Origin of the sequence: Nesterenkonia massiliensis (genome assembly GCF_000455245.1) — a bacterium.
Taxonomy (GTDB): Bacteria; Actinomycetota; Actinomycetes; order Actinomycetales; family Micrococcaceae; genus Nesterenkonia; species Nesterenkonia rhizosphaerae.
Genome location: NZ_HG005166.1, coordinates 52,636 through 108,819, shown reverse-complemented (window position 1 = coordinate 108,819; position 56,184 = coordinate 52,636). Strand labels below are relative to the sequence as shown.

General features: G+C 64.3%; 55 protein-coding genes, 3 tRNA genes and 2 riboswitches (1 of these 60 only partly in view). Of the genes, 24 read left to right on the top strand and 34 right to left on the bottom strand.

Annotated features, from left to right (window positions below; translation table 11 throughout):
* Positions 1-150, top strand: the 3' portion of a protein-coding gene (locus tag TX78_RS03680) for a 6-phosphofructokinase (protein ID WP_044493816.1). The gene continues 882 nt to the left of window position 1, outside the view; 150 of the gene's 1,032 nt are visible here — the last part of the coding sequence; its start codon lies beyond the left edge, outside the window; the stop codon is at positions 148-150.
* Between the two features lie 309 nt (positions 151-459).
* Positions 460-1,278: a GNAT family N-acetyltransferase gene (locus TX78_RS03675; protein WP_044493814.1), complete on the top strand. Its 819-nt coding sequence runs from the start codon at positions 460-462 to the stop codon at positions 1,276-1,278.
* Between the two features lie 47 nt (positions 1,279-1,325).
* On the opposite strand, the gene ygfZ is transcribed toward TX78_RS03675, so the two are convergent.
* From ygfZ to TX78_RS03665, 3 genes are read right to left on the bottom strand one after another with little or no spacing between them, the layout of a single operon-like run.
* The gene (gene ygfZ / locus TX78_RS03670; protein ID WP_044493811.1) at positions 1,326-2,561 is read right to left on the bottom strand and encodes a CAF17-like 4Fe-4S cluster assembly/insertion protein YgfZ; all 1,236 of its coding nucleotides are present in this window, start codon (positions 2,559-2,561) and stop codon (positions 1,326-1,328) included.
* A 7-nt stretch (positions 2,562-2,568) separates the two neighbouring features.
* Positions 2,569-2,691: a hypothetical protein gene (locus TX78_RS14485; RefSeq protein ID WP_267878916.1), complete on the bottom strand. Its 123-nt coding sequence runs from the start codon at positions 2,689-2,691 to the stop codon at positions 2,569-2,571.
* Positions 2,692-2,708: 17 nt separating this feature from the next.
* Positions 2,709-3,548: a hypothetical protein gene (locus TX78_RS03665; protein ID WP_049897423.1), complete on the bottom strand. Its 840-nt coding sequence runs from the start codon at positions 3,546-3,548 to the stop codon at positions 2,709-2,711.
* Between the two features lie 183 nt (positions 3,549-3,731).
* Between TX78_RS03665 and TX78_RS03660 the strand changes: the two genes are divergently transcribed.
* The 8 genes from TX78_RS03660 to asd all read left to right on the top strand — a co-directional run bounded on the left by TX78_RS03660 (position 3,732) and on the right by asd (position 10,548).
* Positions 3,732-4,427: a response regulator transcription factor gene (locus TX78_RS03660; RefSeq protein ID WP_044493810.1), complete on the top strand. Its 696-nt coding sequence runs from the start codon at positions 3,732-3,734 to the stop codon at positions 4,425-4,427.
* 42 nt (positions 4,428-4,469) lie between these two features.
* Positions 4,470-5,507 carry a mycothiol synthase gene (mshD, locus tag TX78_RS03655; protein WP_044493809.1) on the top strand — a complete coding sequence of 346 codons (1,038 nt, stop codon included), beginning with the start codon at positions 4,470-4,472 and terminating at the stop codon, positions 5,505-5,507.
* Between the two features lie 89 nt (positions 5,508-5,596).
* A complete protein-coding gene (locus TX78_RS03650; protein ID WP_049897519.1) occupies positions 5,597-6,571 on the top strand; it encodes an NUDIX hydrolase in 975 nt (324 codons plus the stop codon).
* A 595-nt stretch (positions 6,572-7,166) separates the two neighbouring features.
* The gene (locus TX78_RS03645; RefSeq protein ID WP_044493805.1) at positions 7,167-7,544 is read left to right on the top strand and encodes a GNAT family N-acetyltransferase; all 378 of its coding nucleotides are present in this window, start codon (positions 7,167-7,169) and stop codon (positions 7,542-7,544) included.
* Positions 7,541-8,359, top strand: a complete 819-nt coding sequence (locus TX78_RS03640) for a thymidylate synthase (protein WP_044493802.1) — start codon at positions 7,541-7,543, stop codon at positions 8,357-8,359. The genes TX78_RS03645 and TX78_RS03640 overlap by 4 nt, the downstream gene beginning before the upstream one ends.
* Positions 8,356-8,898: a dihydrofolate reductase gene (locus tag TX78_RS03635; protein WP_044493801.1), complete on the top strand. Its 543-nt coding sequence runs from the start codon at positions 8,356-8,358 to the stop codon at positions 8,896-8,898. The genes TX78_RS03640 and TX78_RS03635 overlap by 4 nt, the downstream gene beginning before the upstream one ends.
* A gap of 48 nt (positions 8,899-8,946) precedes the next feature.
* Complete coding sequence (locus TX78_RS03630) at positions 8,947-9,216, top strand: NF038396 family protein (RefSeq protein ID WP_044493798.1); 270 nt, start codon at positions 8,947-8,949, stop codon at positions 9,214-9,216.
* A 129-nt stretch (positions 9,217-9,345) separates the two neighbouring features.
* A complete protein-coding gene (gene asd / locus TX78_RS03625) occupies positions 9,346-10,548 on the top strand; it encodes an aspartate-semialdehyde dehydrogenase (protein WP_081652545.1) in 1,203 nt (400 codons plus the stop codon).
* Between the two features lie 19 nt (positions 10,549-10,567).
* Here asd and TX78_RS03620 read toward each other — a convergent pair whose 3' ends face one another.
* From TX78_RS03620 to TX78_RS03605, 5 genes are all read right to left on the bottom strand, one after another.
* Positions 10,568-11,455, bottom strand: coding sequence for a polysaccharide deacetylase family protein (locus tag TX78_RS03620; protein ID WP_044493796.1), 888 nt, complete (start codon positions 11,453-11,455; stop codon positions 10,568-10,570).
* Positions 11,456-11,518: 63 nt separating this feature from the next.
* The gene (locus tag TX78_RS03615) at positions 11,519-12,538 is read right to left on the bottom strand and encodes an asparaginase (protein ID WP_044494357.1); all 1,020 of its coding nucleotides are present in this window, start codon (positions 12,536-12,538) and stop codon (positions 11,519-11,521) included.
* A gap of 124 nt (positions 12,539-12,662) precedes the next feature.
* Positions 12,663-13,064: an ATP-grasp domain-containing protein gene (locus TX78_RS14180; protein WP_233722150.1), complete on the bottom strand. Its 402-nt coding sequence runs from the start codon at positions 13,062-13,064 to the stop codon at positions 12,663-12,665.
* 18 nt (positions 13,065-13,082) lie between these two features.
* Positions 13,083-13,529, bottom strand: coding sequence for an ATP-grasp domain-containing protein (locus tag TX78_RS14175; RefSeq protein ID WP_233722149.1), 447 nt, complete (start codon positions 13,527-13,529; stop codon positions 13,083-13,085).
* A gap of 139 nt (positions 13,530-13,668) precedes the next feature.
* Entirely contained in the window at positions 13,669-15,057 is a 1,389-nt protein-coding gene (locus TX78_RS03605) for an FAD-binding oxidoreductase (RefSeq protein ID WP_081652587.1), read from the bottom strand.
* Positions 15,058-15,076: 19 nt separating this feature from the next.
* On the opposite strand from TX78_RS03605, the gene TX78_RS03600 reads away from it, so the two are divergent.
* Positions 15,077-15,928 (top strand): sulfurtransferase, encoded by an 852-nt coding sequence (locus TX78_RS03600; protein ID WP_187118353.1) that lies wholly within the window; start codon positions 15,077-15,079, stop codon positions 15,926-15,928.
* Here the strand turns inward: TX78_RS03600 and TX78_RS03595 are convergent.
* The 8 genes from TX78_RS03595 to TX78_RS03560 form a co-directional block, all read right to left on the bottom strand.
* Entirely contained in the window at positions 15,925-17,229 is a 1,305-nt protein-coding gene (locus TX78_RS03595) for an acyl-CoA dehydrogenase family protein (RefSeq protein WP_044493792.1), read from the bottom strand. The genes TX78_RS03600 and TX78_RS03595 overlap by 4 nt on opposite strands.
* A gap of 31 nt (positions 17,230-17,260) precedes the next feature.
* The gene (locus TX78_RS03590; protein WP_069956234.1) at positions 17,261-18,985 is read right to left on the bottom strand and encodes a dipeptide ABC transporter ATP-binding protein; all 1,725 of its coding nucleotides are present in this window, start codon (positions 18,983-18,985) and stop codon (positions 17,261-17,263) included.
* Positions 18,985-19,857, bottom strand: coding sequence for an ABC transporter permease (locus tag TX78_RS03585; RefSeq protein ID WP_044493791.1), 873 nt, complete (start codon positions 19,855-19,857; stop codon positions 18,985-18,987). Before TX78_RS03585 ends, TX78_RS03590 begins: the two co-directional genes overlap by 1 nt.
* Complete coding sequence (locus tag TX78_RS03580; RefSeq protein WP_044493790.1) at positions 19,854-20,843, bottom strand: ABC transporter permease; 990 nt, start codon at positions 20,841-20,843, stop codon at positions 19,854-19,856. Before TX78_RS03580 ends, TX78_RS03585 begins: the two co-directional genes overlap by 4 nt.
* Positions 20,844-20,847: 4 nt before the next feature.
* Positions 20,848-22,530 carry an ABC transporter substrate-binding protein gene (locus tag TX78_RS03575; RefSeq protein WP_049897421.1) on the bottom strand — a complete coding sequence of 561 codons (1,683 nt, stop codon included), beginning with the start codon at positions 22,528-22,530 and terminating at the stop codon, positions 20,848-20,850.
* 44 nt (positions 22,531-22,574) lie between these two features.
* A complete protein-coding gene (locus TX78_RS03570) occupies positions 22,575-23,999 on the bottom strand; it encodes an NtaA/DmoA family FMN-dependent monooxygenase (RefSeq protein ID WP_044493789.1) in 1,425 nt (474 codons plus the stop codon).
* A gap of 255 nt (positions 24,000-24,254) precedes the next feature.
* Positions 24,255-25,274, bottom strand: coding sequence for an aldo/keto reductase (locus tag TX78_RS03565; protein WP_044493787.1), 1,020 nt, complete (start codon positions 25,272-25,274; stop codon positions 24,255-24,257).
* Positions 25,275-25,327: 53 nt separating this feature from the next.
* The gene (locus tag TX78_RS03560) at positions 25,328-26,446 is read right to left on the bottom strand and encodes a UDP-N-acetylmuramate dehydrogenase (protein ID WP_044493784.1); all 1,119 of its coding nucleotides are present in this window, start codon (positions 26,444-26,446) and stop codon (positions 25,328-25,330) included.
* A 235-nt stretch (positions 26,447-26,681) separates the two neighbouring features.
* Positions 26,682-26,821, top strand: a riboswitch (SAM riboswitch).
* A 209-nt stretch (positions 26,822-27,030) separates the two neighbouring features.
* Between TX78_RS03560 and TX78_RS03555 the strand changes: the two genes are divergently transcribed.
* From TX78_RS03555 to TX78_RS03545, 3 genes are read left to right on the top strand one after another with little or no spacing between them, the layout of a single operon-like run.
* Positions 27,031-27,924, top strand: coding sequence for a MetQ/NlpA family ABC transporter substrate-binding protein (locus tag TX78_RS03555; protein ID WP_044493782.1), 894 nt, complete (start codon positions 27,031-27,033; stop codon positions 27,922-27,924).
* Positions 27,925-27,969: 45 nt separating this feature from the next.
* On the top strand, positions 27,970-29,067 hold the full coding sequence (locus TX78_RS03550; RefSeq protein WP_044493781.1) for a methionine ABC transporter ATP-binding protein: 1,098 nt from the start codon (positions 27,970-27,972) through the stop codon (positions 29,065-29,067).
* Positions 29,064-29,741, top strand: a complete 678-nt coding sequence (locus tag TX78_RS03545) for a methionine ABC transporter permease (RefSeq protein ID WP_044493779.1) — start codon at positions 29,064-29,066, stop codon at positions 29,739-29,741. Before TX78_RS03550 ends, TX78_RS03545 begins: the two co-directional genes overlap by 4 nt.
* 154 nt (positions 29,742-29,895) lie before the next feature.
* Here TX78_RS03545 and TX78_RS03540 read toward each other — a convergent pair whose 3' ends face one another.
* The 8 genes from TX78_RS03540 to nirD all read right to left on the bottom strand — a co-directional run bounded on the left by TX78_RS03540 (position 29,896) and on the right by nirD (position 34,886).
* Positions 29,896-30,681 carry an amino acid ABC transporter ATP-binding protein gene (locus tag TX78_RS03540; RefSeq protein ID WP_044493778.1) on the bottom strand — a complete coding sequence of 262 codons (786 nt, stop codon included), beginning with the start codon at positions 30,679-30,681 and terminating at the stop codon, positions 29,896-29,898.
* Positions 30,678-31,487, bottom strand: a complete 810-nt coding sequence (locus tag TX78_RS03535) for an amino acid ABC transporter permease (protein ID WP_044493775.1) — start codon at positions 31,485-31,487, stop codon at positions 30,678-30,680. The genes TX78_RS03540 and TX78_RS03535 overlap by 4 nt, the downstream gene beginning before the upstream one ends.
* Positions 31,488-31,492: 5 nt before the next feature.
* Positions 31,493-32,344: an ABC transporter substrate-binding protein gene (locus TX78_RS03530; RefSeq protein ID WP_233722148.1), complete on the bottom strand. Its 852-nt coding sequence runs from the start codon at positions 32,342-32,344 to the stop codon at positions 31,493-31,495.
* A 123-nt stretch (positions 32,345-32,467) separates the two neighbouring features.
* Entirely contained in the window at positions 32,468-32,941 is a 474-nt protein-coding gene (locus TX78_RS03525) for a MaoC family dehydratase (RefSeq protein ID WP_044493774.1), read from the bottom strand.
* Positions 32,938-33,393, bottom strand: coding sequence for an FAS1-like dehydratase domain-containing protein (locus TX78_RS03520; protein WP_044493773.1), 456 nt, complete (start codon positions 33,391-33,393; stop codon positions 32,938-32,940). The genes TX78_RS03525 and TX78_RS03520 overlap by 4 nt, the downstream gene beginning before the upstream one ends.
* Entirely contained in the window at positions 33,390-33,671 is a 282-nt protein-coding gene (locus tag TX78_RS03515) for a hypothetical protein (protein ID WP_044493771.1), read from the bottom strand. Before TX78_RS03515 ends, TX78_RS03520 begins: the two co-directional genes overlap by 4 nt.
* A 48-nt stretch (positions 33,672-33,719) precedes the next feature.
* The gene (locus TX78_RS03510) at positions 33,720-34,484 is read right to left on the bottom strand and encodes a sirohydrochlorin chelatase (RefSeq protein WP_044493770.1); all 765 of its coding nucleotides are present in this window, start codon (positions 34,482-34,484) and stop codon (positions 33,720-33,722) included.
* Between the two features lie 3 nt (positions 34,485-34,487).
* A complete protein-coding gene (gene nirD, locus TX78_RS03505) occupies positions 34,488-34,886 on the bottom strand; it encodes a nitrite reductase small subunit NirD (protein WP_081652543.1) in 399 nt (132 codons plus the stop codon).
* Positions 34,887-35,155: 269 nt separating this feature from the next.
* Here nirD and nirB point away from each other — a divergent pair, with 269 nt between their 5' ends.
* From nirB to TX78_RS03490, 3 genes are read left to right on the top strand one after another with little or no spacing between them, the layout of a single operon-like run.
* The gene (gene nirB / locus TX78_RS03500) at positions 35,156-37,828 is read left to right on the top strand and encodes a nitrite reductase large subunit NirB (protein WP_044493769.1); all 2,673 of its coding nucleotides are present in this window, start codon (positions 35,156-35,158) and stop codon (positions 37,826-37,828) included.
* Positions 37,829-38,647: a uroporphyrinogen-III C-methyltransferase gene (gene cobA / locus TX78_RS03495; RefSeq protein ID WP_069956233.1), complete on the top strand. Its 819-nt coding sequence runs from the start codon at positions 37,829-37,831 to the stop codon at positions 38,645-38,647.
* Positions 38,644-39,837 (top strand): uroporphyrinogen-III synthase, encoded by a 1,194-nt coding sequence (locus tag TX78_RS03490; RefSeq protein ID WP_049897418.1) that lies wholly within the window; start codon positions 38,644-38,646, stop codon positions 39,835-39,837. Before cobA ends, TX78_RS03490 begins: the two co-directional genes overlap by 4 nt.
* Before the next feature lie 49 nt (positions 39,838-39,886).
* Here the strand turns inward: TX78_RS03490 and TX78_RS03485 are convergent, their stop codons facing one another.
* The 5 genes from TX78_RS03485 to TX78_RS03465 form a co-directional block, all read right to left on the bottom strand.
* Positions 39,887-40,738: a formate/nitrite transporter family protein gene (locus TX78_RS03485; protein WP_044493768.1), complete on the bottom strand. Its 852-nt coding sequence runs from the start codon at positions 40,736-40,738 to the stop codon at positions 39,887-39,889.
* A gap of 196 nt (positions 40,739-40,934) precedes the next feature.
* A complete protein-coding gene (locus tag TX78_RS03480; protein WP_044493767.1) occupies positions 40,935-41,810 on the bottom strand; it encodes a DsbA family protein in 876 nt (291 codons plus the stop codon).
* 252 nt (positions 41,811-42,062) lie between these two features.
* Positions 42,063-42,136 (bottom strand) — tRNA-Met (locus TX78_RS03475).
* 86 nt (positions 42,137-42,222) lie between these two features.
* A tRNA-Thr gene (locus TX78_RS03470) sits at positions 42,223-42,294 on the bottom strand.
* 86 nt (positions 42,295-42,380) lie between these two features.
* Entirely contained in the window at positions 42,381-44,270 is a 1,890-nt protein-coding gene (locus TX78_RS03465; RefSeq protein WP_044493766.1) for a DEAD/DEAH box helicase, read from the bottom strand.
* A gap of 710 nt (positions 44,271-44,980) precedes the next feature.
* On the opposite strand from TX78_RS03465, the gene TX78_RS03460 reads away from it, so the two are divergent.
* Both TX78_RS03460 and TX78_RS13095 read left to right on the top strand, forming a co-directional pair.
* Positions 44,981-46,246, top strand: coding sequence for a hypothetical protein (locus TX78_RS03460; protein ID WP_147640407.1), 1,266 nt, complete (start codon positions 44,981-44,983; stop codon positions 46,244-46,246).
* 23 nt (positions 46,247-46,269) lie between these two features.
* On the top strand, positions 46,270-46,911 hold the full coding sequence (locus TX78_RS13095) for a DUF4282 domain-containing protein (protein WP_049897416.1): 642 nt from the start codon (positions 46,270-46,272) through the stop codon (positions 46,909-46,911).
* 75 nt (positions 46,912-46,986) lie between these two features.
* Here the strand turns inward: TX78_RS13095 and TX78_RS03450 are convergent, their stop codons facing one another.
* Positions 46,987-48,153, bottom strand: a complete 1,167-nt coding sequence (locus TX78_RS03450; RefSeq protein ID WP_044493764.1) for a cystathionine gamma-synthase — start codon at positions 48,151-48,153, stop codon at positions 46,987-46,989.
* Between the two features lie 2 nt (positions 48,154-48,155).
* Positions 48,156-49,685, bottom strand: coding sequence for a cystathionine beta-synthase (locus TX78_RS03445; RefSeq protein WP_044493763.1), 1,530 nt, complete (start codon positions 49,683-49,685; stop codon positions 48,156-48,158).
* Between the two features lie 228 nt (positions 49,686-49,913).
* Here TX78_RS03445 and TX78_RS12930 point away from each other — a divergent pair, with 228 nt between their 5' ends.
* Entirely contained in the window at positions 49,914-50,963 is a 1,050-nt protein-coding gene (locus tag TX78_RS12930; RefSeq protein WP_044493761.1) for a DNA-3-methyladenine glycosylase family protein, read from the top strand.
* Positions 50,964-51,113: 150 nt separating this feature from the next.
* On the opposite strand, the gene trxA is transcribed toward TX78_RS12930, so the two are convergent.
* Positions 51,114-51,500: a thioredoxin gene (gene trxA, locus TX78_RS03435; RefSeq protein ID WP_044493760.1), complete on the bottom strand. Its 387-nt coding sequence runs from the start codon at positions 51,498-51,500 to the stop codon at positions 51,114-51,116.
* Positions 51,501-51,689: 189 nt separating this feature from the next.
* Positions 51,690-51,774: transfer RNA gene (locus TX78_RS03430), tRNA-Tyr, on the bottom strand.
* 150 nt (positions 51,775-51,924) lie between these two features.
* Here TX78_RS03430 and TX78_RS03425 point away from each other — a divergent pair.
* Positions 51,925-53,271: an aminotransferase class I/II-fold pyridoxal phosphate-dependent enzyme gene (locus TX78_RS03425; protein WP_044493758.1), complete on the top strand. Its 1,347-nt coding sequence runs from the start codon at positions 51,925-51,927 to the stop codon at positions 53,269-53,271.
* A 4-nt stretch (positions 53,272-53,275) separates the two neighbouring features.
* On the opposite strand, the gene TX78_RS14515 is transcribed toward TX78_RS03425, so the two are convergent.
* Positions 53,276-53,638 (bottom strand): hypothetical protein, encoded by a 363-nt coding sequence (locus TX78_RS14515; RefSeq protein WP_158644292.1) that lies wholly within the window; start codon positions 53,636-53,638, stop codon positions 53,276-53,278.
* An 87-nt stretch (positions 53,639-53,725) separates the two neighbouring features.
* Here TX78_RS14515 and TX78_RS14480 point away from each other — a divergent pair, with 87 nt between their 5' ends.
* The 3 genes from TX78_RS14480 to TX78_RS03410 all read left to right on the top strand — a co-directional run.
* Positions 53,726-53,980: an LLM class flavin-dependent oxidoreductase gene (locus tag TX78_RS14480; RefSeq protein WP_049897415.1), complete on the top strand. Its 255-nt coding sequence runs from the start codon at positions 53,726-53,728 to the stop codon at positions 53,978-53,980.
* A gap of 137 nt (positions 53,981-54,117) precedes the next feature.
* Complete coding sequence (locus TX78_RS03415) at positions 54,118-54,936, top strand: LLM class flavin-dependent oxidoreductase (protein ID WP_049897413.1); 819 nt, start codon at positions 54,118-54,120, stop codon at positions 54,934-54,936.
* A 47-nt stretch (positions 54,937-54,983) separates the two neighbouring features.
* A riboswitch (SAM riboswitch) is annotated at positions 54,984-55,094 on the top strand.
* A 14-nt stretch (positions 55,095-55,108) separates the two neighbouring features.
* On the top strand, positions 55,109-56,184 hold a 1,076-nt coding region (locus tag TX78_RS03410), incomplete at its 3' end, for an LLM class flavin-dependent oxidoreductase (RefSeq protein ID WP_044493754.1).

The following is a 56,184-nucleotide window of genomic DNA, read 5'->3' as shown; positions in this document are numbered from 1 at the left end:
CTGGATCTGGTCCACGAGGGCGCTTGGGGCCATATGGCCGCGCTGCGTGGCACTGAGATCATCAAGGTGGACCTTGCTGAGGCACTGGACGGTCTCAAGACTGTTCCTGCTGAACGCTATGAAGAGGCCAAGATTCTCTTCGGCCGCTGATTCGCCTCCGGCGGTCACGGGTGCAGCCGTTATAAGCGGCTTCAAGCAACGTCAATCAACTACAACTGGTGTCCTGCCTCGGCGCGGGGCACCAGTTTCGTTTTACCATCCGTTTTTCGCATTACCATCGGCGGATACGGCATGGTAATGCGAATTTGGGATGGTAAAACGGGAACCACACCGTGCTGGGTCACAAAGGGTGGGGCCCAGCGGTAGGACACAGCAGTTGGGGCACAACGGTACCGCTCAGGGGTAAGGCCTAGCGGCAAGGCACAGGGCCCACGCCGCGCAAAGCGGTAGCGTATAACGATGCACCTTACCGAGCAGACCCAGAGCATCATCCAGCTGGTCTGGTCCCGGATGCTGAAGCTAGCGGATGACCGGATCGAGTCCGCCCCTGCCGGTTCACGCATCGAGGCCGGTAAAGATGGCGCCGGTGCCCTCATGCTGGTGCGACTCTTTGACCGAACCGTCCTTTACGGGCCGCCGGAGCTGCTGGCGCGCGCACGCGGCCTCCCGGATGCGCAGCTGGTGCAGGAGAGCACACTATTGGATGTGGCCCGCCAACATGATGTCTCGGCCCGCTCGTTGGGCCAGGCGGAGCTGCTCTACGGAGATCAAGCCTCCTATACCGTCCTCGCGCCGCTGCATCCGGAGGGCACGGTGGTCTCGCATGAGTCCGAGCACCTCGATGCTCTCCTGACCCACTCCCCCGCCGATGATGTGGCCCTCTCTGGGCTTCGTGAAGCTGAATGGGCAGCCACCCTCGTCACTGAGCAGCACGGGCAGCCTGGCGTACACCGGGGCACGTCTGCCGAGGCGGAGGGACAGAGCGGGAACGACGCCGCGGCCGCTGGCTTCTCGGGGCATCTTCCACTGGCTGGGGCTGGCTGGGAGGTGTGGCATCACATGCTCGGGCATATAGGCGTCCTCACGCATCCGCAGCACCGCATGCGCGGATACGCCGCCAGCATTGCGTCGGTTGCAGTGCAGGAAGCTCTGGATGCGGGGTTGATCCCGCAGTGGCGGGCTGCACTGAGCTCCCCGGGATCAGCCAGGCTGGCGCGATCGCTGAGCTTTGTTCCGGCCGGCTCCCAGACCACCGTGGTGTTGTCTCCGGAGCAGTAGCAGCCCCGATACCCCGGCGTCGGCGCGTACCCTCAGTTCAGGAGCGGTTAGCGCGGACGGCGGACGAAGTTGCCCTGCGGGCGGCCAACCGCCTGGCCTGCGTCAGGGCGCACGATGACTTCCTGGGCAGCCGCGTAGAACACGGTCTGCTGCTGCGTTTCGGCCCCGGTATCAGCAACCGGCTCTGCGTCAGCAACCGGCTCAGGACCATCAGCCGGCTCTGCATCACCAGCTGAAGTGAGAACATCGCGGACCACCAGCTGCTGTGCGGGATCCACCTTACGTTTGACCAGGGCCAGAGCGATGGGGCCGGCTTCATGGTGACGTGCCGCTGAGGTCACCACACCCACCGGGCGCTCGCCGGCGAGCGCTGCGGTGTCTGTCGCGTCAGTTGGCGCCAGCACCTGCGCACCGGGAGTGGGCAGTGTGTGCTCGGTGCCATCCAGGTGCAGGAAGACCAACCGGCGGGGCGGGTGCCCCAGGTTATGCACCCGTGCAACAGTCTCCTGGCCCTTATAACACCCCTTGCTCAGATGCACAGCGGTGCGGATCAGGTCCAGTTCATGGGGGATGGCCTTGTCATCTACTTCGCGAGCCAGCCGGGGGCGCCACGCGGCAATGCGGAGTGCCTCGGCCGCCTGCGAGCCGGCCAGCTGCCATCCCTGCTCCTCCAGTGTGGCCACAGCGGCTTCAAGATTCTCACGCGGGATGACGTTCAGGTGCCAGTGCCAGTCAAGCCCCGGGTGGGCGTCGTCGTCCACTTGTGCATAGGAGGCGGCACCGGGTGCAAGTCGGGGCCAGGGATCCTCCCAGTGGGAGACCATAACCGAGACACCCTCAGGCAGCGGGCGGGTGGAACCGATCACCGCATATTCAGCGCTGCGGTCAGTGATCTCCACGCGCAGCATGAACTTCATGGAGTCCAACCACGAGGCCAGAAGCGGCCCGTGTGAGGATTCGGTGATGAGCCAGGTGGTCTCGCCGTCGTCGGTGACGGCAGGGGCCTGCTCAATACGTCCTGAGATATCAAGCAGCAGCAGTTCGCTGGATTCACCAGGTTGAAGGCCGGTGAGCTGCTGAGATGAAAGCGTAGTCAGCCAGGAGAGACGGTCCTCACCGGTGATGGTGACTACCGAATAGTGGGAGAGGTCGACGGCGCCCTTGCCGGCTTCCAGTGCGCGCTGTTCCTTCACCGGGTTGCCGTAATGTGCGGCAACACCAGTATCGGGCGCGCCGCCCTCCACAGCGCCTGGGCGCTTCAGCAGTGGTGACGTGTATGTCACGGAAGGATCAGCGCTGACCCTTGTAGAGGCGGGAGAGCACCACATAGGAGATGTAGGCGATGAGGATGGTCACCAGCACCAGCAGGCCAATGAAGAAAATCTCCAGCGCGAGAATCTGTGCTTCAGTCATGGGACCATCCTAACCGTTCACGCGAAGAGCAGGCGTTCAGTGAAGTAGACGAAGACTCCCATAGCCGCAATGGGTGCCGCCCCCACCGCCATGGCCGAGAGTCGCCCGGCAGGTGGGCCCTGTAACACCAGGAAACGCCGGAAGCAGGCCAGTAGTGCCCCGGCGGCCAAACCGAGCACACCGGCGAAGAGCAGAGTCAGCTCCCCCCAGAAGAGGGCGGTGCCCAGCGCTGTAGCGAAGGCACTCAGTACGGTCAGCGGAAGCACCACCGCATCACGCACCGGCAGGCACGCCGCTAAGGCGCCGGCCAGCAGTGCGAAGGCGGCCAATGCCACCACTGAGAGCTCACCGCCGGGACCGGTCACGCCCAGTAGGCTGCCGCTTTCGTAGGGAAGCAGTCCGCGTACACGCAGCAGCCCCAGACCGCCGTCGCCTGCACCGGCCATACCGGCCGGATAGCGTAGGCCTGCCACCCATCCTGCAGCCGTCGTGGTCACCAGAACCCCAGCACAGGCCCCCAGGGTGGACTCCAGCCGGTGCGGACGCCCGGTGCCGCGCAGCACTTGGATGATGAAGACCACCATCACCCCGAAGGCCAGGGCCACGGAGGACCAGAAGAAGAGGCTCTCCACGCGCTCGACGATGGCCGCCCCGACTGCGGCAACCACACCTGCGCAGAGGATGACGGCAGAGAGCGAACGGCGGGCTGTCACCCCCATCAGCTGGGGCCAGCCCAGAGCAACCATCAGGCAGATCATCCCCACCACGGCAGTCAGCGGCCACACCCCCAACCAGGAGGACACCGCGAGCGCGGCAGAGGCGAGCAGGGCAGCAGCGGCCACGGGCAGATACTTCACGCAACCCATCCTGCCAGAGCCGGAGATCTGGTCACGGCTATACTCATCACCGGATCACTCAAGCATCATTTCGCATTGCGGAATATTGGTACCGGGTGAGCCGCTCACCTGGACTGGTGCACCCGGAAAGGGTTGCGGCAGAGTGAGCCACTGAACGCGCACACCGCAGAGGGAGGACTACCGATGGCTCAGGTGCTTCTGCTCTCTGACGCCCCGGAAGCCGCGCTGCCCTCGCTTGAGCTGCTCAACCATCGTGTTCGCTCGTTTCCCGCTGAGGCCTCCAGCATTGTGCGGGCACCCAATGTGGACATCACCCTGATCGACGCGCGCACCAATCTGGCCCATGCGCGCTCACTGTGCCAGCTGGTGAAGTCCTCCATGCTCTCGCCCGTCATAGTGGTGGTCAGTGAGTCCGGACTGGCGACCCTCAATGAAACCTGGCAGGCCGACGACTTCATCCTCACCGGCGCAAGCCCCGGCGAAGTCGACGCCCGGCTGCGCATGGCAGCGGTGGAGGCCGAGGACGAGGTACCAAATGGTGAGATCCGCGCAGGTGCCATCGTCATTGATGAGACCACCTATATGGCCACCATCCATGGCAAGCTGCTGAACCTCACCTATAAGGAATTCGAGCTGCTCAAGCATCTTGCACTGCACCCAGGGCAGGTCTTCACCCGCGACCGGCTGCTCCATGATGTCTGGGGCTATGACTACTTCGGCGGCACTCGCACCGTGGACGTGCATATCCGTCGACTGCGCGCAAAGCTGGGGCCCGAGCACGAGTCGCTCATCGGCACCGTACGCAATGTCGGCTACCGGCTGCTCATCGAAGGCAGCGGCCACGAAGGCAACGACCGCGACGACATCGACGCAGCCTGAACTGCCCTGCAAGCGCTCAGCAGCCGGGTCTACAGTGGGGCTATGAGTCAGCACGCAACTCTCCGTCTGGAGCTCATCGCCGGACCCCTCAGCGCCGAACCACTCAGCACCGAGCAGCTGGACGCCGTCACCGCCCTGGCCACCGCTGCCCAGCAGGCCGACGGCGCCCCGCCCTTCTCCGAGCAGACCCTGGTAGCACTGCGCCGGCCAGGCTCTGTGGCCCTCGCTGCTGCCTGGCAGCCCCCCGGGACAGCGACCGAATCTTCCACCGCAGAAGGCACTAAAACCCCGGGCGGCGGAGCCGAACAGCTGATCGGGGCCGGCGTCGTCGTCCTCGGTGACAACACCCCGGGCGAAGAAACCCCCGATGTACTGGAATTGGCGGTGCACCCCGATCACCGCGGCCAGCAGATCGCCATCCAGCTGGCTCAGCTGCTGGAAAGCTCCCTGAGCAGCTCCACGGATCGCCCTGCCGGTGCTCGAGCCTGGGCCCACGGTGAGCATCCAGCGGCTCCCCGACTGGCACAGCGCTTCGGCTGGTCCCCGGTGCGTGAGCTGTGGCGGATGCGCCTGGAGAACAGCGTAGACGCACCGCAGCTAACCCTCCCGGACGGGGTCAGGCTCCGCAGCTTCGTCCCAGGAGAAGACGACGCCGCCTGGCTGGCCGTCAACGCCGCAGCTTTTGCTGACCACCCGGAACAGGGTCAGCTGACCCAGCAGGACCTGCAAGCGCGCATCGACTCCGACTGGTTCAACCCGGAAGGGTTCCTGCTGGCTGAAGAAGACGGGGAACTGCTGGGCTTTCACTGGACCAAAATCGCCCCGAACCAGCCCGGTGAGGTGCTCGGTGAAGTCTATGTAGTGGGCGTGGCACCGCAGGCTCAGGGCCGCGGGCTTGGCGCCTCACTGACGGCCGCAGGGATCAACTATCTGCGCGGACAGAACGTGGACGCCATCATCCTCTACGTAGATGCCTCCAACACTGCTGCTACCCAGCTCTACAAGAAACTCGGGTTCACCGTCTGGGACGTGGACACCCAGTACGCCCCCGGGGCGGAGGCATCCGCAGAGATCAGCTGAGCGACGTCGTCGTCCTGCTTCACGAGCGGGTTGTGGTCAGCGATGCGGGCTACGGCTGGTATCTTTCACACGTGACCTCCCTGCAGAGCATGACCGCTGTGCCGCGCCGACGTACCTCCACTGTGGCTGATGAAGGCACCACCGCCGACATCCTCGCCGCAGGCGCCCTCTGCTGGCGGCTCCACAAAGGCCAACTGCAGGTACTGGTCATCCACCGCCCCCGCTATGACGACTGGTCCTTCCCTAAAGGGAAGCTCGACGAGGGCGAAACTCTCCCCGAATGCGCCGTCCGTGAAGTCAGCGAAGAAGTCGGCGCCAAAGTACGGCTCGGCATGCCGCTGCCAGTGACTCACTACACCGTCAAGGGCAAACCCAAAGAGGTGTGGTACTGGGCGGCAGAAATCGCCCAGGGCAAGCCACAGCCAGACGGGGACGAAACCGATGAAGTGCGCTGGGTCAGCCCCGCGGAGGCCCGGGAAATGCTCAGCAGCGAAGGCGACATCATCCCTCTGGAAGAGCTCCAGCGGCTCCATGAGAGCAATAGCCTGCGCACCGTGCCGTTCATCGTGCTCCGCCACGCAAAAGCTAAACCGCGCTCCACCTGGTCACGCTCAGAATCTGAGCGCCCACTAGCGGCCACCGGCAAGCGCCAGGCCAAATCAGTGGAAAAGCTACTGACCGCCTGGCGGCCCCGCCTGCTGCATTGCAGCCCGTGGAAGCGCTGCGCCGAGACCATAGCCCCCTACGTAAAACTGCACAGGCATAAGATCCGCTACCGTCGCTCCCTCACCGAGAAACGGGCGCGCCAGCAGCCGGCGAAAACCACCGGGCGAGTGAAGAAGTCGCTGGAACTGATCCAGCCCTCGCTGATCTGCACCCACCGGCCGGTACTGCCGATCGTGCTCAACGAGCTCTCCCGCTGGATCAAACAGGATGAGGTCAGCGTGGCGCTGCCGCACGAGGATCCCTACCTGGCACCAGGGGCTATCGTCGTCGGACAACAGGCGGTAGATCGCGGTGGGGAAGTCGTGTCCCTGGAGATTTACGAACCGTTCGAGGACTGAGTTAGTTCCGCGGGCGGGGAAACCCCGCCACGCTCTCGGCGAGCTCACGCTCGCCATCACACCTAAAGGGTTCCGCGGGCGGGGAAACCCCGCCACGCTCTCGGCGAGCTCACGCTCGCCATCACACCTAAAGAGTTCCGCGGGCGGGGAAACCCCGCCACGGCCATGACGTGGCCCGCACCCCCGCTCAGCGGACGGCACGGGTCCCTGACGTCACGGCTCCACTCGGCGGGCTCACGCTCGCCATCACACCTAAAGAGTTCCGCGGGCGGGGAAACCCCGCCACGCTCTCGGCGAGCTCACGCTCGCCATCACACCTAAAGAGTTCCGCGGGCGGGGAAACCCCGCCACGGCCATGACGTGGCCCGCACCCCCGCGCAGCGGACGCTTTGCGTTCGGTCACGCAGTTTGACGTCAGTTCCGGTCAATTGTGGGCATTCTGGGCCCCAGATGCGGTCAAAACGCGTGACCGAAGCCAGGATGCTGGGCAAGTCGGGGGCTGTGGCCCTTTCTCGGCATTCCACCCCAGTCGGGAGCCCCATCTCGTGACGAGGGGGCTAGTGACATCCGTCACGGCACTGGCTACTCTGGGGAAATGGTGAGACATCCACTGACCAAACGCCGCACCACCACCGCCTCCGGCCCCGAGCAGAAGAATGTGCACCCAGCGGCCGAACTCGTCATTGACGAGGACCGCTGCCGGGCCGAGCTGTGGGACACTATCGACGGTGAACGCACGTTCATCGGCTTCATCGGTTACGCCCTCGAGGACCGCGGCGGCATCCCGGTGACCCGGCTGATGCACACCATCATCAATGAGCGCTTCGGCCGTCAGGGCTACGCCCGCTGCCTGGTGACCCTGCTGCTGGACAGACTCATCGCTGAGGACCGGCGGTTCACCTCAGAATGCAGTTACATTGACCACTACTTGAAGCGCTACCCCGAATATCGCAAGAACCAAGCGGTAAGCTGAGCCGCGTGAGCTCAGCGATCCCCACCCCCTATGAAGACCTGCTGGCCGATGTGCTGGCCCATGGAACCAAGAAGTCAGACCGCACCGGCACCGGAACCACCAGCGTCTTCGGACGCCAGATCCGGTTCGATCTCGCGGATTCCTTCCCGCTGATCACCACCAAGCGCGTGCACTTCAAATCCGTGGCCCTGGAGCTGCTGTGGTTCCTCCGCGGGGACTCAAATGTCCGTTGGCTGCAGGAGCGCGGAGTCCGCATCTGGAACGAATGGGCCGACGAGAACGGTGATCTTGGCCCGGTCTACGGCGTGCAGTGGCGCTCCTGGCCCACCCCCACTGGGGAGAGCATCGACCAGATCAGCACACTAGTGGAACAGCTGAAAGCTAATCCCGACTCACGACGCCACCTGGTCACCGCGTGGAACCCGTCCCAGATTGAAGAGATGGCGCTGCCGCCCTGCCACATCCTCTTCCAGTTCTACGTGGCTGATGGCAAACTCTCCTGTCAGCTCTATCAGCGCAGCGCCGATATGTTCTTAGGCGTGCCCTTCAACATCGCCAGCTACTCGCTGCTGACGCTCATGGTGGCACAGCAGACCGGGCTGGAACCCGGAGAGTTCATCTGGACCGGCGGCGATTGCCACATCTATGACAACCACATCGAGCAGGTTCGCGAGCAACTCTCTCGGGAAGCCCGCCCCTACCCGCAGCTGCGCATCACCCGGCAGCCACAGTCCCTGCTGGACTACCAGTACGAAGACTTCGAAGTGCTCAACTATGACCCGCATCCCACTATCAAAGCTGTCGTCGCAGTATGAGCGCAGCGGTAGGTGTGATCTGGGCACAAACCCCAGACCGCGTCATCGGACGTCACGGAACTATGCCGTGGCACGTCCCTGAAGACATGGCGTACTTCAAGACGGTGACCGCCGGCTGCCCGGTCATTATGGGCCGCAAGACCTGGGAATCGTTGCCTGAGCGGTTCCGCCCGCTGCCGGGGCGCAGCAACATTGTGGTCACCAGAAACACCTCCCGCGCCGCCGAACTGGCTCAGCAGGGTGCGCTGACCACCTCCAGCCTGGAGGATGCTGTGGCGCTCGGGCAGGAACAGGCCGGAGAGTCCAGCGCGGTGTGGATCATGGGCGGTGGCGCCATCTACGCCGAAGCAGTGGAGAAAGGCATCGCCCAGCTGGCCTCGGTCACTGTGCTGGACTTAGACATCGAGGGCGATACATTCGCCCCGGAGCTGGATCCCGCCGCTTGGGAGCTGGCCGGCTCCGCGCAGGGGTTGGGCAAGTGGGACACCTCGGAATCCGGGGTGCGCTACCGCTTCGAAACCTACGCTCGACGTCGCTAACTCCCCTCCCCTTCCGGGACGGCGCGGTTGAACATTTAGACTGTCGGCATGACGGAGAAGCCCGAGCTCACACCCCAGCCCGCCCAGTCAGGTTTTACCAATGCCGCCCTGATGGGCTTTATGGCGTATCTGCTCTTTCCGCTGATGGCGCTGATGACCGTGATCTTCGCCCTCATGCTGATCTCAGATGACCTGCCGGGCGCCGGTATCGCCTTGATCATTGTCAGCCAGGTCTGGGTGGGCGCTGGCATTTGGGGCCATTTCCACCGCAAAAAACTCCTCCGGCAGTCTGCTCAGGAGATGGACAACGACTCCTAGCTTTCCCCGACTCCATGCTCTTGGCGGCGGTCCCGCAGCCCCGTCGTATCTGAGCGCAGCGGCTTCTCCAGCAGCTTCCCAGCGACGTTAAGGGAATACTGGCGGGCTGGGTTCGTTACGCTGTCCACTATGACTTCTGTGCTTCCTGATACCTCTGCTCAGCTCACCGGTGCCGGCCAAGCCCCGGCGGTGGGACTCATCGGATGGCGCGGCATGGTCGGCTCCGTGCTGATCCAGCGCATGCTTGATGAGGGCGACTTCGCCCATATCAACCCGGTGTTCTTCTCCACCTCCAATGCCGGCGGCCCCGCCCCTGAATACCCCGGAGTGGACCCTGAACAGAAGACTCTGCAGGATGCCTACGACGTCGATACGCTGACTAAACTGCCGATCATCGTCACCGCCCAAGGCGGGGATTACACCAAGGCCGTCTATCCGAAGCTGCGCGAAGCCGGCTGGGACGGACTGTGGATCGATGCCGCCTCCACCCTGCGTATGGCAGACAGCTCGATCATTGTGCTGGATCCCATCAACCGCGATGTCATCGACGCCGGCCTGGCCGCTGGGGTCAAGGAGTTCATCGGTGGCAACTGCACCGTCTCCTGCATGCTGATGGGCCTCGGCGGCCTGTTCAAGCAGGACCTGGTGGAGTGGGGCACGGCGATGACCTACCAGGCGGCCTCCGGCGGCGGTGCCAAGCATATGCGCGAGCTGCTGACCCAGTTCGGTGGTCTTCGCGACGTCGTCGCCGAGGAGCTCAATGATCCCGCCGCGGCGATCCTGGACATCGACCGTAAAGTCCTCGCCGCCCAGCGCGAGGGCTTGGACGCCTCGCAGTTCGGAGTGCCACTGGCTGGGTCGCTGATCCCGTGGATCGACGCCGATCTGGGCAACGGCGTGGCCAAGGAGGAATGGAAGGCCGGGGTGGAGACCAATAAGATCCTCGGACGCGGGCAGGACCTGGCCCCCGGAGTGCAGTCCGCCGGCGAGAAGATCCCCTTTGACTCACTGTGTGTGCGCATCGGGGCCCTGCGCTCCCACTCCCAGGCGCTGACTCTGAAGCTGCGCGAGGACATCCCGGTGGCCGAGATCGAACAGATTGTGGCCGCCGGCACTGAATGGGCCAAGGTTGTGCCCAATGAGAAGCAGCCGACCATGGACCAGCTGACTCCGGTGGCCGCGACCGGCGGCCTGGAGATCCCGGTGGGCCGTATCCGGAAGCTGGAGATGGGACCGGAGTACATCTCCGCGTTTACCGTGGGCGATCAGCTGCTCTGGGGCGCGGCGGAGCCGCTGCGCCGCATGCTGATGATCGCCATCGGCAAGCTCTGACGAGCCCCCGCGGGCCGGTTCATTTGCGGCGCGGTGAGCGCTGCAGGAAGTCGTCTGCGATCTGGTCGAAGGTCGTCCACTTGATGCCCTCATGTTTGTTGATGTGCTCGATGAGCCGTTCCAGCATGAGCATCACCTGTGGGCGCCCTGAGACGTCCGGGTGGATGGTGATGGTGAAGACCGCGTAGTCAGACTCCCGGTAGACCCAGTCGAACTGGTCCCGCCACAGCTCTTCTATATGGCGGGGATTGACGAAGCCATGGCTGTTGGGGCTGGACTTGATGAATAGCATCGGCGGCAGATCATCCAGGTACCACGAGGCCGGAATCTCCACCAGATCAGTCTCCGTGCCGCGGATCAGCGGCTTCATCCAGCTGCTGGCCGGCTTGTCATAGTCGATCTTGGACTCTTCCCAGCTGTCGCCCACGCGGACGTAATAGGGCTCAAAGTCACGATGCATCAGAGAGTGGTCATACTTGATGCCCTTCTCCAGCAGCAGCTCATTGGTCACCGTGGAGAACTCCCACCAGGGCGCCACATAGCCGGTGGGACGGCGCCCGGCGCGACGCTCGATGAGATCCACGCAGTAGTCCAGGATCTCAGTCTCCTGTTCGCGCGTCATCGCGATGGGATTCTCGTGGCTGTAGCCGTGCACTCCGATCTCGTGCCCGGCGGCGACTACCTCATCGAACTGATCAGGGAATGTCTCAATGGAGTGTCCTGGCCAGAACCAGGTGCTGGGCAGGTCATATTTGTCCATCAGCCGGTTCAGGCGGGGAACACCCACCTCCCCGGCGAAGATACCTCGCGAGATGTCATTGGGAGAGTCCTCACCTCCGTATGATCCCAGCCACCCGCCAACCGCGTCGACGTCGATTCCGAAAGCGACGAATATTTCTTTAGCCATAGTGATCCTCTTTTCTCCATAGTCGACCTTCAGTTGCCGGTGACGGTTCCCCGGGGTCCTGTTTTACGTGAGGTCTCTAAAAGGTGTGGTCCATTCGTCAAGCGCCGCTCGAGCTTGTTCCACAGTGCCCTGGTCCACAAGGAGGGCCAACAGAATGCGCGCCTGGGTCACAGGGATGTCTCCGAGCAAGTGGGCACCAGCCGCGACTGCGTCTACTGCACCACCGCCGCCGTAGATGGGAGCTACCGCGCCCGCTGATGCTCTGGAGCCCACGGCGATCAGCATGCCTGCCTCCACAGCGTGCTCGATGGCATGCACAAGGTGTTTTCCCGGGTTGGCGGCACCGTGAGCTGCGATGACGGCACCTTGGGCACCAGCGGCCAAGGACGCCTTCAACAGTGCTCCGTCTGCCCCGGGATAGCTGAGGATGCAGTCGACTCGCAGCCGGGCGAACCCCTCGCTAGGCAGCTGAAGCTGACGTTGGCCAGGAGCTTCGGGGGTGGAGAAGAAGTACGGTGCATGGCCGTACATCCGCCCGATGACACCTCCGCTGCGATGTTCAAAGGGCTGCATCGCCAGGGTCTGTTGTTTGCTCGTCCCCCAGGCGGCGTGAATCGCTCCCCCGAAAACCAGCATCACACCACGGCCGCGTGCCGAGTCGGAGGCCGCCGTGCGCACCGCGTCCCTCAGGTTTCGCGGACCGTCCGAATCGGCCTGGTCAGGACTGCGTTGGGCGCCGGTAAGGACCACCGGGGTCTCACCTCGATGGGTGAGCGCCAGAATGGCCAGAGTCTCTTCCATGGTGTCGGTGCCGTGGGTGACCACGACCCCGTGGACATCCTCTCTGCTCGTGGCGTGTGCCACCGCCGAGCAGATGGCAACTAGGTCGCCGAGGTCAAAATTGAAGGAGTTGGTGACCGCGATGTCTTGGGACTCCAGATCCAGTTCGCTGTCCTCTAGACCTGACTGCTCCAGCAACTGCTCACCGGTGTCCTGGGCTCGTGCCCCCGAGTCACTGCTCCGGGACGCAATCGTCCCACCGGTGGCGATCACCACCACGCGTCGTCGGTCTCTTTGTGCCACAGTCACCACATCCGTGTGATCGTCCTCATAAGGGCTAGCCCTTAGGAGTGGATCACGCAGACACCACTATGTCCTGAACAGAACCTAGGAGCTCGCTTAAGAGACCGTCGCAGCTCAGACGGCTTCAGGCACCATCCGAAGAGAGCACAGTGCCGAGATACTGGGCGATCCGCCGGGTGGCCGGCAACCGCCCGGCCTCCAGCTCGGAGCTTTCCACGGCAGGGTTGTAGTTGGTATTGGTGTTCACGTCGTAGACCACCTGCTCACCCGAGGCGGTAATACCAGTCTGACCAGGGGTGACCTGGCAGGCATCAGCCGGCCAGAGCTCGAATGATCCGCCGGAAATATCCACCTTCACGGCGTAGTGGAACGCCCCGCCGATGAACTCGGCGCGAGTGATGAACGGCTGGGCACCAGCGACGTACTCCTGAATGAGGGTGATCCCATCGATGGGTTCGTTATCGCCTCCGGGAACGAAGTCTTCAGCGGCCTCTGCCAGCTCGGCATGAGAGTCGAAACGCCGCACCCCAAGACCCTTACCGCCCTAATTGTGCTTGGTGCTGAAGGGCGGGGAGAAGGTCTCGGCGGCCTTGACCAGCCCGGTGGGACCGAAGACCGCGGTGGTCCGCGGGACCCGGAATCCCTGTTGGCTCAGTAGGCGGTGCTGGCGGACCTTGCTGACCTCAAGCTCATAGACCCCGGCGCCGTTGACGACGGTGCGGCCGGAGGCTTCCAGCCAAGCCAGCACCGCACGACCGTACTCTTTGACGTGGGGATCAGTGCGGGTATGGGAGGAAGCGGAAAGCCGGGACCAGAAGATCCCCTGCGGGGGCAATGCGCTGAGATCCAGAACCTGGTCCGGCAGCAGCCATTCGACGAACTCCACACCTTCGGCCGTAAAGGCGTCTCTAAATGGCGGGATCCACTCCGGGTTGTCGTGGATGATGTACACCACCGGGCGGTCTGCAACGGGGAAACTAATGCCGGACATGGCGCTCCTTACTCAGGCTGGAGTCTCCATTGTGGTGCCGGTCGCTGATCACAGCCTGCCTGCATGTCATCCGGCGCCCTATCCGTTGTGCCGGCGAACCTGGGTGGAAACCTGCGGCGGTGGAGCCTGGGACCCGGGCTCAAATACCTTTGCCGGGGTTGAGGATCCCGTGGGGATCAAAGACCGCTTTGACCTGGTGGGAGAGCCCGAGGACATCCTCGCCCAGTTCATCAGCCAGCCAACGCTGTTTGAGCAGTCCGACGCCGTGCTCACCAGTGAGGGTGCCGCCGAAGCGAATGGCCAGCTGGAAGACCTCATCGGCGGCGCGATTGACGTTGTCCGGAATGGGGTTTTGCTCTCCCTGGTAGACGAACACCGGATGCAGGTTCCCGTCACCAGCGTGGGCTACTACGTAAACTTCAGTGTCGTGTTTCTCTCCAATCGCGCGGATCTGCCGGCAGACTTCGGCGAGGTGCTTCCGGGGCACCGCGATGTCCTCAATAAGCATTCTGCCGCGGGCTTCAATAGCTGGCAGCGCCAGGCGTCGGGCGGCGATGAGCTGTTCAGCCTCAGCGGGATCGGCAGCAATATCGACTCGTGTGGCTCTCGTACGGAGAGCATCCACAGCGTGTTCAAGCTCTCTGGCGGCACCGTAGCCATCGGTTTGGATCAGCAAGAAAGCGCCGCCTCGCTGGGCGAAATCGGTACCGCTGAGCTCATCAATGGCAGCCAGGCTCGCGCCGTCGACCATCTCTAGGGTGGTGGGGCGGACCCCGGCAGCCACTATGGCGCTTGCTGCCGCCGCAGCTTCTTCGACGTCGGGAAAATAGGCCGCCGCTGTGGCGGACTCCGCCGGGATGGGCAACAGCCGCACAGTGGCTGAGACGATGACGCCCAGGGTTCCCTCGGAACCGGTGAACAGCGCGGTGAGGTCATAGCCGGAAACCCCTTTAAGGGTGCTGCGTCCGGTGCGGATGAGCCGCCCATCAGCCAGGACCACTTCAAGCCCCAGAACGGCGTCCCGGGTCACCCCGTATTTGGCACCGCGCAGACCTCCGGCATTGGTGGCGATATTGCCCCCGATAGTGGAGATGCCCACGCTGCCGGGATCGGGGGCGTAGAACAGCCCATGGGCTCCAGCTGCGGCGTCGAGATCTGCGGTGATGACCCCGGTCTCGACTCGGGCGGTGGCCTCGGCGGGGTCGATCTCCAGGATCCGGTTCAATCCACTGACATCGAGCACGATGCTCCCGGCTCCGGCGGAGACGCCTCCTGCCAGTCCGGTAGCTGCTCCCCTGGTGACCACGGGCACGCGGTGTGCATTGGCGATGCGCAGAGTTGCCTGGATGTCGGCGACCGTGCGAGCGCGGACCACGGCATCGGGCAGACCCGGTTCGGTCCAGCCGGACCGGTCGGTGGTCGCAACAGCGGTTTGTTCCCCGGTGATCAGCGCCTCGCCCAGCGCATCGGAGAGTTCTTTGGGCCAGGCCCGATGCTCGGGATCGGAGTGCTGCCGCTCTGCTGTCATATCTGGAATGCTATCGGTCATGAGCCAGCTGATCAGCGCCGAGGAACTGCATGAACTCGTGTCCGGCGGGAGCCCCCGGCTACGCATTCTGGACGTGAGATGGCGGCTGGATCGCCCTGATGGTCGCCCGGAGTACCTTCGGGGACACCTGCCAGGCGCGGTGTATGTGGACATGGACCATGAACTGGCCGAACACGGGCTGCCGGTGACTGAGGGCCGGCACCCGCTGCCCAGTCTGCCGCGGCTCCAGGCGGCCGCGCGACGCTGGGGACTCAACGACGGCGACACCGTGGTGGTCTATGACGATATGAAGAACATGTCCTCCGCACGGGCCTGGTGGCTGTTGCGTCACGCCGGGATGGAGGATGTCCGGGTGCTCGACGGCGCGTTGCAAGGCTGGACCGATGCGGGCTTTCCTCTGGAGGCCGGAGAGGTGGCCCCCGAGCCCGGTGCGGTGACGCTGGACTACGGGAAGCAGAAGGTCGTGGGGATCGACGACATCAACGATGTCCCCGCCTACGGAACGCTTCTTGATGTGCGGGCAGCGGAGCGTTTCACTGGCGAGCATGAGCCCATCGATCCACGTGCGGGGCATATCCCGGGTGCCGTGAATGCTCCCACGGTGCAGAACGTGGATGCTGAGGGCCGCTTTCTTCCCGCAGAGGTCCTCCGGCAGCGTTTCCTGGACCTAGGGGTGGACCCGGAGTCTCCAGTAGTCAGCTACTGCGGTTCCGGGATCAACGGTGCCCACGCGACCCTCGCCCTGCAGCTGGCCGGGTTCGATGCAGCACTGTATCCGGGTTCGTTCAGCCAGTGGGCCAATCACCCTGAGCGCGAAGTGGTCACTGGGGAGTCACCTGCCCCTCACTAGACCTGTTCATCGGGCTTCAGTTGAGAGTCCGCCGACTGATCCTTAGCTGCCTCGTCGTTATCCGCGCGAGTAGTCCGTCCTGAGCCCCATGGGTACGGCACCTCACCCAGGAGCTCGTAGCTGCCCACCCACTGTTCTTTGCGGGGAAGTGGGTTGTGGGAGGAGATGGTGCGGGCGTTGCGCCAGTGGCGATCCAGCAGTTTGCTGACTGAGGTGCTGGAGGCGCCGGCGGCGTCGAATATTGCGGTGGTGGCCTCCAGGACAAGCGGGATCACCACCACCTGCGATTGATAGACCGCCAGGTTGGCACGGTGTGCAGCGTCCTCAACGTCCTCTCCGCGTCTGCGGGCCTGCCAGGCGTCCTCGATGTCCTGTGCGGCGTCCAGCACTGATGCCCTGACGGCTTTGACCGCTGAGGACGCCCGGCCGATCACGGCCTGGGTCAGCGGATCCTCAGCGGCGGTGGTGCCCTCGGGCGCACCCAGGGGACGACGGCGGCTGGCCCGCACATGAGCCACGATGTCGTCCACTGCGCGGCGACCGATCCCCGCCAGCACGGAGAGCAGGTGCAACTGGTAGAGCCCCACCATGTGGGAGACGGGACGCTCTCCCGGCGCGTGAGAGATGACATGGCGCTCATCCACGGGGACGGCGTCGAAGGTGGTGGTGCCTGTGCCGGTGAGCTTCTGGCCGAAGCCGTCCCAGTCATCCAGGCGCACCACCCCCGGTGCGTCGGTGCGGACCGGGAAGCTGGCGAACTGGTCGCCGAATCGGGCGGTGACGTTCACCCAGTTGGCGAAGAGTGTGCCGGTGCTGTAATACTTCGTGCCGTCCAGCCGAAGGGAGCCGTCATCTCCCCTAGCGAGGGTGGTGGTCTGCTTGTCCCAACTCTCTATGCCCTGCTCGCTCTGAGCGTTGCCCACGATGGCTCCGACCTCCACCGCCTGCTCGGCCCAGAACTCGCGGTCCTGCTGATCCTCAGCAGTCAGCCGGGCCTCCAGGAAGGCGAAGTGCCCGCGCCACAGGTGCGCCACGTGCGGATCCGCAGCGGCTAAGTCGATGAAGAGCCGGAACAGGGTGGGGGCGTCCACGCCGTCGCCGCCCAGCTCCTGGGGCACGCGCAGCGACCCGAACCCGGCGTTCCGCAGCCACTCCACCTGTTCGAAGGGGAGGATCCTCTCCCGCTCACGCTCGACGACGCCGTCGCTGATCCTCTGAAACAGCGGAGCGAACCTCTGCCTCAGCTGCTGATAGGTGGGGGCGCCGAGGGCCGCCTCTGGTGTGCTCAAGGTCTGCGTCATGGTGTCTCCTTCTGAGATTGGAATGTGCGGTTCAGGCGGCGGACAGCGCGGCTGCGGTGCGCTCCGCGGAACTCGGCGACTCGCGCCCCGGGACACCGGCGCCGACACTGGGCCCGGTGATGCGCCCGGGGCCGGGGATCGACTCCAAGAGGCGGCGCGTGTAGGGGTGCTGAGGGTCGGCGAAGAGGCGGTCAGCAGGCGCGGACTCCACCAGCTGCCCTCTCTCCAGGACGGTGACCTCGTCAGCGATCTGACGCACCAGGCTCAGATCGTGGGAGATGAAGAGGTAGGTCAGTCCCTGCTCTGTGCGCAGCCGCATCAGCAGGTCGATCAGCTGTGCCTGCACGGTGACGTCCAGCGCCGAGGTGGGCTCATCCAGGATGAGGATGCGCGGCTGCAGGATGAGGGCGCGGGCAATCGCGGCTCGCTGCCGCTGACCCCCGGAGAGCTGTCCTGCTGTCCGGGCGCCCAAGGCCGGGTCCAGCCCGACCTGCTCCAGCAGCTCCTCCACCCGCCGTCGTCGCTGGCGCCGGTCAGCATCTCCTCGGATGATCAGGGGCTCCTCCAGCGCCGCCCGGATGCTCTGCCGCGGATCGAAGGCCGCCAGGGGGTTCTGGTAGACCAGCTGAAGCTCCTCAGGCCGGTGGTTCCGCACCCCGGGATCCCGGGGTCGCTGCCGGCCGCTGACGTGCACCTGGCCCGAGTCATAGCCGAGCAGTCCGGCGATGATCCGTGCGGCAGTGGTTTTGCCTGATCCGGACTCCCCCACCAGGGCGTGGATGCTTCCCTGCTGCACCTCGACACCGATTCGGTCCAGCGCAGGAGCTGCGGAGCCGCCGTAGTGCTTAGTCAGATCTGCCACGCTGATCACCGGCGCGTCTGTGCGCTCAGCCTCGTTCACGGCCGCCTCATCCTCCGCGCCCTGGGGCTCTGACGCCGTCCGGTACTTCCCGGGGTTCAGCGCCGGGGCGTCCGCGAAGAGCTGACGGGTGTACTCGTGCGTGGGGGCTGCCACCACCTCCTGGGTGGGACCGGCGTCGCGGATCTCCCCGTGCTGGAGGACCACGGTGTGCTCGCTGCGTTCCTGGGCCACAGACAGGTCATGGGTGATGAGCAGGATCGAGAGGCCCAGCTGAGCCTTCAGGGAGTCCAGCAGGTCCAGGATCGTCCTCTGCACCGTGACATCCAGCGCCGAGGTGGGCTCATCTGCGATCAGCAGCTGGGGTCGCCCCGCCACCGCGGTGGCGATGAGGACCCGCTGAAGCTGACCGCCGGAGAGCTGGTGCGGGTAGGCGCGGGCGCGTCCGGCAGCATCCCGGATGCCCACTGAGTCCAGCAGCCACACCGCCTCCCGCCGGGCCTCATCCCGCCCCAGCCCCCGATGAAGGGCGACGGCGTCGGCCACCTGATCACCGATGCGCTGCAGAGGATCCAGCGAGCCCAGCGGATCCTGCGGAACGAACCCGACGTTCCGCCCTCGCAGCCGCCGCCACTGCTTCTGGGTGAATCCGACGGTCTGGTGACCGGCCACCTCCACTGAGCCGGAGTCGATGCGCCCGTTCTCCGCGAGCAGGCCCGCGGCGGCCGCGGCGAGGGTGCTCTTGCCCGAGCCGGACTCCCCCACCAGCGCCAGCGTCTGGCCCTTAGGCACCGTCAAGCTCACCCCTTTGACCACAGGCGTCTTCCAGATCCCGCTCTCATACGAGACGTGCAGATCCGACACCACCAAGGCGTCGTCGTGGTTCTCCGATGACATCAGACTCCCCTGACTCTCTCAGCGATGGTGCTCAGCCTCGCCACACTGAGCACCACAGCAGTGATCACAAACCCGGGCACCAGCGACAGCCACGGCGAGGAGGTGATGTACTGCCGCCCCTCTGCCACTAACAGCCCCCACTCCGGCTGCGGGGGCACCGCCCCGAACCCCAGGAAGCTCAGCGTGGAGATCGCCAGGATCGCGCCGCCGAACTCCAGCGGCACCAACGCCAGCACAGACTTATAGGAATTGGGCAGCACATGCCGGAAGAGCGTGCGCCTGCTGCTGGAGCCCACATGGCCGCTCGCCTCCACGAACAGCAGATTCTTCACCGTCAGCACCTCAGAGCGGACAAGCCGGGTGAAGCCCGCCACCGAGGAGAGGCCCACCGCCACAGCAGCATTGACCGCGCCGAAGCCCAGCGATACGACGATCACCATGGCCAGCAGAAGCCCCGGCACCGCCAGCAGAACATCCACCAGCCGGCTGATGACAGCATCCGCCCAGCCACCGAAGTATCCGGCCAGCGAACCCAGCAGCAGCCCCACCAGCAGACCGATCAGCACCGCCAGCCCCGCCGTGGACAGGGTCAGTGCAGTGCCGTGCACCACCCGGGTGTAGAGGTCCCGACCCAGATAGTCGGTGCCGAAGGGATGGGACAGGCTGGGGCCCTCCAAGGCCGGCCCCGCGTGGGCCTGCACCGGACCATAGGGTGACAGGATTCCCGGAGCGATCACCGCCACCAGCAGCAGCCCCAGCAAGAGCACGGCCGCGATGTCCAGGGGCCTGGACCACCCGCGCAGGGCGCCTGCCTGCTTCAGCCGCAGCGCACCCCGGGCCGACCCCGCATTCAGCGTCGCAGAGACCGTCATGAGTCCACCTTCTCCCTGGTCTTCTCCTGCGCGGCCCCACGGCCGGAGGACTTGTCATAGATCTCGATGCGAGGATCGATCGCCGGGTAGAGCAGATCAGTGAGCAGATTGAAGACAGTCACGATCCCGGCCACCAGCATCACCACCCCCAGCACCACCGGACCGTCCTGGGCCCGGACCGCCTGGTCGGTGATATAGCCCAGCCCCGTGCGGGAGAAGACCACCTCAGTGATCACCGAACCCGTCAGCAACCCGCCGGCAGTCAGCCCCAACAGCGTCACCGTGGGGATGGAGCCGTTCTTCACCACATGCGCCGCCACCGCAGCCTCAGACAGTCCCTTGGCCCTGAGCACATTGACGAACGGCTTCCTCTGCGCATCTGAGAGTCCCTGAATGAGGACCCTGGTGATCGGCGGGCTGGCGGCGATGCCCAGATTCACCGCCGGCAGCAGCAGCGACTTCAGCCCCTCATCCCGGATGGAGGAGAACCAGCCCAGCTGATAGGCGAACACCTGCAGGAGCAGCAGACCCACCAGGAAGGTGGGGGCGGAGAGGGACAGCAGCGGAATCACCGCCGCCGCGCTCCGCACCGGCCCCCAGGGAGCGAACACCGCGGTCAGAGCCACCGCTGCAGAGATCACCAGTGTGGCCGCCAGACCCAGCGCCGCCAGCAGAAAGGTGGACTGTATACCCTGCGCCAGCAGCTCAGTCACCGGGATCCCGTTCGCCAGCGAATAGCCCAGATCCCCCTGGAAGAGCCTGGTCACCGAGAGCAGCAGCTGCTCCAGGCCGCTGCGGTCCAGCTCGTAGTAGCGGATGATGTGCTCGGCCACCTCAGGCGGCACCGGGTTCTGGGGGTTATCCAGACGGTTGCGCACCGGGTCCCCCGGCATCAGAAAGATGATGGTCCATACCAACAGGTACGTCAGTCCCATCACCAGAAGCGCATGTCCTATGCGCTTGAGGATGTAGTGGCTGCGGCTCATGGCTTTAGTCCTCGGCGATCCAGGTGCTGTGGAAGACCGGCCGCGCCTCAGGAGTCCAGGAGAGTCCCCTGACGTGTGGCTGCAGCGCGAAGATCTGAGAATCAGTGAGCACCGGGAATACGTAGGCGTTGTCCAGCAGATGATCCTGGAGGTCACCCACCACCTCCTCCCGCTCCGACCCCTGCACGAGCGAATGCTGCTCCAGCAGCTCATTGAGCTGCTCATCAGGCTCCTGGAGGAAAAGAGCGTTGGAACCCTCGAAGTGCCAGTCGTTGCGGATGCGCACCCAGGAGTCCGCCTGCGGCCATCCGGTGCGCACAATGCCGATGCTCTCGTCGCTGTAGCCGGTGGAGACGTTGGAGTAGTCCACCTCCACCAGCTCAAGCTCCACACCAATCTCCGCCAGCTGCCACTGGATCAGCTGGAAGAGCGGGGCCGCAGTGGCGTCGAACACGTCGATCAGCGCACGGATGGTGAGCCTGTCGCCGTCCTCGTTCACCCGGATGCCGTCGTCGTCGTGCTCGCTCCAGCCGGCCTCATCCAGCAGCCGCTGGGCACGCTCAGGGTCATAGGTGAGCTTCTCTGACTGGTCCCGGTAGCCCAGCGTGTCCGGCGTGACGATGCTGGAGGCGGTGCTCCAGCGGTCCGTGTAGAGGTCCTCCACAATGGCCTCCCGGTCGATGCCGGAGAGGATCGCGTGCCTCACACGCTCATCCTGCAGCTCCTCCACCGACTGCCGCAGCACCCAGGTGTTGGTCTGACCGGAGCCCTGCACTCCGATGACCTCGAAGCCCTCTGCGGCCAGCGGGTCCTCCTCGCTGGGCTGCAGATAGCGGATCAGGTCGCCCTCGCCAGCACGCAGGCTGCCCAGGCGCGCACTGTCCTCCAGGACAGGGATCCAGTGGATCTCCTCCAGGTGCGCCTCCCCCTGGTTCTCCCAGCTGGCCGGCGCCCAGGAATAGCCCTTCCGGCGGGTGAGGATGATCTCCTCCCCGTAGGTCTCGGACTCCACCACGAACGGACCGCTGCCGATCACGTTCTCCGGGCGCTGCTGATCCTCGGCGGAGAGCTCCAGGGTCTCATCGGCCACCAGGGAGCTCGCCCAGTTGGAGAGGATCTTGATGAACGGGCTGTAGGGCTCCTCCAGGACCACCGTCACAGTCTGGTCCTCCTCATCGGCCTCCACCGACTCCACCTGAGGGAAGGTGTTGTTGGGATCGATGCCGTTCTCCGGATCACCCCACGCCTGCCACTGGAGGTTTCGCTGCACGGCACCAGCGTCCAGCGGCTGCCCATTGCTGAAGGAGACGCCGTCCCTGATCCAGAACGTGTACTGGAGTCCCCCTTCGCTGATCTCCCAGTCTTCAGCGATCCAGGGCTCTAGCTCACCGGTCTCGGGGTCGGCGTGGATGAGCCTGTCGGTGATGTTGTGCGTCAAAGTGGTGGACTGCCAGGTGCCGTTGCGGATGTCGCCTGCCGCGATGATCTCCGCATCCAGGTACACCAGTGTTCCTCCGGACCCTTCCGCCCCAGTCCCTGGAGCGGACGCCGCGGCGGGCCCCTGCTCCGTCCCGGGGCGAAGAAGGAGGAAAGCTGTCACCGCCAGCACCACAGCCAGTGCTGCGCCGACGGCGGCATAGGTTCTGGATCTGCGCTTGAGCGCCGGGTCAACGATGCGTTCTGTCATTGGTCTTCCTCACAGCGTGCGAAGGTCAGGGGGCGGGTGGTCTCTCAGGCGGGGGTGAGCCGCTTGTCGAACGGCTCAGCTGGTATCAGCAGCGCCGCCGGGTCCCGGTATCGGGCAGCCGGATGTGTGGTGTGGGGGTGGGGCCCTGCGCCGAGGAGCCTTTCCCGCAGGGTCTCTCCGGGTGTGTATTCGGTGCGGGCTAGTCCGCGGCGCTGCAGCACCGGCACCACCAGCTCGACGAAGTCCCGGACGGTGCCGAAGCTGATTTGGTTGCCGATGTTGAACCCGTCCAGACCGGACTCATCCGCCCATCGGGTGAGCGCATCTGCGGCCTGTGCGCCGGTGCCCACCACGCGCAGGCCGTTCTTGGCCCGGCCCCCGCCGGCTGCGCTGGTGCGAACGTCCTTCACCGTCTGGCCCTCACGCCAGCCTCGGATCAGCACTTCATGGCCGTGGTCGCGGCGCTTGATGATGTCAGCGACCAGTTCCTCATCCCGGTAACGATCCAGACTCGGAATGCGCCCGTTCTTCTGGAGCACGTCCCAAGAAGTCCGGTATTGGTCAATCTCTTCTGCCTTAGCGTGAGCTTCTTCTTCGGTACGGCCGACGATCACATGCGCAGAGGCCACGAATCGCAGCTGCTCGGGGTCCCGGCCAGCCTCTTCGGCATGACGTCGAATGATCTGAATGTTCTCCCTGATGCTTTCGGTGGACCCGCCACCCAGGAACACCACCTCCGCATGCTGACCTGCGAAAGCCATTCCTGTCAGCGAGCTTCCCGCTTGGAACAACACCGGGAGGCGCTGCGGCGTGGGAGCTACCAGATGCGGCCCCCGGACTGAGAAGTACTCACCGGCATGGTCGATATAGCGCACTGATTCCGGCTCTGCCCACACCCGTCGGTGAACATCACCTACGACGGCACCCTCGTCCCAGGACCCGATCAGCAACTTGTAGATCACGTCCAGGAACTCATCCGCGATGTGATACCGCTGGTCATGCTCGATCTGGTCTTGAAGTCCGAAGTTCTGCGCGGCGTTCTTCAGATAAGAGGTGACCACGTTCCAGGCGATCCGTCCCCCTGAGAGAGCATCCAGGGTGGCCAGCCGACGGGCAAAGGAGAAGGGCGGCTCATAGGTGGTGGAGAAAGTAGCGGCAAGCCCTAAGTGATCGGTGGACTCTGCCAGCGCCCCAAGGACGATCAGCGGATCCAGGGCTGGAATCTGGAAACCCTCGCGAACCGGGGTTGTCAGACCGTCCTCAGTATTGTCATAGGCACCCACCACATCTGCGAGAAACAATTGATCAAAGCGTCCTTCCTCCAGGATGCCACCGAGTTCTCGCCAGAAGCTGAGATCAGCGATCCTGTGCCGCTGATCTTCGGGATGAGTCCAAGTGCCCGGCGCAAGATGCACCACTGAGCCCATCTCGAACAGGCTCAGAATCAGTGGACGTTCACGCTCAGCCATGCAGCTCTCCTCAACCTCACGGATACTGAAGGGATCCCTTTTGGGGCCCGTGGGGTCTATTCTGAACACATATTTAGTGTTCATGAACATCGAGCTACGTTAAATGTCTGATTTTTTCTTCATGTGACATGGGTGTTGGTTAACCGGGGCTAAATCCTGGACTTTACTCGGCCGCTAGGCGCATAATGCGCGCACTCGAACCTGCCGGGTGGCCGACTACCTCAAAAAATGTTCACTCCGGCTGTGCTGCCGGCACTAACGCGGGAGCAGGCCCTCACGTCCCCCGCTGACCCACATCGGGTCAAAGCTGCGGTCCCCGTGTACCTGATCTGCCAGGCTGTCCAGCTGAGCCTCGGCGTCGGCGTCGAGTTCAAAGTCCACTCCGCGGAGCAGTTCATCCATATGAGATGTGTACCTGGTCCCGGGAATGGTCGCCAGATCCGCCCCGATGCGCGCAGCCTTCCTATACAGCCACGCAAGCGCCAAGCCCGCGGCGGGGATCCCGAGCCCGGCCGCAGCCTGCCGCAACTGAGCGGCCACGGCGTCGTTATGCGTTAGGTTTTCCGGACTGAACCAGGGGAACTTCCGGCGGGTGTCACTCTCAGCCAGCCCGGCGGCGTCGAAATGATCTGTCAGGATGCCCCGGCCCACAGGCGAGAACGCCACGAATCCGATGCCCAGCTCAGCCACCGTGGGCAGCACATATCGCTCCACATCGCGGGCGAAGACGCTCCATTCGCTCTGCACCGCAGTCACCGGATGCACCTGGTGAGCTCGGCGGATCTCCTCTGCAGTGACCTCAGAGAGCCCGATGCTGCGCACCTTCCCTGCCTCCACCAACTCGCCCAGAGTGCCCACTGACTCCTCAATGGGGACTTCCGGATCCGGTCGGTGCAGGTAGTACAGGTCTACATAATCTGTTCCCAACCGCCGCAGGCTCAGCTCTATCTGCTCCCGCAGATGCTCCGGCTTGCCGTTCTGCCGTCGCTTGCCGGCCTCCCCGCTGGGATCAATACCGGCCTTGGTCGCCACCATGAACTCGTGCCGGCGACCCCGCAGGAACGTGCCCAGGATCGTTTCACTGACCCCGAGCCCGTAAATATTGGCCGTGTCTAAGAAGATGACCCCACGGTCGTAGACATCATGCAGCAGCGCGAGGGCAGCCTCATCGCTGATGGGACCGTAGGCGCCGGCCAATGACATCGCGCCATAGCCCAGCGCCGTCGTCGTCAGTTCATAGGGCTCGCGTCCCAGGGTCACATCAGGCAGAGTCATGCCCTCCATCTTGCCAAGGGCTCAGCTGGTGCTGCAGCTTACGCGGCAGCGTGTCAGAGACTGCAGCCCAGCAGCACCGGCTCCGGATGCAGCCGAATGCCAAAAGCCGCCTCCACCTTGTCGCGGGCCGCGCGTGCAACGGTCAACAGATCCTCGGTGGAGGCCCCACCGCGGTTGGTCACCGCCAAGGTGTGCTTGGTGGACAAGGAGGCCCGGCCATCAGTCAGCGCTGCCCCGAACCCCTTGGCGCAGCCTGCCTGGTCGATCAGCCACGCAGCGGAGAGCTTCACCAGGGGCGTGCCGTCGTGGTCTACGCCTGCAGGGAACCTCGGTGCGCTCTCCGGAAGTGAGGCAGCCTTCGACGCCGCCACAATCGGGTTGGTGAAGAAGGATCCGGTGGACCAGGTATCTGGATCTTCAGGATCGAGCACCATGCCTTTGCCCGCTCGCAGTCCCAGCACGGTCTGTCTGACCTGGGCCAGAGGCGCTCGCCGTTCATCCTCCGGCATCTCCGCGGTCAGCCCGAGGCTGCGGGCCAGTTCCCCGTAGCGCACCGGTGAGGACATGGGCTCGCCCACAGCGTGGGTGAGCCGGAAGCGCACCGAGAGCACCACATAACGAGGGGAGCCTTCGATGGTGCTGCGCTTGAGCAGCGAATCGCGGTAGCCGAAGCCCAGCTGCTCGTTGTTCAGCACGACCAGCTCACGGCTGGACCGGTCCCATGCGCGGATATCCACCAATGTTTGTGATACTTCAGCTCCGTAAGCCCCCACATTCTGCACCGGTGTAGCGCCTGTTGAACCGGGGATACCGGAGAGTGCTTCTAATCCCACTAATCCGCGCTCTACCGTCCAGGCCACGACGTCGTCCCAGGGGTGTCCCGCCGCTACTGTCACCAGCACGCCGTCCTCCCCCACTGGCTCGGCGGTCACTCCGGTGACCGCCACTTGCAGCACGGTGCCGGCAAACCCCTGATCAGAGACCAGTAGGTTCGATCCGCCGCCGAGCACCAGCAGCGAATCGCGGCCAGCTTCACGCTCCGCGTCAGCCGGGAGCGGATGATCCTGCAGCACCGAGAGGATCTGCGCCTCGGAATCGCCCACAACCCACTGCCCGGCGGGGCCGCCCACGCGCGCGGTGGTGTGCTCGCTGAAAGTACGGGAGGAAGTCACCCGCTTAGCCTACCGGGGCGCGGTTGGGGCCTTGTCTTCCGCGCTTTACCATCCGCTTTTCGCTTTACCATCCCGGATACGGGCAGGCATTGCGAAAACCGGATGGTAAAACGAGCGCAGCGGTCAGCACGGGAAGGCCTGCGGAAGTATCACTACCTATTTTGAACATACTGTGACACTTTGTGACACCTGACATCTGCTTTTGCTCCGCGGAACCGCTACAGTATGGGGAGTGCTTCGCGAGAGGCGGCCCTCACGATCCGGAATCGGGCCGCTCGCCAACCCCATGTTCCTGGGTGGCACCGGATTAAGAAGCGGCCCGTTTCAGACGGCTTCACCAACCGTCACCATGCCCGGAACGGGCAAGAGCAGACTCAAGAAGGGACACTCTCAAAAGATGTGTCGAATGTCCGTGCGCTAATCAGCGCCACCCTCCATCGGCTGGCCCCCAACAGGGCCTGAAGCGTTGTGCCCACAATCGGGCACGCCGTTGCCTGTGACGCGGGCCCGTCGTCGTCATTCTCATCTCACCTACAGTCCACTGCGGCACACCTATCCCCGCAGAAATCATTGAGGAGACACCCATGTTTGCACCAAAGCGCCTGACCGCGGCCCTGGCCGCCACCGCCCTGCTCGGCCTGACCGCCTGCGGCGGCAACGGAGACGCTGAAGCCATTCCGGAGGATCAGACCTCTTTCCGGATTGGTGTGGCCAACCTGCACGAAGGCCACCGGCAGCTGGAGGAGATTGCTGAGGAGGAGTTGGGCTACGAGATCGAGCTGGTCAACTTCACCGACTACAACCAGCCGAATCCCGCTCTGTCCAACGGCGACATCGATGTCAACTGGTTCCAGCACATCGCCTTCCTCGCTGAGCACAACAACAGCTCCGGGGATAACCTGCAGCCCATCGGCGCCACCGAGATTGTGCCGCTGACCCTGTACTCCAACGAGTACTCCGATGTCAGCGATTTCCAGGACGGCGACACCGTAGCCATCCCCAACGATCCGGTGAACCAGGGCCGCGCCATCAACGTGTTGGTGGCGGCAGGACTGCTTGAACTGGCTGAGGAGACTGCACAGCCCGAGCCACGCCACATTGATGAAGCAGCGTCGACTGTCAGCGTCCAGGCCCTCGACGCCGCCCAGACCGTCAACGCGCTGCAGTCAGTACAAGGCGCTGTGATCAACAACAACTTCGCCCAGGACGCAGATCTTGATCCGAAGGAGGATGGCCTCTTCGCCGACGATCCGAACGACCCGAGCGCCTTCCCCTACGTCAACGCCTTCGTTGCCCGCGAAGCCGATGTAGACAATGAGGCTCTGCGCGAGATCGCTGCGCTCTATCACGACCAGCGGGTGCTGGACATCATTGAGGAGCGCTCTGCAGGCACCTCGGTTCCCGCCAGCGATGTGACCGCGGAGGAACTGCAGGAGGCCCTGGCCGATTACCAGGAAGCCCTGCGTCAGGCCGAGTAATCACTTAAGCCTGCACCATCCCCCACCACAGAAAGCCCAGTATTTGTGAGCACTCCGAGCACAGAAAGCACCGCTGCGCTCGCTGCTGGTGGAGGTCCGCTGATCCGTTTCAGCAATGTGACGAGGACCTTCACCACCGGCAAGTCATCTTCAGTCACCGCCGTCGACGACGTCTCCTTCACCGTGAACCGCGGGGAGGTCTATGGCGTCATCGGCTTCTCAGGAGCGGGCAAGTCCACTCTGATCCGGCTCGTCAATGGTTTGGAGAAACCCACCTCCGGGACCATCACCGTGCTGGGTCAGCAGATCTCCGGCATGCCGGAGTCCAAGCTGCGGCACGTACGCTCGCGCATCGGCATGGTCTTCCAGCAGTTCAACCTGTTCACCTCCCGCACCGTGGCCGGCAATGTGGCCTATCCGCTGAAGGTCGCCGGTTGGAAGAAAGACGAACGCGAGGCCCGCGTTGCAGAGCTGCTGGAGTTCGTAGGCCTGGCGGATAAAGCCAAGGCCTACCCTGAGCAGCTCTCGGGCGGACAGAAACAGCGGGTGGGAATCGCCCGCGCGCTGGCTGCTAAGCCAGACATCCTGCTGGCTGATGAGTCCACCTCGGCCTTGGACCCCTCCACCACCGAGGAGGTACTGCGGCTGCTGCGCCGGGCCAACGAGGAACTCGGGATCACTATCGTGGCCATCACCCATGAGATGGAGGTCATCCGAGCCATCGCTGACCGTGTGGCGGTCATGGACAAGGGCCGGATCGTGGAAGAGGGCCCTGTTTACGATGTGTTCTCCAACCCGCGCAGCGGCGCAGAAGCCAGCTTTGTCGGTTCGGCCCTGAAGGACAGGCCCACCGACGCCGACCTGGCCCGCATCCGCAAGAGCACTTCCGGAAGGCTCATCACCGTCTCGCTGCGCAATTCTGCCGCAGTGGGAGCAGTTCTGGGCCGTGCGGCAGCATTAGGTGTCAGCTTTGAGATCGTGCACGGCGGCATGAACACCACGAAGAACGCTGCCTTCGGTCTGCTGACCATCTCTGTTGAAGGCGACGACGCCGCCGTCGCCGGTTTCCTTGCCGAACTTCGCAGCGCTGGTGATGTCCAGGAGATCAGCACTGGCGCGACCGGAGAGGAGGCAGCACGGTGATCGAGCGTTTCCAGAATCTTGACTGGTCGTATTACCTGCCAGAACTGTGGGAAGCCACCCAAGAGACCATCTACATGGTGGTCATGGCCTTTGCTATCAGCGGGGGCATCGGGCTGGCGCTTGGCCTGCTGCTCTACACCACCCGTGAGGGCAATATCCTGGCGAATAAGCCGGTATTCGCCACGGTGAACTTCGTGGTGAACACCATCCGGCCCATTCCCTTCATCATTCTGCTCGCAGCCATTCAACCGCTCACCCTGCAGGTGGTGGGCACCGGAATCGGCAATACTGCGGTCATCCATGTCATGGTGTGGGCCTCGACATTCGCCATCGCCCGTGTGGTGGAACAGAACCTCGTGTCCATCGACCCGGGCGTTATCGAGGCCGCACGCGCCATGGGGGCCTCCCGCACGCGCATCATCTTTACCGTGATCCTGCCTGAAGGACTCGGGCCGCTGGTTCTGGGCTACACGTTCGTGATCATCGCTCTGATCGATATGTCAGCTCTGGCCGGTGTCATTGGCGGCGGCGGTCTTGGAAACTTCGCCATTGTGGAGGGCTACCAGCGATTCCGTCCGGAGGTCACCTGGTTGGCGGTGATCGTCATCGTTGTGATGGTCCAGGGACTGCAGCTTGTGGGCAACCGCGCAGCCCGCAAAGTCATGCGCCGCTAGGCGCACATAAGCCTGCCCTCCAGACGACTGGGCATCTCCGGAGGGCAGATGGGTGGGGCCCCGGCAGCTAGGTGCAGCTGCCGGGGCCCCTTGGCGTTTCCGTGAAAGAAACGACTTGTGACTTGCGAAGCTCTTCGCCGGAATCAGAAGCTAGCTAGTCAGAGAGCGGGTTCAGCACGCGGCGCAGGAAGTCCTGGGTTCGCGGCTGACTGGGGTTGCCGATTACTTCAGCAGCGGGACCTTCTTCGACGACGACGCCCTGGTCCATGAAGACCACGCGGTCTGCGACTTCCCGGGCGAAGCCCATCTCATGGGTGACCACCAGCATCGTCATGCCGGCCTGGGCGAGCTGGCGCATAATGGCCAGCACATCACCGACGGTCTCAGGATCCAGCGCCGAGGTGGGCTCATCGAAGAGCATGAGTTTCGGCTTCATGGTCAGCGCACGCGCGATGGCCACACGCTGCTGCTGGCCTCCGGAGAGCTGCTCGGGACGCCGGTCGGCCAGATGCTTCAGACCCACCTTGTCCAGCTGCTTGAGCGCCTCGGCCTCAGCATCAGCCTGGGACTGCTTCAGCACCCGACGCGGGGTGATGGTGCAGTTCTCCAGCACCGACAGGTGCGGGAAGAGATTGAACTGCTGGAAGACCATGCCGATTTCTCGGCGCATCGCATCCAGGTTCACATCCGGGTCCGTGGCTTCGTAGTCGCCCACCGTGATGGTTCCCGCATTCGGGTCCTCCAGGCGGTTCACGCAGCGCAGCAGTGTGGATTTACCGGAGCCTGAGGCACCGATCAGGCACACCACCTCACCGGGGGCGATGTCGATGCTGATACCTTTGAGCACCTCATTCTCCCCGTAGGACTTATGCAGGTCTGTGATGCTCACTGCGGCGGCCGCCGCAGTTTCTACCGCTGAGTTGGGGGTGTTCTGGGTCATGCTTTGGCCTTCTTCCTGCTCACTCGGCTGGAGCTGCGGTCTTCCAGCCGGCGGGCCAGCAGCGACAGCGGCACCGTGATGAGCAGGTAGCACACGCCTGCCACCACCAGCGGTGTCAGGCCTGCCTGATACATGTTGATGCCGTCCCGGCCCATCTTGGTCAGCTCAGCGGCGGATCCGGCCATGCCCACTACAAAGATTAGCGAGGAGTCCTTGGTCAGCAGGATCGCCTCGTTGGTCAACGGCGGCATCACAATGCGGAAAGCCTGCGGGATCTGAATGCTGACCATCGCCCGCCAAGCCGGCATGCCCAGGGCCCGGGCGGCCTCCACCTGCCCCTTGGGCACCGCCTGCAGCCCGGCTCGCAGGGTCTCCGCGATGTAGGCGCTGGAGACGATCGCCAGTGCAGTGCCTGCAATCTGGAGTGTGGAGAGGTTCCACCCAAAGGCCAGTGAGGCGCCGAACCCCAGTGCGATGAACACCAGGATCGCCGGGATGCCGCGGAAGAACTCCACATAAGCGGTAGCGATCCAACGGTAGATCGGGAAGCTGGCCAGGCGCATCAGCGCCAGGACCGTGCCACCCAGAAGACCGAAGATGAATCCCACCGCGGTGTACTGCACGGTGTTCCACAGCCCCACGGTGATGATGCCGGGGAACATCGGGCCGATGTTCTCGAAGTTGAAGAAGCTGCGCTGGATCGCCGTCCAGTCCACCATGAACCAGAGCAGCACCAGGGCAAGCACGAAGACGGCCGCCTGGACACCCAGGCTGAGCCGTCTCCGCTGTCGCGTTGTCAGAGCCATAAGGCTTAGTCGTCACCCTCATCATCAGTCTCGGCGTCCTCGCCACCCTCTTCAGGGGTGTCCGAGTGGAACCAGCGCTGCTCAAGCTCCTCGAGCTCGCCGCTCTCCTTCAGGTCTGCCAGGACCTGGTTGATGGCGTCGATCAGCTCCTGGTTCTCCAGCTGTACGGCGATGCCCAGCTGCTCACCGGTATCGATCTCATCGATGAACACCAGGTCCTCGGATTCGCCGGCCTGGTAGCCCAGGATGGAAATATTGCCGATGGCGGCCTCCACCTGTCCGGATTCCAGGCCCTGGATCAGCAGGCCGGAATCGGTGTACTCCCGGAGGTCCAGGCCACGCTCGGCGGCCTCATCTGCTCCGGTGGTCTCGGACTGCACGCCCACGGTGCCTTCAAAACCGTCCAGGTCATCGAGAGTCTCGATGCCAGCATCGGACCGTGCCAGCAGACCCAGGTTGTCATCCAGGTAAGGCTCGGAGAACAGCATGTTTCCGGCACGCTCTTCGGTGATCGTCATGCCGGAGATGGCCATATCGCACTGGTTGGCGTTGAGAGCCACACCGGACTGGATACCCTCAAAGCCGGTCTGCACGATTTCCAGCTCAAGATCCAGGTCATCAGCAATAGCCTGGGCGATATCAATATCGAATCCGACGACCTCCCCGCTAGTGTCGTAGTACTCAAACGGCGGGTAGGGCACATCTGCACAAACTTGCAGTGTGCCAGCCTGAGCTAGGCCCAATCCGGAAGCGTCTTCTTCTTCGCCACCGCCGCAGGCGGTCAGCGCCAGGGCTGCGACGCCCGCCAGGGAGAGGCCTTTCAGCCAGGGCATTTCAGTCTCAGTGAGGCTGCGCATATGTGGATTCCTCATTCGTATGGTGCGGTTTCGTCCAACGGGCGAAAAGTATCAGCACATTATAGGGGTCGTTAGTGTTTCAGGGACGTGTCCGGCAGGCGATGCTCGCCTCACCGGGCACGCTCAGAGCTTCACCACAGCCTGGGCTTTGGTCAGCACTTTTGTGCGCGTGGGCTCCCCGTTATCCTCTGGTGCGCCCAATAGCTCAACGGTCAGATCCACCCGTGCGGTGGAGGCCTCGGTGTCGACTGCACCGATCTTGCCGGTGATCTCCAGGGTGGCTGTGGGTGTTTCCGGGCTGCCGGATGCAGCATCGGGCACCGGAACCGGCTTGGTGAAGCGGGTCTGGTAGTCAACGACGGCACCGGGGTCACCTGCCCAGTCACTGACAAGTCCTACTGCTGCTCCCATGGTGAGCATGCCGTGAGCGATCACACCGTCCAGGCCGACTTCCTGAGCGAAACGTTCGTTCCAATGGATGGGATTGTGGTCCCCGGAGGCGGCGGCGTAGCGGATCAGATCTGCGCGGGAGAACTGCAGCTGGCGGCTGCCGATGATGCTGCCTTTTTCCAGCTGTGCAATATCGGGACGGCTCATGCTTCTTCTCCTTCGGCGCGCACCAGCAGGGACGAGGTCACAGTGGCACGGGCGTCGCCGTCGTCGTTGGTGATCTCGGTGCGAGTGGTGACCATGGCACCTGCCCCCATGACCCGGATACGTTCCAGGGTGGTCTGGGCGTGCAGGGTATCCCCGGCGGTGATGGGTCCATGGTGGATGAAGCGCTCATCGGCGTGGACCACGCGGGAGAAGTCAATGCCGGCTTCCTCATCATTGATCACCGCAGCCTCAGCGCGCTGGGCGACGACGACGGCGAAGCTCGGCGGTGCGATCAGGTCGGCGTAGCCCAGTGCTTCTGCTGCGGCGGGGTCAGTGTGTGCCGGGTGGTCTGCTTTGACCGCCCGGGCGAACTCTCGGATGGCCTCGCGGCTGACCTGGTAGGGCTGGGCGGGCGGGTAGCGGTGGCCCTGCCGATCGGTGTTGATAGTCACGATTGGTTCTTTCTCTCACGAAGAATCCGGGCTGCCTGGGCCCGACGCAGTCCGATGCCCACCAGATGGGCCAGCAGACCGACTCCGGTGAGGATGAACCCGGTGGTGCGTACGCCTGCGGAGTCGGTGAAGACTGCGATCAGCAGAGTCACCACACCGAAGAAGGTGAAGATCATGCCGCCGAGCAGGCAGGCGCGGTAGGCGGGGGTGCCGCTGGACCACGGGTCGAATGCCGCAGGGGGTGTCGGCTGTCCGGGGGCAGGGGATTTGGAGGACATCGCGGCTAAGTCTACCGGGCGGGACTTAGCCCGCGGCCTCGGCAAGGATCAGGCGGGTTCGGCCAGGGCTTGGGTGAAGCGGTCGACGACGAGCTGCGCGATCCCCTGCGGGACATCCGGCTGATTGTCTGCGCTGACCGCGAGGATCGGATCGGTCACCAGATCCGCCCCGGCGTCGCTGCCCTGGGAAACCATCAGGTTTTGGAAGTACCCGGGGGCCAATAAGTAGCTTGCCACTGCCACCGGTCGATCCGGATTCTGCTGCTTCAGCTGATCAACAGCCTGTGCCACCGTCGGCTGCGCGAATGCCAGATAGGCCGGAGTAACTTGGGCACCCCACTGTTCGGCCAGCAGCCCGGCGGCGGCCTCCACATCGGCGACCGCACTGGGATCGGATGAGCCGGCGGCTCCAAGGACGATCGCATGGGTGTCCTGACGAGCTCCACCTGCTGCGAGCCGGCTGATGAGAGCTGAGGTCAGAGCGCTGCTGGGCCCCATGGCTGCAGCAATGCGCGCCGGACGACCGGAGGCGGCAGCGCCTTGGCGCATATCCACATTCACGTGGTAGCCGGCGGAGAGCAGCAGCGGGACCAGCACCGCGTCGTCGTGAAGGGGCAGCTGCGCTAAGGTGGCGCCGATATCCGGCTGCTGAACATCCACGTGCCCCAGCGCCACCGCGCTGATCCGCGGGTCATCGCCGCCGATGCGCTTCACCTCCTCCACCAGGGCCCGCACGGCGGCCTGGCCCTGCGGAGAGGACGTCCCGTGGGAAATGGCGGCCAGCGAGCTGGCAGCTGTCAACGTGGCGGTCATAGGTCAGGCCAGAACCTCGATTACGCCCTGGAGCACCCGTACCGGATAGCAGCGCAGCGCCAGGGAGTCATCGCTGAGGCACTTGCCGGTGGCCAGGTCATAGACCTGCTTGTTAATAGGTGAAGCCAGGGTAGGGCGACCCTGTTTGGAGCCCACAATGCCGCGGGCCATGACATGGGCCTGCGCCAGAGGGTCATAGTGGTCCACCGCGAAGAGCCGGTCATCGGGCAGCCGCACCAGTGCGACCTGGACGCCACCGAGTAAGGCAGCTTCACCCCAGAACGGCTCCAGGTCCTCCAGCCTGCAGATCTGGTGCCACTGTGCCGGCTGCCGGTGGCCGTGGACCCAGGCGGGCTCGACGACGGTGGTCTCGTGACGTTCAATCACAGCTGTCAGGCTCATCAGCTGTTCCTCCAATGCGAGAGAGACGGCGGTGTGCTGATAACCCACCACGCTATGGGCACCGCGTTTCCGCTGCGGAACCGGTGTGTAACACCTGGATAAAACGGCCCTCACACCATCGGCAAGTGGTGGTGAGGTCACTGTCATCTTCGCCTCACACACCAGACACCGCAGGGAAATGCCGCGGCAGTAGCGTGGCCCAATACCGTCGACGCCGCTGCATCTGAAGTCCTTCAAGGCGGCGCACAACGTATGGAAGGTGAAGCGCCATGCCTGAACCCTCAGCTGCTGCAGCCGGTGCCGGTCTGCGTCATGTGGCGGTGATCGGCGGCGGCCCCGCTGCCCACCGCCTGATGGAGGCCCTGGCCTCCCGGGGCCTGCAGGATATGCGGGTCAGCCTCTTCACCGAGGAGGCGCTGCCGCCCTATGACCGGGTGTGCCTGTCCAAACGCTTCGAGGACTCCTCCAACGACCTGCTTCTGGGTCAACCGCAGCTCTGGGAGCACCCGCGCGTGAGCCTGCACACCGGAACCGAAGTCACCGCCGTTGACCCGGCCGCCGGCACCTTGAGCACCGCAGACGGGCAGACCATCGGCTTCGATGACGCGGTGCTGGCCACCGGCTCTTCGGCACCGCGGCCGCCCATCACCGGTGCTGAGCATATTGCGGTGTATCGAACCCTCGACGACGTCGACTGGCTCACCCAGCGGGTGAAGCAGCTTACGGCTGAACTTGGGCGCACACCCCACTGTGTGGTCATCGGCGGCGGACTGCTGGGCCTGGAGGCCGCCGGCGGACTCAAAGGCCACGGCGCCGACGTCAGCATTGTCCACTCCCGAGACTATGTGATGAGCGCACAGTTAGATGAGGGCGGCGGTCGCACACTGAATCGGCTGCTCAGCGCGCAGGGCTACCACCTACGCTTGGGCCAGCGTCCCAGCGCATTGACGGTCAATGCCGCAGGCCAATACCGCTACATGCTTAGCTTCCCGAAATCTTCGGACATCGCAGCGGATCTGGTGGTCGCAGCCATCGGCATCAGCGCCCGGGATGAGCTGGCCCGGGATGCCGGGCTGACACTGAGCCCCGGCGGAGGTGTCGTCATCGACGGGACCTGCGCAACCTCGTCGTCGAATATTTGGGCCATTGGCGAAGTGGCGAACTATGAAGGTACCTGCATGGGGCTGGTGGCCCCGGCCAATGCGATGGCCGAAGTGGTGGCCGACAGGCTCTGCGGCGGGGCTGCTGAATTCGAAGGCTTCGACACAGCCGCGAAGCTCAAGCTGGCAGGTTTGGATGTCGCCAGCTTCGGGGACACCCTCGGGGAGACTCCAGGCGCCCTTGAAGTGGTCTATGCAGACGCCATCGGCGGGGTCTACCAGAAGCTGGTGGTCACCGATGATGCCAAGACCTTACTCGGTGGGGTCTTTGTAGGCGACGCCGGGCCCTATACCTCCCTGCGTCCGCTGCTGGGCCGGGACCTTCCCGCGGAACCGGCAGCCTTCCTCTCCACCTCCGGCGGTGGAGTGGATATGGACTTACCCGACGACGCCCAGGTCTGCTCCTGCAAGGACATCTGCGCAGGCGATATCCGCACAGCGGTAGCGGGCGACGGTGATGCACCCGGCTGCACGGATATCGGCGGACTGAAGGCCTGCACCGGGGTAGGCACACAATGTGGCTCCTGCATCCCGTTGGCGAAGAAGGTCATGGAGAAGGAGATGGTAGCCCGCGGCGTCGAGGTCTCCACCGCGATGTGTGAGCACTTCCGCCACTCCCGCGCCGAGTTGTTTGACGCAGTTCGTGCTGCCGGACTGCGCAGCTTCACCGAGATTGTGGAGGCCTTCGGCACGCCCGCTGATGCGCAGCTGAACCTCGGCTGCGATATCTGCAAGCCCGTGGCGGCCTCCATGCTGGCGGCCATGCATGATGAGTACATCCTGGCCGATGGCCGCGGAAGCCTGCAGGACACCAATGACCGGGCGCTGGCGAACATGCAGAAGAACGGCACCTATTCGGTCATGCCGCGGATCCCGGCCGGGGAGATCACCCCGCAGAAGCTGGCGGTCATCGCCGAAGTGGCCCAGGACTTCGGGCTCTACACCAAGATCTCCGCCGCCCAGCGGATCGACCTCTTCGGCGCTCAGCTGCAGGACCTTCCCGCCATCTGGACACGCCTGGTGGAGGCCGGATTCGAATCCGGGCAGGCCTATGGCAAGTCGCTGCGCAACGTGAAGTCCTGTGTGGGCTCCACCTGGTGCCGTTACGGAGTGCAGGACTCGGTGGGCATGGGCATTTTCTTGGAGAACCGGTACAAGGGCCTGCGCTCCCCGCACAAGATGAAGTTCGGGGTCTCCGGGTGCGCCCGGGAGTGCGCAGAGGCCCGCGGCAAGGACGTCGGCATCATCGCTACCTCCGAGGGCTGGAATATGTACGTCGGCGGCAACGGCGGGGCTACCCCGGTGCACGGGCAACTACTGGCCAAGGACCTCGATGATGAGACCCTGGTCAAGTACATTGATCGCTACATCATGTATTACATCCGCACTGCGGACCGGCTGCAGCGTACCGCCCGGTGGATTGAGGAGCTGCCGGGTGGGGTGGACCATGTCTACGACGTCGTGGTCAATGACTCCTTAGGCATTGCTGAGGACTTGGAGCGGGCCATTGCCACGCATGTGGAGCGGTATGAGGATGAATGGGCCGCTACGCTGAAGGATCCGGAGAAGCTGCGGCGCTTCCGCAGCTTCGTCAACGCCCCCGATAGCCCGGACACCGGGCTGTCCTATGTGCTTGAGCGCGGTCAGCCCCGTCCGGCCACCGCGCAGGAGCGTACCGCCGCTGAGGCAGGACATGGGCCGGTACTGCTGGCCGGACCGCGGATTCCGCTGCGACCCGGAGCTGAAGGCAGCTTAGCCCAAGAGAAGGTGGAGGTGATCTAGGTGACCGGACGAGTGACTCTGGTAGGCGGCGGCCCCGGCGCCATCGACCTGCTGACCGTGCGTGCGGTGCGCGCCCTGGCCAGTGCCGATGTGATCCTGCATGACCGGCTGGCGCCCACCGAGCAGCTGAGCCAGTGGGCTCCACAGGCGCAGTTCTTCGACGTCGGCAAACGACCAGGTCACCACCGGGTGACCCAGGAGAGCATCCACCAGATGATGCTCAGTGCCGCCAGGGAGGGCAACCACGTGGTGCGGCTCAAGGGCGGGGATCCCTTTGTGCTTGGCCGAGGCTGTGAGGAGGTAGCCGCCTGCCGGGAGGCCGGCATCCCTGTCACCGTGGTCCCAGGAATCACCTCAGCAATATCAGTTCCCGCCGCAGCCGGGGTGCCGGTCACCGCGCGCGGGGTCTCCAAAGCGTTCACCGTCATCTCCGGGCATGATCCACTCTCGGAGGATGAGCTGCGTGGGCTGGTCAGCCTGGGCGGTACAGTAGTGATTCTCATGGGGGTAGGAACAATGGGGCACACCATCGAGTCGCTGCAGCGATTAGGCCTGCCGACTCAGACCCCGGTGTGCCTGGTGGAGAAGGGCTACAGCCCGCAGCAGCGAATCCTCATCGCCCCGGCCCAGCGCATCCTTGAGGTCGCAGCACAAGCCAAAGTTCGCTCCCCTGCGGTGATGGTGATCGGAGATGTGGTGCATCTGGCAGCTGATGCTGACGACGTCGGACGCTCCGTCCTGGATACCTCCACCATGCCCGCACTCCAGCGTGCCGAGGAGATCCAGCTGATCCGAAGTATGGTGGGCGCCCTAGCATGACCTCAGAGACCGGAACCACCACGGACCTCCAGCCCGCGCCCGCTGCGCCCAGTGCTGCCTCTCCCCTGTTGGTTCCTGGACCTGGTCTGCCGCAGACCCTGGACGGCTTCCGGATCGGCGTGACCTCGGACCGCCGCAGCGAGGATCTGATCTCAGCGTTTGAGCGTCGTGGTGCCGAGGTGCTGCATGCCCCAGCACTACGTATTGCGCCGCTGACGGAGTCGCTGACCCTGCAGGAGGACACCAGGCGGGCCATCGCCGCGCAGCCTGACTTTGTGGTCATCACCACCGCCTATGGGATGCGGCGCTGGGCCGAGGCTGCTCAGGCCTACGGCATGGACGCCGCCTTCTACGAGACCTTGGAGCGGGCCAGCATCTTAGTCCGTGGCCCTAAGGCCCGCGGTGCGGTCCGCGCTCAGGGGCTCGACGACGACGGCGTAGCTGAGGACGAGCGGACCAACACTGTGGTTCAGATGCTCCTGGAGCGCGGTGTGGCAGGCAAGACTGTGCTGATCCAGCTGCACGGGGCCTCTGACGACAGCCAGATTCGTCGTCTTGAGGCCGCCGGGGCCACGGTGCTGACCGTGTTGCCCTATGCCTGGAGCAAACCGGAGAAGGACTCGGAGCTGCTGCGGCTGATCGACTCGGTGATCGAGCGGCAGCTTGACCTGGTGACGTTCACCGCAGCCCCTGCGGTGGAGGCTTTTCTCAGTGTGGCCCGGCAGTACGGCCGGGGTACTGAGCTGGTGGATGCGCTGCGCACTGATGTGGTGACAGCCGCAGTTGGCGGTGTCACCGCTGCACCTCTGTACGACGCGGGGGTGGAACCGATCATCCCCTCCCGGTGGCGGCTGGGGGCGATGATCAAATTAGTCTGCGACCACTTGGAAACCCACCATACGCTTCGCCGGAAGACCCGGCATGGGGTCATGGAGATCCGTGGTCGGCAGGTGCGCTTCTGTGATGTCGAAGATCAGCATGTGCAGCTTCCGCCGGGGCCGCTGTCCCTGCTGCGCGAGCTGGCTGATGCCGATGGTGCGGTGCTCTCGCGTGAGCACCTGCTCAGCGTCCTGGGCCAGTGCGACTCAGAGCACGCCTTGGAGATGTGGGTTTCGCGGTTGCGGAAGTCTCTGCCTGTCGGTGATGTGGTCCAAACAGTCGTCAAACGCGGGTACCGGCTGGCAGTCTGAGGCGAGCTGCCTCCTGCCAGCCGGCGCCCGCGCCGTCGTTGTCTATTGTTTATGCCCCGGTGGTGACACGCTCACGCTGCGGTACGGTCACCAGCAGCTCCCGGGAGGGTGCGGTGCGGCGGTGGGTCATGTAGATGGTCAGTCCCACGAAGGTCAGACCACCAACCAAGTTGCCCACCACGGTGGGGATCTCGTTCCAGATCAGGTAGTCCATCACAGTGAAGTCGCCGCCGAGCAGCAGACCTGCAGGGAAGAGGAACATATTCACGATGGAGTGTTCAAAGCCCATGTAGAAGAACAGCATGATGGGCAGCCACATACCAATCACCTTGCCAGGGACACTGTCTGACATCAGGGCGGCCACCACGCCGGTGGAGACCATCCAGTTGCACAGCACCGCGCGGACGAAGAGGGTGAGCATGCCGGCTGCCCCATATTCGGCATAGCCAACAGTGCGGCCGTGTCCGATCTCCATCAGCGCCTGGCCCACTTCATTCGGCGGGGTGGCGAAGCCAGTGGTGAAGTAGATGGCCATCATGATCGCCACCATGAAGGCCCCGAGGAAGTTCCCCAAGAACACCAGGCCCCAGTTGCGGAACATCGATTTCACGGTGACGCCGCGGCGCTTATCCAGCAGCGCCAGTGGGACAAGGGTGAAGACCCCGGTCAGCAGATCGAAGCCCATCAGGTACAGCAGCACGAAGCCAACAGGGAAGAGCATGGCACCGATGAGTGCGTTACCGGTTTGGGCGGTGACGGTGATGGCGAATGCGGCAGCAAGAGCCAGGGTGGCTCCGCCCATGAATGCGCGGATGAGTGTATCCCGGGTGGACATGAAGGACTTCTGCGCACCGGCTTCAATCATGCGCACAGCGAGATCTGCAGGCTTTACATAAGACATGGCTCCCCTTCGCGAGTTAAGACACTGCCGCAGTTGGCTGCGTCAATTTCGGGTAGGTCCAGTCTGTGGGTCTCGCGTTTCAGGCGCGTTCGGCGCTCATTACGTCTGGGAAAAGCTGACCTCACCGCATCTGGTGGCCGTTGTGAAGTCTTGCTTACATGGAAAAGCAGCTCGCTGGGGGTACGGGCCAGGGCTACTACTGCGCGGCGATGGCTTCTTCGATATGGCGGTCCGTTGCGCCAAGCTCTGCGGCGGGGACTTCTTCACCGTTGATGATGACGGTGGGGGTCCCAGCAATGCCCTGGGCCAGACCGTGCTCCCCGGCACCGGCTACAAAGTCGGCATAGCGGTCTTCGTCGACGCAGTCGGTGATATTCACGCCGTAGTCCTGCTCGGCTCGCTCGGCCAGTCCCTGCTTCTGGAGCTGGAAGCCTCCGTCCTGCTCGGCAGTGATGCTGCCGAGGAAGTCCAGGTAGTGCTCAGGAGCTTCTTCAGCCATACAGGCGAATGCGTTGGCGGCGTCACCGGAGTAGGGAGGGCGAATCCAATTCATCGAGCGGTATTCCAGTGCAAGGTCTCCGGCGGCCAGCCAACCTTCGAGTTGATCGTGGAAAGCCGATTCGAAGTTGCCGCAGGCGGGGCACCCGGCATCGGTGTAGATCACTACGTGCACCGGCCCTTCGGGTGCTGCGCCTGCTGCCAGCTCATCAGGTGCGGTGAGGATGAAACCGCCCTCGTCGGTACCTGCCGCCGGGTAGGCGCCGTGAGGCTGTTGGGGAGCAGTGTCCTCTTCCTCAGCGGGCTCAGTAGCCGCTGGGGCAGTCTGTCCGGGTTCGGCGTCGTCGTCGAAGGCACCGGTGGCGAAGAGAACCGCGACCAGGACACCGACCAGCAGAATGACGCCGAGGGCGACCCCCACAATGAGACCGGTACGCCTGGGCTCAGAGGTGGGCTCTGCCCCGGAGGCAGGATCCGAGTAGCCCGGAGGCTGGTATCCAGCTGGCGGCTGTGCGCCTGCCGGGCCTGAACCCTGCGTGGGGTAGTGCTGTCCGTCCTGCGGTGGTGTGGTCATTTCGCCCTATCTGGCGGGTCGGTTACGCCAGGACCACTCTAACGAACCTCGCTCACCTGATCTGTGCATCGGTGCCTGGCACGCTTGGTGCACATACTTTGTTGCACGACGGCGGCTGTGGGCGGCTTGAGTGAAACATAACTTGGGTAAATACGGGAGCAGGTGCTGTGCCGGCCCGTCGAGCGCGGGCTCCCCCCGCTCGACGACGAAGAAGCCCCGGACCGCTGAGCGATCCGGGGCTTCTAAGTTCGGTAGCGGTGGCGGGACTCGATCCCGCGACCTCACGATTATGAGTCGTGCGCTCTAACCAGCTGAGCTACACCGCCACGAATGAGAAAGGCCCGCGTTGCGCAGGGATTCTTCACTGAATTTCTCAAGTGAGAGAAGCTGCGCTGCGCGGGCTCTCATTCAGAGCCCCAACCGGGAATCGATCCCGGGACCTCAGTCTTACCAAGACTGCGCTCTACCACTGAGCTATTGGGGCAACGACAGAACACTTTATCACCGGTTTCAGCTGTTGCCCAAATCGGCCCAGTGCCCTGTCATTTCAAAGGTCAACTGGCCTGAAGATCAGTGCCAGCGAGCCTTCTTGTCCTTCTTCTTGAAGGCGCCCTCGGACTTGCCGAAGCCGCCCTTGCGCGGGCCACCCTTGCCGCGGAAACCGCCGCGCTCGCCGTCGTCCTCGCGCTTGCGGAATCCACCGCCAGCCGGGGCGCCGGAGTCCTTCTCGAGCTTGATCAGTTCCCCGCCGATGCGGGTCTTGGCAAGTGCTGCCCACTGCTCACCGGAGAGCTTCTCCGGCAGCTCCACCAAGGAGTGGGTTGGACGGATGTCGATGCTGCCGATCTCGCGGGCATTCAGCCCCGCCTCATTGGCAATGGCACCCACAATGTGACCCGGGGCCACGCCGTCACGGCGGCCCAACGAGATGCGGTACATCGCGTTGCCCGGTCCGGCAGTGGCAGGACCACGGTCACGGCTGGGGCGATCGCCGCGGGGCCCGCGGTCACCGCGCTCACCACGGTCATCACGACCGCGCTCAGAGAAGCCACGCTTGGCTTCGCGCAGCAGCTCGTCCTCAGCCTTCTCGTCCAGCAGAAGCGGGCGACCGTCGTGGACCATCGCCACCAGGGCCGCAGCGATGTCCTCAGCCGGAGTGTCGTGCTCGGTGACGTAGGAGGACACCAAGCCGCGGTACTCCTCGAGCTCCTGGCTGGCCAGGGTCTCAGTGATGCGCTCGGAGAAGCGCTCCAGGCGGGAGGCGTTGACATCAGAGATGGTGGGCAGACTCATCTGCTCCACCTGCTGACGGGTGGCCTTCTCGATGGAGCGCAGCATCCGCTGCTCACGCGGAGTCACGAACAGCACGGCTTCACCGGAGCGACCTGCACGACCGGTACGGCCGATGCGGTGCACGTAGGACTCGGTGTCCAGCGGGATGTCGTAGTTGAACACGTGACTGATGCGCTCCACGTCCAGACCACGGGCAGCCACATCGGTGGCCACCAGCACATCAATCCGGCCGTCCTTGAGCTGCTCCACAGTCTTCTCACGCAGGTTCTGCGGGATGTCACCGTTAATGGCCGCGGCGGTGAAGCCACGGGCATTGAGCTTAGAGGCAACCTCTTCGGTGGCCGAGCGGGTCCGCACGAAGACGATCACCGCGTCATGCGGCTCGGTCTCCATGATGCGAGCCAGTGCCTCTGGCTTGGCATGGTGCTTAATCGCCACGTAGCGCTGACGGATATTGGCGCTGGTAGTGGTCTTGTTCTTGACCGAGACCTCAACGGGGTTGTTGAGGTAGTCCTCGCTGATCCGGCGGATAGCTTTGGGCATAGTGGCCGAGAACAGGGCTACCTGCTTGTCATCCGGGGTCTGCGCCAGGATCTTGTCCACCTCTTCGGCGAAGCCCATGCGCAGCATCTCATCGGCCTCATCCAGGATCAGGTGCTTGATCTCGGACAGATCCAAGGAGCCCTTGGACATGTGGTCAATGACACGGCCGGGGGTACCGACGACGACGTTGGCCCCACGGCGCAGCCCATGCAGCTGCGGGCCGTAGGGGGCACCGCCGTAGATGGGCAGCACGGAGATGCCAGGAACCTTCGCGGCATAGGTGGTGAATGCTTCGGCCACCTGGATAGCCAGCTCACGAGTAGGCGCCAGCACCAGAGTGTTGGGCACCGAGCCCAGCTCCCCGGCGTCGTGGGCCTGTGCCATATGAGTCAGCGCGGGCAGTGCGAAGGCTGCGGTCTTACCGGTACCGGTCTGAGCCAGGCCGACGACGTCGCGGCCGGAAGTCAGCAGCGGGATGGTCTGGGCCTGGATGGGCGAAGGGGTCTCGTAGCCCATCTCCTGGATGGCCGCGAGAACGCGGTCGTCCAGGCCGAGGTCTGCGAAACGAGGACCGGACTCGGTCTCCTGGGTGGTCTCTGTGGTTGCTTCTGCGGTCTGGGTCATGGTGTCTCCTTGACTTATGGCGACCTGGGGTCCCCGTGTGCCCACGGCACAGCGCATGGCGCGTCAACCACTCGTGCTCGAACCGCACAGCTCTAGGCTGTGCAGTGCATGGGCACGGCAGGGTGCGTCAGGTGATATCGCTGGACGTGTTAGGTCACGGGGACGGGCCGCTTATACGGCTCCGGACTCGACCCGCAGAAACACACATAATCTCGACCGGTCCTACCAGGCTGAACAAGTCAGCTGCGCCGGGAGTCAGTACAGATAAACGGGAATATCCGGAGAATGCTGAACAAGTCTACGTCATCTGGCTTGATTTGACTATTCCGGCTTGCCCGGCGCGGTCATTCCCCAGGTCATCGGCTTTGCGTAAGGTGGGGACTGTCTTCCAGAGGCCACTACGGCGCTGGTCAGAACACCGCGAGCGCAACGGAATGAGGACTACTTCAGTGGCTGACCCATACAGCGAGAATCCCGCCGAGGGCCCGGAGCCCGGCAAGCCCGCCGGACCACCCCCCGGATATCGGCCCCCTCGGCCTCCGCGCCCTGACTCCGCTGCCCCCACCGGTGACCCGTTGGGAGAACAGGGTGAGACTCAGCATCGGGGCCCTGAGCCTGCCTCCTCAACTGGGCCCGAACAGGACTCCGCCGCAGCGCAGCCAGCGACCGGACCACAGATATCTATGCCTGAGGTTCAGGTACCGGGTTTCATGAAGAGCATCAGGCTTCAGCATGTGCTCTCACTGGCGTTGGCTCAGCTGGCCGGGTATGTAGCGCTGATCTCGCTGGCTGTACTGACGGTGATCGGATTGCTGATCGGCGTGGGGCTCGATAGCAACACTGCGGCCTCGGACCCGGCTGTAGACCTGGCCCAGCAGTTGGAACTCTCTGGCATTGCCGCCTTCATCACGCTGCCATTCCAGATTGCCGGAGTCTGGCTCTTCGGGCGTTTCGGCTTCACCATGACCGCGCAGAGCGAATCGATGCTCCTGTTCAGCCTCTGGGCGCCGAATCTGCTGGCGCTGCTGCTGGCCGGGCTGATCGCCGTCGTCGTCGGGCGGTTTTGGTCCCAGCGAGATCCCCGGACACGGCTGGTGACGCTGCCTCTTGCCGCCAAACTGATGCTCAGCGCAGCAGTATCCCTGGTCATGGCACTGCTGACGCTGCTGGTGACCCTTGCTCTGGCTTATCGGCAAACCACAGAAATACCCTTCACCGGCGAAGTGCGGATGCTGGGGTCAGCTGCCGGGGCCTCGTTGTTCTTCGGAGCGTTCTTCTTCTACCTGCTGATCGGGCTGCTGCTGTCTGCCTCGCGGAAGTTCTACTCCAAGGGGCGAGGCCGCATTCAGAGCGTGCTGCCTTCTGCCTACCGTGTTCCGCGGGTCATGGCGCTGCACGGAATCATCCTGGTGATCCCGGTGCTGATCTTCATCCTCATCTGGTTGGCGGTGGAGGGATCCTTCACCGCTGTGCTGAGCTTTCCGTTCTGGGCTTCCACAGCAGTGGTCATCATCTTTGTGCTGCTGACTTCTGGGGCGCTGCGTGCCGAAGGCGGGCTGGTGCACTTAGTCAGCAACGGCCCCGGCCAGAACACCCTCTATCTGTGGACGACTGATCTTCAGTGGTGGCAGGTGCTCTTGGCCGTGCTGCTGGGGATCCTTGGCCTGGTTGCAGCTGCTTTGCTGTGGAGCCTACGCAGAGATTCTCGGCCGGAGGTGCTAGCGAATCCGCTGTCCTGGGTGACTCTGCCGCTGATCTACGCTGCAGTAGGTGTAGTGCTCACGTTCTTCGGACAGATACATGTTGGCTTCAGTGCGGGGTGGTTCGGTTTCAGTACCGCCACTTTCGGGCCCGCCTGGTGGACCTTCGCCATCCTGCTGATCATCGGACTGGTGATTGAAACGCTGGCTCGGTACGTAGCCCCTGTTATGACTGCCAAGCTTCCAGCCTCGCTGGTGGGTTTCTTCCGGAAATAGAATCAACGATTCAGGAGAGTGACATGACTCAGCCCCCGAACAACCCCAATGACCCTTACGGCAACGACCCTTACGGCACTCCAGACAGCGGTGCCACTCACGGTGGCGGAAATACCGGGGCTCCCGGCCAGGACAATTCCCAGCAACCTTATCCCCCGCAGGGCTATCCTCAGCAGAGCTCTTCCCAGCAGGGGGCACCAGCGGGCGGGTTTGGCGGTTTCGGCGGACCCTCAGGCCCGGGCGGGCCAGGTGGGCCAGGCGGACCAAGCGGCCCCGGAGGCGGCAACCCCTCCTACTCCCAGCAGAATCCCTACCCCCAGGACCCCGCGCCGCGAAACCGCGTGGACTCTAAGGGTTTCTTCGCGGCGCTGTTCGACTTCAGCTTCAAGAGCTACGTCACCATCAAGTTCGCCGCATTCATCTATACCCTGGCACTGTTGGGCCTAGGTATCGGATGGCTGGTCCTGCTGATCGTCTCGTTCTCCGACAGCGCCCTGGCCGGCGTGATGTTCCTGATCTTCGGAACCCTGCTGTTCGGCCTATACCTGGTGTTCATCCGCATGATGCTGGAGTTCTACATCGCGGCAGTCCGCACCGCGCAGAACACCTCAGCGCTGCAGACCGAGGTTGAAAGCCTCCGCTGGGACATCTCCCAGAAGAAGTAACCGCCTGACGTCACAAAGGTCGGGGGCCGCACTCAAAATTGGCAAGTGCGGGCCCCGACCTTTTTCTGCAAGGAACTACAGGCCGGCCAGTGCCTGGTCCAGGTCCTCGATGAGATCCTCAACATCTTCAATGCCCACCGACAGACGCAGCAAGTTCTCCGGGACAGCCAGCTCGGTACCGCGCACCGAGGCGTGAGTCATCTCATGCGGGTAGTTCATCAGCGACTCCACACCACCCAGAGACTCCGCCAGGATGAACCACTGAGTAGCCTCAGCTACCTTACGGGCCGCTGGTTCCCCGCCCTTGAGCTGCATGGAGACCATGCCGCCGAAATTGCGCATCTGCTTCTTGGCCAGCTCATGGCCGGGGTGGTCAGGCAGCCCCGGATACAGCACCCGCTCCACCGCCGAGTGCCCGGCAAGGAACTCCGCGACGGCGGCAGCATTGGTGGCATGCCGGTCCATACGCACACCGAGAGTCTTCAGTCCGCGAGTAGTCAGGTAGGCATCCAGCGGACCGGATACCGCCCCCACCGCGAACTGCTGGAAGGCCACCTTCTGCGCCAGGTCATCATCAGAGAGGACGACGGCGCCGCCCACCACATCAGAATGACCGCCGATGTACTTGGTGGTGGAGTGGACCACCACATCGGCCCCCAGCGCCAGCGGCTGCTGCAGGTACGGGGTGGCGAAAGTGTTGTCCACCAGCAGCAGCGCTCCGTTGGCATGGGCGATCTCTGCCAGAGCGGCGATATCCACCACAGTCATCAGCGGGTTGGAGGGGGTCTCCACCCAGAGCAGCGTGGCGTCCTCTGCCTCGAGCTCAGCGGCAACACGCTCATGGTCGTTGAGATCCAGCGGGGTGTTGGCAATACCCCAGCCCCCGTGGATCCGGCTGATCAGCCGGTAGGAGCCGCCATAGGCATCATTGCCCATCACAATGCGCTGTCCAGGTCGCATCAGCCCTCGGATCACCGCATCTTCTGCGGCAAGCCCGGAGCTGAAGCTGAAAGCGTGGGCACCGCCCTCGACAGCGGCTAACTGCTGCTGCAGGGCAGTGCGGGTCGGGTTGCCAGCGCGGCCATAGTCATAGCCGTTGCGTAGATTACCGATGCCGTCAGGAGCGTAGGTGGTGGAGAAGTGCAGCGGCGGGACCACTGCACCGTAGACCTGGTCGATGTCCTGACCGGTGTGGATTGCGTGGGTGGAGAATCCGGGTTCTTTGCCGTGGTGTGCGGCCATGTTCACTCCTTCTCCTGGGCGCCGGAAAGGTGCGCCAGCAGGTCGTTGCGGGTCAGGACGCCAACAATGTCGCCCTCTTTGGTCACCAAAAGGGTGGGATTCTGCCGCAGTTTGACCAGGATCTGCGGGACGGTTTCGGTGATGCCCACCAGCGGAAGCTCTGTGCGCAGATGCTCGGAGACCGGTTCGTGGGGGTCGGCCTGGCCTACGAGGACATCCTCGGAGAGCTGCTCCACATCGACGATGCCGTAGACCTCACCGATGCGTGCAATGGGACCGGGCTGATCAATCACCGGAACGATATCGACGCCGTAGCGGTTCATCACAGAGACGGCTTCGCGCAGGGTGGTGCTGCGGCGGATGGAGATGACCTCCGGAAGTGCGTCGGAGAGCAGGTGGCGTTTGGCAGTGAGCAGGTCAGCCGCCGTCGGCGTGCGGGGATTCTTGGCTCCGGTGCCCGGTGCTGCGGATGTGCTGCCGGCGCCGATGACACCATGACGCACTGCTGCGCTGAGCTCCTCTGACGTCTTCACGCTGATCTCAGTGCCGGTGGAAGTAGAAATCACCTCGCCGAAGCCATGGTCGATCATCCACCGATCATTGAAGATCTTGCCCAAGTAGCCGCGACCGGAGTCCGGAAGGACAGCGACGACGACGTCCTCTTCTCCCAGCTCCTTGGCCACCTTCAGTGCTGCTGCCACGGCTGTGCCGGAGGAGCCGCCCACCAACAAGCCTTCCTCAGTGGCTAGCCTACGGGCCATCGCGAAGGACTCGGCATCGTTGATGGCGTAGTGCTCATCGGGCACGGTGGTGTCATAGTTCGTGACCCAGACGTCCTCCCCCACGCCTTCAACGAAATAGGGGCGGCCTTCGCCACCGGAGTAGATGGAACCATCAGGGTCGGCCACCACCACACGTACCGGGCCGGTCTCTCGATCAGCAGAGACCTCTTTGAGGTAGCGGCCGGTGCCGGTGACTGTGCCGCCGGTGCCTGCGCCCACCACCAGGTGAGTGATCTTGCCCTCGGTATCAGCCCAGATCTCCGGGCCGGTGGTTTCATAATGAGAGTTCGGAGCAGCCGGATTCGAGAACTGGTCAGGCTTGTATCCGCCCTCGATCTCCTGCGCCAGCTGATCGGAGATGCCGTAGTAGCTCAACGGGGATTCGGCGTCGACTCCTGCCGGGCCCACCACCACGTCAGCTCCGTAGGCGCGCAGCACATCTCGCTTCTCCTGGGCGACCTTGGGCACAGTGACGAAGACGCTGCGGTACCCCTTCTGCTGGGCCACCAGGGCCAAGCCCACACCGGTGTTTCCGGAGGTGGGTTCGACCACTACGCCGCCCGGTTTGAGCTTGCCTTCGCGTTCGGCGTCCTCAATCATCTTCAGCGCGATGCGGTCTTTGATGGACCCACCGGGATTCAGGTACTCCAGCTTCACCAGAACGGTGGCAGAGATCCCTTCGGTGACGTGATTGAGTTTCACCAAAGGGGTACCGCCGATCAGCTCGACGACGGACTGGGCATACTTCATCTTTGCTTCGCTTCCGGTTGCATTGCTTGGTGCCGAGCCGCCGGAGGGGACCTCCCGGCTCACGCTCATTGCTCCAGGGTACCGGCGCTGATTGCCCAGCCCCAGGGTGCGGCGACTTGTGGCGCAACACTGGCTAGCAGCTGCAGATTCCTGCTTTGAACGGAAATTGCCGGGCCTTGGTGAGTTCTCGCTACCGATGGTGTCAGGCGCTTATGGGATGGTGGTGGCGTGGAATCAGCAGCGTCATCAGCGGTGGCACACGCAGAGAGCGTGGTGGATCTGCACGGCCCCTATGATCTGCCGCGCAGCCTGGGCGTTCTGCAGCGCGGTCATGCTGACCCCACCATCCGGGTTGACCCCGGCAGTTTTCCCGGAGGCGGCCGCGGTACTCCCGGTGCCGGCGCCTGGCTGGCCCAGCGGATCTATGCCGACGACGGCGCGGAACTCGGGCAGGCCACCTACCGTTTCGACCAGCTGGGGACCAGTACCGTACGTGTGCGCACCGCGGCAAGCAGCCAGGAGACGGCCCAGCTTGCTCTGCAGCGGGCTGCGCTGATCCTAGGCGCAGCTGATGACTGGCAGGAGCTGGAGTTTCTGCTCGACGCCATGGGCGACCGGATCTCCACCACCCTGGCCCGTATTCGCCGCGAGCACCCGGGAGTGCGGCTGCCTGCCACCGGCGCGCTCTTTGATCAGCTGGTCACTGCGACTTTGGAGCAGAAGGTCACCCATGACCAGGCCCGCTTCAGCTGGCGGAACCTCATCCGCAGCTACGCGGAGCCCGCGCCGTCGTACAGCGGCCTGCCGGCGCCTCAGTGGCTGCGGCTCCCGCTGACCGGTGGGCAATTGCGCGCGGTGCCCTCCTGGGAGTGGCACCGGCTATGGGTGCAGCCGCCACTGTCGCGGACGGTGCTGCAGGTAGCAGCCCGGGCGCGGAGCATTCATCGGTTAGGCGCTGCGACACTTGCGGAGGCCTTTGCCCTGGAGGATCTGCAGGAGCAGCTGGTGAGCATTCCCGGAATCGGTCCTTGGACTGTGGCTGAGGCGCTCCAGCGCTCGCACGGTGCAGCGGACTTACCCTCAGTGGGTGATTTTCATCTCAGCGCCCTTGTGGGCGAGGCCCTGACTAGTCGGCGCACCGATGATGCGGGGATGCTCCGACTGCTGGAGCCGTTCCGTCCCCACCGGCATCGAGTCATCCGGCTGCTTGGGCTCTCCGGGTTCCGGCACCAGCGCTTCGGAGCCAAGCTGGCGCCTGCCGATTATCGGGACCGCTGAACAGTCCTGCAACGGCACGCCACTCATCGCGCTCGGGCCTACACATGCTTGTTCCTATGAACGAGAAAATCCCCCGCGCGGAAGCGGGGTGAGCCTAGTAGGGGCTGCTTACCACTTCTGCGCGAGGGATTCTCGAAGTCTTCGCCGGTCTCAGGCCTCCGGGGCTGATTCCTTGTTCTGTTCGTCTTCGGCGATCTGCTTGTGGATCTCCTCCATGTCCAGGTCCTTCACGGCCTGGACTACGCCACCCAGCTGCTCGGCGTTCAGCGCGCCGGGCTGGGCGAAGACGAGCACCTTCTCGCGGAAAGCCATCAACGTGGGGATGGAGGTGATGTTCGCGGCGGCGGCAAGCTCCTGCTCAGCCTCGGTATCCACCTTGGCGAAGGTGACATCGGGGTGCTGTTCGGAGACCTGCTCATACACAGGAGCGAACTGCTTGCAGGGCCCGCACCAGTCAGCCCAGAAGTCGATCAGGAGGATGTCAGTCTCATCCAGAGTCTTCTGGAAGTCGTTTGCGGTCAGCTCTGTAGTAGCCATGGGCGCCACGATACGGCAGATAACCGCCGATGTGGACCCCTGCGGCAACTTACGCGCCCGGCGAATTCTATGGTCGCGCAGGTGACAGGGAAGCTATCTCAAGGCAGGGACCCTCCGCCCCATCGCGCCCTGCGCCAGATACACGAAAAGTGTCAGGACATCGGTGAAACAATGTCCTGACACTTCATGTGGTGGCGGATGAGGGATTCGAACCCCCGTAGGCAGTGCCAGCTGATTTACAGTCAGCCCCCTTTGGCCGCTCGGGTAATCCGCCGAGTCAGCGCCCTGCAGTGCAAGGCACCGAACTACTTTAGCTCAAGACACGGTGATATTTCGAATCCGCACAAGGAGTAAGGTGTCGTCTTGATGAACCGGTCCTCACAGTCCGGTGCCGCCCAGATACTTGCCCAGTTGTGGAGCCCGCATGTCCGAACTAGATGCCGTCGCCCTTTCGCGCCGATTGAGCACTCGAACCCCCAGCGGTATTGCTGAACAGATCAGGGATCTTATCGACGCCGGGGACCTGCCTCCGGGGACCCGACTGCCGACTGTGCGCGATATCGCCCAGGAGATCGGTGTCAGCGTGGGCACTATCGCCCAAGCCTGGGGCATCCTGCGTGACGAGCAGGTGGTGGAAACGCGACGCCGCGGGGGCACCCGCGTGGTCGACGCCGCGGCGGGCTTCGAGGGCTTCCACACCATCGACCTGCGCTTCGGCAGCCCGGATCCGGCGCTGCTGCCTCCGCTTGAGGAGGCCTTCGCCTCTGCCCTCAAGCACCCTTCGGTCAACTCGTGGGGGCGCGAGCACATGGTCGAGGAGCTGCGCCGGGCGGTGGCGCCGCTAGTGCCGTTCACCCCTGAGGCGTGGATGAGCGCGGGCGGGGGCGGCGAAGCCCTGTGGCTGACACTGCAGGCCGCGACCGCCGAGCAGCACGCGATGCTGGCCGTCGAGACCCCCGCCTCCCCCGGCGTGCTGGACACTATCCGCCAGCTCGGTGTGGCTACTGTCGCAGTGGAGACCGACGACGACGGCCCCATTCCCTCATCGCTCGCCGAAGCCCTGGGGGCGGGCGCGACGGCATTCATCCACTCCCCCGCCGGAGGCTTCTCCGATCGGCATCTGCTGACCGCCGAGCGCGCACAGCAGCTGGCGGAGGTCCTCGCCGGTACCGAGACGCTGCTCATTGAGGATGAACCTTTGGGGCCGCTGGCCGCGGAGGCCTCCAGCCTGGGCGAGCTTGTGCCCGAGCGAACGGTCCGCGTGCTGACCTTCTGCCGGGCCGTGGGCGTGGATCTGCGCACCGCGGTGCTTGCCGGCCCCCGACGGCTGCTGGAGCGTGCGGCGGCCCTGCGGGCCGGAGGCCTGGGCTCCAACAGCCGCATTCTTCAGCTGGCGCTGGCCGCCGTCCTCAACGAGCCCCGTGCCCAGCGCGTGATGCGCCAGGCACAGCGGCAGTACGCGGCGCGCCGCCGCCTGGCCCTGGATGCGTTCAGCGACGCCGGGCTGAAGGCCACCAGCGGGCCTGGCAGCTGGAGCGTCTGGGTGGAGGTGCCGGAGGAGTCGGCAGCCGCCCTGGCACTCTCGGGCCAGGGCGTGATCGTTGACGTGGCGGCGTCGTCGTACCTTCAGCCGAGCCAGTCCCGGCAGGACTCAGCGGGCAGGCTGCGCCTCACGGTGACCCAGCTGCCGGAGGACCCCGCGAAGCTGTCCGAACTCGCGGCCCTCATCGCCCAGGCGGGGCAGGGCACTCTGCGGGCCAGCCTCGTCTGAATGCTCAGACGCAGAGGGCGACCAGGAAGAGCTGGCGGAACTCCGCAAAGTTGAAGCCGGTCACCGCGGCGGTGACGACGTCGGCACGGTGCAGAATCACCGCGGCCAGTCCGTCATGGGCCGCAGAGACTCGTCGGCCCCACTTGGACTGGTAGAAGTCGTGCTGGTCGGCTGCGTCAACCGGCTCAACCCCTCCGTCATCGTCATCGGCGGCGTGGTGGCCACGGCCGGGGAGCACCTGCTTGCGGGCATACGGGAGACCGCCTACTCCCGCTCCCTGCCGCTCGCCACTCAGCACCTGCGGATCGTGGGTACGCAGACCAGCGGCCGAGCGGGCGTGCTGGGCGCCGCCGCGGTGGTGACCCATCAGATGCTGGCCGCTCCGCAGGTGAACGCTCGGCTGAGTTAATACGCCGTGTGACGCAACGCCGACGCGTGCCGACGCCGTTGGTATATGTTCATGGAAACGACCGTTTCCAGGAGCATACGCTTGAACACTGTGCTGAACTTATTTGATCTAGTCCCGCGATCAGCCGGCCAGAGACCGGAGGAGGCGATGGCCGCCAGCCTGGAGCTGGCGCGCCGGGCCGAGGACTACGGGTACCACCGCCTGTGGTTCGGCAAGCATCACCTTAATCCCGGGGTAATGGGCTACTCCCCCGCGCTCATGATGGCCCTGGCCGGAAGTGTGACCACTCGCTGCGCGTAGGCTCCGGAGCCGTACTGGCCGGAGCCCGCAGCGCGCTGAGCATCGCAGAGGAGTTCTCCCTGCTTCAGGCTGCCCTGCCTGGTCGGATTGATCTGGGCCTGGGGCGCAGTCCGGCGCGACGTCCGCCCCACGGCAAGATGCCCTCTGCAGGGCCCACCTCCGCGCACACCCCGCGAGGCAGGCCTCCGGCACAGCCGCTTACCCATGCGGCCCGAGACCGCATCAGCACGGAGGGACTACTACTTCCCGCGGCGCCGGACCTGAGTCACCTGCTTGCTTCCGAGCGCTACGCCGCAACGGCCGAGCTGCTTGCCCCGCCCGCGGATAGCCCTCCCTACGCTGAGTTCATTGACCAGGTCCGCAGTTTCTTAGACCACACGGCGCAGGTCAGCGGCTCACCTCTGCCCGATGCCACCCAGGACACAGACGGCACGCCGCAAGTCTGGGTGCTGGGCAGCTCTGCCGGCGAATCGGCGGAGGCGGCCGGAAGGAGGGGTCTGCGTTTCGGTGCCAACTATCACGTGGCCCCCTCGAACGCCCTCGACGCCGTCGAGCACTACCGCTCCCACTTTGTTCCGCACGAGCACCTGGAGCGCCCCACCGTGATGGTCTCAGCAGAGGTGCTCGTGGCGGATTCTCACACCGAGGCCGAGCGCCTGGCTCACGGCTACGACACATGGGTGCACAGCATCCGCAGCGGCGAAGGCGCCATCCCCTATCCCCGCCCCGGTGAGGCTGCAGCCCTGACCGGGGACAAGCGCCGCCTGGTGGAGGACCGCGTACGGACCAGGTTCGTGGGCACGCCCGGAGAGGTCATCGAGCACCTGCGGGTTCTTCAGCGCGCCACGGGCGCCGATGAACTGCTCATCAGCACCATCACCCACGACCCTGCGGCGCGACTGCGCTCCTATGAGCTGCTGGCCGAGTCATGGGATGCAAAGACCCCGCGTACATAAACCGAAATATTTATTTTATGTTCACGCCAGCGGTGCTAGCGTGACAGTGTCACGAGTTCCGGTGGAAAGCCCTGGCTGGCCGGACAGCAACCCTCTTTCACTGTGGGGTGCTCCAGGTGATGACAAGGCTCCTGCGCACGCAGGAGCAAGTGTGAACACTACGGAGGCCACAATGAGCAGCACATCACTGTCAGACGCCGCCGACGGCGGCTTTCATCTGGGCATCAGCCTGCGGGACACCGGCTGGCATCCCGGTTCCTGGTTCAGGATTGCCGACACGGCGGAGATCTTCACCGCGGAGTACTGGGGCCAGCTCGCCGTGGTCGCAGAACGCGGAGAGGCCGACTTCGTCACCTTTGAGGATTCCTTGGGACTGCACCGCAGGGGTCAGCTCGATACCTCGCTAGTGGCCTCCTGGCTAGGAGCCCGCACCGAACGCATCGGGCTGATTCCCACTCTGACAACTACCCATACCGAGCCGTTTCACGTCTCCAAGAACCTGGCGACCCTCGATCACATCAGCACCGGCCGCGGCGGATGGCAGGTCGAGGTCTCGATCACCGATGTTGAGGCTCAGCTGGTAGGGCGAGGCCACCCCGATCCGCAGCTCCATCCTGAAGGCTCCGCTTCCCGGGCCGCGGCACTCTATGCCGAATCGGAGGAGGTGGTCGACGTCGTCCGCCGCTTGTGGGACTCCTGGGAGGACGACGCTGAGATCCGCGACGTCTCCTCCGGCCGCTTCATTGACCGCGAGAAGCTGCACTACATCAACTACGAAGGCAGCCGTTTCTCGGTCAAGGGTCCCTCCATCACACCGCGCCCGCCTCAGGGACAGCTTCCCGTGGCCTACCAGGGACAGAGCGAACCGGTGATCAAAGCAGCGGCCACCAGTGCAGACATCCTGTTCCTCCAGCCCGGTTCCCCCGGACGGGCAGAACAGCTTCTCGAGGAGGTCCGCACAGTTGAGGCACTCTTCGCCCGAAGGCTTCCCCCGCTGAAGGTCTATGCCGATCTGCCCGTGCTTCTGGAGGACTCGCTGCCGCAGGCCCGAGGGCGCTGGGAGACTCTGGAGAGTCTCGCCGAGTCCGCAGGCGACTTCGATGACGGCGCTCTCGTCACTGACCCGGCAGGCGCTGTGGAGGCCATCAGCACCTACCGGAATCTTGGCTTCAACGGCGTGCGGCTAAAACCCGCCGAGCACCAGGAAGACGTGGCGGCCATCTCTGAGCTTCTGCTTCCGGCCCTGCG

What these genes read in the sequence shown, in the direction of transcription:
- TX78_RS03675 (WP_044493814.1), top strand. Translation starts at nt 460, where the DNA reads ATGCACCTTACCGAGCAGACCCAGAGCATCATCCAGCTGGTCTGGTCC.
- TX78_RS14485 (WP_267878916.1), bottom strand. Translation starts at nt 2,691, where the DNA reads ATGACTGAAGCACAGATTCTCGCGCTGGAGATTTTCTTCATTGGCCTG.
- TX78_RS03660 (WP_044493810.1), top strand. Translation starts at nt 3,732, where the DNA reads ATGGCTCAGGTGCTTCTGCTCTCTGACGCCCCGGAAGCCGCGCTGCCC.
- mshD (WP_044493809.1), top strand. Translation starts at nt 4,470, where the DNA reads ATGAGTCAGCACGCAACTCTCCGTCTGGAGCTCATCGCCGGACCCCTC.
- TX78_RS03650 (WP_049897519.1), top strand. Translation starts at nt 5,597, where the DNA reads ATGACCGCTGTGCCGCGCCGACGTACCTCCACTGTGGCTGATGAAGGC.
- TX78_RS03645 (WP_044493805.1), top strand. Translation starts at nt 7,167, where the DNA reads ATGGTGAGACATCCACTGACCAAACGCCGCACCACCACCGCCTCCGGC.
- TX78_RS03635 (WP_044493801.1), top strand. Translation starts at nt 8,356, where the DNA reads ATGAGCGCAGCGGTAGGTGTGATCTGGGCACAAACCCCAGACCGCGTC.
- TX78_RS03630 (WP_044493798.1), top strand. Translation starts at nt 8,947, where the DNA reads ATGACGGAGAAGCCCGAGCTCACACCCCAGCCCGCCCAGTCAGGTTTT.
- asd (WP_081652545.1), top strand. Translation starts at nt 9,346, where the DNA reads ATGACTTCTGTGCTTCCTGATACCTCTGCTCAGCTCACCGGTGCCGGC.
- TX78_RS03620 (WP_044493796.1), bottom strand. Translation starts at nt 11,455, where the DNA reads ATGGCTAAAGAAATATTCGTCGCTTTCGGAATCGACGTCGACGCGGTT.
- TX78_RS14175 (WP_233722149.1), bottom strand. Translation starts at nt 13,529, where the DNA reads ATGTCCGGCATTAGTTTCCCCGTTGCAGACCGCCCGGTGGTGTACATC.
- TX78_RS03605 (WP_081652587.1), bottom strand. Translation starts at nt 15,057, where the DNA reads ATGACAGCAGAGCGGCAGCACTCCGATCCCGAGCATCGGGCCTGGCCC.
- TX78_RS03600 (WP_187118353.1), top strand. Translation starts at nt 15,077, where the DNA reads ATGAGCCAGCTGATCAGCGCCGAGGAACTGCATGAACTCGTGTCCGGC.
- TX78_RS03595 (WP_044493792.1), bottom strand. Translation starts at nt 17,229, where the DNA reads ATGACGCAGACCTTGAGCACACCAGAGGCGGCCCTCGGCGCCCCCACC.
- TX78_RS03590 (WP_069956234.1), bottom strand. Translation starts at nt 18,985, where the DNA reads ATGTCATCGGAGAACCACGACGACGCCTTGGTGGTGTCGGATCTGCAC.
- TX78_RS03585 (WP_044493791.1), bottom strand. Translation starts at nt 19,857, where the DNA reads ATGACGGTCTCTGCGACGCTGAATGCGGGGTCGGCCCGGGGTGCGCTG.
- TX78_RS03580 (WP_044493790.1), bottom strand. Translation starts at nt 20,843, where the DNA reads ATGAGCCGCAGCCACTACATCCTCAAGCGCATAGGACATGCGCTTCTG.
- TX78_RS03575 (WP_049897421.1), bottom strand. Translation starts at nt 22,530, where the DNA reads ATGACAGAACGCATCGTTGACCCGGCGCTCAAGCGCAGATCCAGAACC.
- TX78_RS03570 (WP_044493789.1), bottom strand. Translation starts at nt 23,999, where the DNA reads ATGGCTGAGCGTGAACGTCCACTGATTCTGAGCCTGTTCGAGATGGGC.
- TX78_RS03565 (WP_044493787.1), bottom strand. Translation starts at nt 25,274, where the DNA reads ATGACTCTGCCTGATGTGACCCTGGGACGCGAGCCCTATGAACTGACG.
- TX78_RS03555 (WP_044493782.1), top strand. Translation starts at nt 27,031, where the DNA reads ATGTTTGCACCAAAGCGCCTGACCGCGGCCCTGGCCGCCACCGCCCTG.
- TX78_RS03540 (WP_044493778.1), bottom strand. Translation starts at nt 30,681, where the DNA reads ATGACCCAGAACACCCCCAACTCAGCGGTAGAAACTGCGGCGGCCGCC.
- TX78_RS03535 (WP_044493775.1), bottom strand. Translation starts at nt 31,487, where the DNA reads ATGGCTCTGACAACGCGACAGCGGAGACGGCTCAGCCTGGGTGTCCAG.
- TX78_RS03530 (WP_233722148.1), bottom strand. Translation starts at nt 32,344, where the DNA reads ATGCGCAGCCTCACTGAGACTGAAATGCCCTGGCTGAAAGGCCTCTCC.
- TX78_RS03525 (WP_044493774.1), bottom strand. Translation starts at nt 32,941, where the DNA reads ATGAGCCGTCCCGATATTGCACAGCTGGAAAAAGGCAGCATCATCGGC.
- TX78_RS03515 (WP_044493771.1), bottom strand. Translation starts at nt 33,671, where the DNA reads ATGTCCTCCAAATCCCCTGCCCCCGGACAGCCGACACCCCCTGCGGCA.
- TX78_RS03510 (WP_044493770.1), bottom strand. Translation starts at nt 34,484, where the DNA reads ATGACCGCCACGTTGACAGCTGCCAGCTCGCTGGCCGCCATTTCCCAC.
- nirD (WP_081652543.1), bottom strand. Translation starts at nt 34,886, where the DNA reads ATGAGCCTGACAGCTGTGATTGAACGTCACGAGACCACCGTCGTCGAG.
- nirB (WP_044493769.1), top strand. Translation starts at nt 35,156, where the DNA reads ATGCCTGAACCCTCAGCTGCTGCAGCCGGTGCCGGTCTGCGTCATGTG.
- TX78_RS03490 (WP_049897418.1), top strand. Translation starts at nt 38,644, where the DNA reads ATGACCTCAGAGACCGGAACCACCACGGACCTCCAGCCCGCGCCCGCT.
- TX78_RS03485 (WP_044493768.1), bottom strand. Translation starts at nt 40,738, where the DNA reads ATGTCTTATGTAAAGCCTGCAGATCTCGCTGTGCGCATGATTGAAGCC.
- TX78_RS03480 (WP_044493767.1), bottom strand. Translation starts at nt 41,810, where the DNA reads ATGACCACACCACCGCAGGACGGACAGCACTACCCCACGCAGGGTTCA.
- TX78_RS03465 (WP_044493766.1), bottom strand. Translation starts at nt 44,270, where the DNA reads ATGACCCAGACCGCAGAAGCAACCACAGAGACCACCCAGGAGACCGAG.
- TX78_RS03460 (WP_147640407.1), top strand. Translation starts at nt 44,981, where the DNA reads ATGAAGAGCATCAGGCTTCAGCATGTGCTCTCACTGGCGTTGGCTCAG.
- TX78_RS13095 (WP_049897416.1), top strand. Translation starts at nt 46,270, where the DNA reads ATGACTCAGCCCCCGAACAACCCCAATGACCCTTACGGCAACGACCCT.
- TX78_RS03450 (WP_044493764.1), bottom strand. Translation starts at nt 48,153, where the DNA reads ATGGCCGCACACCACGGCAAAGAACCCGGATTCTCCACCCACGCAATC.
- TX78_RS03445 (WP_044493763.1), bottom strand. Translation starts at nt 49,685, where the DNA reads ATGAAGTATGCCCAGTCCGTCGTCGAGCTGATCGGCGGTACCCCTTTG.
- trxA (WP_044493760.1), bottom strand. Translation starts at nt 51,500, where the DNA reads ATGGCTACTACAGAGCTGACCGCAAACGACTTCCAGAAGACTCTGGAT.
- TX78_RS03425 (WP_044493758.1), top strand. Translation starts at nt 51,925, where the DNA reads ATGTCCGAACTAGATGCCGTCGCCCTTTCGCGCCGATTGAGCACTCGA.
- TX78_RS14515 (WP_158644292.1), bottom strand. Translation starts at nt 53,638, where the DNA reads ATGGGTCACCACCGCGGCGGCGCCCAGCACGCCCGCTCGGCCGCTGGT.
- TX78_RS14480 (WP_049897415.1), top strand. Translation starts at nt 53,726, where the DNA reads ATGTTCATGGAAACGACCGTTTCCAGGAGCATACGCTTGAACACTGTG.
- TX78_RS03415 (WP_049897413.1), top strand. Translation starts at nt 54,118, where the DNA reads ATGCCCTCTGCAGGGCCCACCTCCGCGCACACCCCGCGAGGCAGGCCT.